At 71.0% G+C, this 52,559-nt stretch carries 57 protein-coding genes and 1 pseudogene; 32 read left to right on the forward strand and 26 right to left on the reverse strand.

Annotated features, from left to right (window positions below; genetic code table 11):
- The first annotated feature begins 128 nt into the window (after positions 1–128).
- Both AB0M88_RS23340 and AB0M88_RS23345 read left to right on the forward strand, forming a co-directional pair.
- Positions 129–710 carry a TetR/AcrR family transcriptional regulator gene (locus AB0M88_RS23340; RefSeq protein ID WP_364105496.1) on the forward strand — a complete coding sequence of 194 codons (582 nt, stop codon included), beginning with the start codon at positions 129–131 and terminating at the stop codon, positions 708–710.
- Positions 707–2,461, forward strand: a complete 1,755-nt coding sequence (locus tag AB0M88_RS23345) for a sulfatase (protein ID WP_364105498.1) — start codon at positions 707–709, stop codon at positions 2,459–2,461. Before AB0M88_RS23340 ends, AB0M88_RS23345 begins: the two co-directional genes overlap by 4 nt.
- Before the next feature lie 342 nt (positions 2,462–2,803).
- Here AB0M88_RS23345 and AB0M88_RS23350 read toward each other — a convergent pair.
- Positions 2,804–2,887 (reverse strand): annotated as a pseudogene (locus AB0M88_RS23350) (IS5/IS1182 family transposase); the annotation flags it as partial.
- A 201-nt stretch (positions 2,888–3,088) separates the two neighbouring features.
- On the opposite strand from AB0M88_RS23350, the gene AB0M88_RS23355 reads away from it, so the two are divergent.
- Entirely contained in the window at positions 3,089–3,241 is a 153-nt protein-coding gene (locus AB0M88_RS23355) for a transposase (RefSeq protein WP_364105651.1), read from the forward strand.
- A gap of 163 nt (positions 3,242–3,404) precedes the next feature.
- On the opposite strand, the gene AB0M88_RS23360 is transcribed toward AB0M88_RS23355, so the two are convergent.
- The gene (locus AB0M88_RS23360) at positions 3,405–4,427 is read right to left on the reverse strand and encodes a formylglycine-generating enzyme family protein (protein ID WP_364105500.1); all 1,023 of its coding nucleotides are present in this window, start codon (positions 4,425–4,427) and stop codon (positions 3,405–3,407) included.
- A gap of 189 nt (positions 4,428–4,616) precedes the next feature.
- On the opposite strand from AB0M88_RS23360, the gene AB0M88_RS23365 reads away from it, so the two are divergent.
- The gene (locus AB0M88_RS23365) at positions 4,617–5,834 is read left to right on the forward strand and encodes an LCP family protein (protein WP_364105502.1); all 1,218 of its coding nucleotides are present in this window, start codon (positions 4,617–4,619) and stop codon (positions 5,832–5,834) included.
- Between the two features lie 78 nt (positions 5,835–5,912).
- The gene (locus AB0M88_RS23370; RefSeq protein ID WP_364105504.1) at positions 5,913–6,290 is read left to right on the forward strand and encodes a DUF1304 domain-containing protein; all 378 of its coding nucleotides are present in this window, start codon (positions 5,913–5,915) and stop codon (positions 6,288–6,290) included.
- A gap of 7 nt (positions 6,291–6,297) precedes the next feature.
- Here the strand turns inward: AB0M88_RS23370 and AB0M88_RS23375 are convergent, their stop codons facing one another.
- On the reverse strand, positions 6,298–6,570 hold the full coding sequence (locus tag AB0M88_RS23375; RefSeq protein ID WP_364105506.1) for a hypothetical protein: 273 nt from the start codon (positions 6,568–6,570) through the stop codon (positions 6,298–6,300).
- 151 nt (positions 6,571–6,721) lie between these two features.
- Here AB0M88_RS23375 and AB0M88_RS23380 point away from each other — a divergent pair, with 151 nt between their 5' ends.
- The 5 genes from AB0M88_RS23380 to AB0M88_RS23400 all read left to right on the forward strand — a co-directional run bounded on the left by AB0M88_RS23380 (position 6,722) and on the right by AB0M88_RS23400 (position 12,449).
- Complete coding sequence (locus AB0M88_RS23380; RefSeq protein WP_364105508.1) at positions 6,722–7,939, forward strand: ROK family protein; 1,218 nt, start codon at positions 6,722–6,724, stop codon at positions 7,937–7,939.
- Positions 7,940–8,114: 175 nt separating this feature from the next.
- A complete protein-coding gene (locus tag AB0M88_RS23385) occupies positions 8,115–9,203 on the forward strand; it encodes a substrate-binding domain-containing protein (protein ID WP_364105510.1) in 1,089 nt (362 codons plus the stop codon).
- Complete coding sequence (locus AB0M88_RS23390; protein WP_364105512.1) at positions 9,200–9,964, forward strand: ATP-binding cassette domain-containing protein; 765 nt, start codon at positions 9,200–9,202, stop codon at positions 9,962–9,964. Before AB0M88_RS23385 ends, AB0M88_RS23390 begins: the two co-directional genes overlap by 4 nt.
- A complete protein-coding gene (locus AB0M88_RS23395) occupies positions 9,961–11,112 on the forward strand; it encodes a sugar ABC transporter permease (RefSeq protein ID WP_364105514.1) in 1,152 nt (383 codons plus the stop codon). The genes AB0M88_RS23390 and AB0M88_RS23395 overlap by 4 nt, the downstream gene beginning before the upstream one ends.
- Complete coding sequence (locus AB0M88_RS23400) at positions 11,109–12,449, forward strand: GH1 family beta-glucosidase (RefSeq protein ID WP_364105516.1); 1,341 nt, start codon at positions 11,109–11,111, stop codon at positions 12,447–12,449. Before AB0M88_RS23395 ends, AB0M88_RS23400 begins: the two co-directional genes overlap by 4 nt.
- A gap of 16 nt (positions 12,450–12,465) precedes the next feature.
- On the opposite strand, the gene AB0M88_RS23405 is transcribed toward AB0M88_RS23400, so the two are convergent.
- Together AB0M88_RS23405 and AB0M88_RS23410 are read right to left on the reverse strand one after the other, a co-directional pair.
- Positions 12,466–13,386: a TIGR03619 family F420-dependent LLM class oxidoreductase gene (locus AB0M88_RS23405; RefSeq protein ID WP_364105518.1), complete on the reverse strand. Its 921-nt coding sequence runs from the start codon at positions 13,384–13,386 to the stop codon at positions 12,466–12,468.
- Positions 13,383–14,093, reverse strand: a complete 711-nt coding sequence (locus AB0M88_RS23410) for a type 1 glutamine amidotransferase domain-containing protein (protein ID WP_364105520.1) — start codon at positions 14,091–14,093, stop codon at positions 13,383–13,385. The genes AB0M88_RS23405 and AB0M88_RS23410 overlap by 4 nt, the downstream gene beginning before the upstream one ends.
- A gap of 113 nt (positions 14,094–14,206) precedes the next feature.
- On the opposite strand from AB0M88_RS23410, the gene AB0M88_RS23415 reads away from it, so the two are divergent.
- Both AB0M88_RS23415 and AB0M88_RS23420 read left to right on the forward strand, forming a co-directional pair.
- The gene (locus AB0M88_RS23415) at positions 14,207–14,713 is read left to right on the forward strand and encodes a CGNR zinc finger domain-containing protein (protein ID WP_364105522.1); all 507 of its coding nucleotides are present in this window, start codon (positions 14,207–14,209) and stop codon (positions 14,711–14,713) included.
- Complete coding sequence (locus tag AB0M88_RS23420; protein ID WP_364105524.1) at positions 14,713–15,054, forward strand: LysR family transcriptional regulator; 342 nt, start codon at positions 14,713–14,715, stop codon at positions 15,052–15,054. The genes AB0M88_RS23415 and AB0M88_RS23420 overlap by 1 nt, the downstream gene beginning before the upstream one ends.
- 153 nt (positions 15,055–15,207) lie before the next feature.
- Here the strand turns inward: AB0M88_RS23420 and AB0M88_RS23425 are convergent, their stop codons facing one another.
- Together AB0M88_RS23425 and AB0M88_RS23430 are read right to left on the reverse strand one after the other, a co-directional pair.
- Complete coding sequence (locus AB0M88_RS23425; protein WP_364105526.1) at positions 15,208–15,813, reverse strand: hypothetical protein; 606 nt, start codon at positions 15,811–15,813, stop codon at positions 15,208–15,210.
- 18 nt (positions 15,814–15,831) lie between these two features.
- The gene (locus tag AB0M88_RS23430) at positions 15,832–16,275 is read right to left on the reverse strand and encodes an SRPBCC domain-containing protein (RefSeq protein ID WP_364105528.1); all 444 of its coding nucleotides are present in this window, start codon (positions 16,273–16,275) and stop codon (positions 15,832–15,834) included.
- 54 nt (positions 16,276–16,329) lie between these two features.
- Here AB0M88_RS23430 and AB0M88_RS23435 point away from each other — a divergent pair, with 54 nt between their 5' ends.
- Positions 16,330–16,905, forward strand: coding sequence for a TetR family transcriptional regulator (locus tag AB0M88_RS23435; RefSeq protein ID WP_364105530.1), 576 nt, complete (start codon positions 16,330–16,332; stop codon positions 16,903–16,905).
- 6 nt (positions 16,906–16,911) lie between these two features.
- Here the strand turns inward: AB0M88_RS23435 and AB0M88_RS23440 are convergent, their stop codons facing one another.
- From AB0M88_RS23440 to AB0M88_RS23455, 4 genes are read right to left on the reverse strand one after another with little or no spacing between them, the layout of a single operon-like run.
- Positions 16,912–18,240, reverse strand: a complete 1,329-nt coding sequence (locus AB0M88_RS23440; protein WP_364105532.1) for a prepilin-type N-terminal cleavage/methylation domain-containing protein — start codon at positions 18,238–18,240, stop codon at positions 16,912–16,914.
- A complete protein-coding gene (locus AB0M88_RS23445; protein WP_364105534.1) occupies positions 18,237–19,514 on the reverse strand; it encodes a hypothetical protein in 1,278 nt (425 codons plus the stop codon). The genes AB0M88_RS23440 and AB0M88_RS23445 overlap by 4 nt, the downstream gene beginning before the upstream one ends.
- Positions 19,511–20,110 carry a hypothetical protein gene (locus AB0M88_RS23450; RefSeq protein WP_364105536.1) on the reverse strand — a complete coding sequence of 200 codons (600 nt, stop codon included), beginning with the start codon at positions 20,108–20,110 and terminating at the stop codon, positions 19,511–19,513. Before AB0M88_RS23450 ends, AB0M88_RS23445 begins: the two co-directional genes overlap by 4 nt.
- Positions 20,111–20,152: 42 nt before the next feature.
- Positions 20,153–20,878, reverse strand: a complete 726-nt coding sequence (locus AB0M88_RS23455; protein WP_364105538.1) for a sulfite exporter TauE/SafE family protein — start codon at positions 20,876–20,878, stop codon at positions 20,153–20,155.
- Between the two features lie 38 nt (positions 20,879–20,916).
- Here AB0M88_RS23455 and AB0M88_RS23460 point away from each other — a divergent pair, with 38 nt between their 5' ends.
- Both AB0M88_RS23460 and AB0M88_RS23465 read left to right on the forward strand, forming a co-directional pair.
- Positions 20,917–22,038: a 5-methyltetrahydropteroyltriglutamate--homocysteine S-methyltransferase gene (locus AB0M88_RS23460; RefSeq protein WP_364105540.1), complete on the forward strand. Its 1,122-nt coding sequence runs from the start codon at positions 20,917–20,919 to the stop codon at positions 22,036–22,038.
- A gap of 489 nt (positions 22,039–22,527) precedes the next feature.
- Positions 22,528–23,244 carry an SDR family oxidoreductase gene (locus AB0M88_RS23465; protein ID WP_364105541.1) on the forward strand — a complete coding sequence of 239 codons (717 nt, stop codon included), beginning with the start codon at positions 22,528–22,530 and terminating at the stop codon, positions 23,242–23,244.
- Here the strand turns inward: AB0M88_RS23465 and AB0M88_RS23470 are convergent.
- Both AB0M88_RS23470 and AB0M88_RS23475 read right to left on the reverse strand, forming a co-directional pair.
- The gene (locus AB0M88_RS23470; RefSeq protein ID WP_364105543.1) at positions 23,231–23,695 is read right to left on the reverse strand and encodes a VOC family protein; all 465 of its coding nucleotides are present in this window, start codon (positions 23,693–23,695) and stop codon (positions 23,231–23,233) included. The genes AB0M88_RS23465 and AB0M88_RS23470 overlap by 14 nt on opposite strands.
- A gap of 38 nt (positions 23,696–23,733) precedes the next feature.
- Complete coding sequence (locus tag AB0M88_RS23475) at positions 23,734–24,630, reverse strand: LysR family transcriptional regulator (protein ID WP_364105545.1); 897 nt, start codon at positions 24,628–24,630, stop codon at positions 23,734–23,736.
- A gap of 139 nt (positions 24,631–24,769) precedes the next feature.
- Here AB0M88_RS23475 and AB0M88_RS23480 point away from each other — a divergent pair, with 139 nt between their 5' ends.
- Positions 24,770–25,186: a glyoxalase gene (locus AB0M88_RS23480; protein WP_364105547.1), complete on the forward strand. Its 417-nt coding sequence runs from the start codon at positions 24,770–24,772 to the stop codon at positions 25,184–25,186.
- On the opposite strand, the gene AB0M88_RS23485 is transcribed toward AB0M88_RS23480, so the two are convergent.
- From AB0M88_RS23485 to AB0M88_RS23505, 5 genes are all read right to left on the reverse strand, one after another.
- Positions 25,173–26,081, reverse strand: a complete 909-nt coding sequence (locus AB0M88_RS23485) for a DUF427 domain-containing protein (protein WP_364105549.1) — start codon at positions 26,079–26,081, stop codon at positions 25,173–25,175. The two genes, AB0M88_RS23480 and AB0M88_RS23485, sit on opposite strands and share 14 nt — an antisense overlap.
- A gap of 135 nt (positions 26,082–26,216) precedes the next feature.
- Positions 26,217–28,355, reverse strand: a complete 2,139-nt coding sequence (locus AB0M88_RS23490; protein ID WP_364105551.1) for an MOSC and FAD-binding oxidoreductase domain-containing protein — start codon at positions 28,353–28,355, stop codon at positions 26,217–26,219.
- Positions 28,352–29,047: an SDR family oxidoreductase gene (locus AB0M88_RS23495; protein WP_364105553.1), complete on the reverse strand. Its 696-nt coding sequence runs from the start codon at positions 29,045–29,047 to the stop codon at positions 28,352–28,354. Before AB0M88_RS23495 ends, AB0M88_RS23490 begins: the two co-directional genes overlap by 4 nt.
- Positions 29,028–29,741 (reverse strand): aquaporin, encoded by a 714-nt coding sequence (locus AB0M88_RS23500; RefSeq protein WP_364105555.1) that lies wholly within the window; start codon positions 29,739–29,741, stop codon positions 29,028–29,030. Before AB0M88_RS23500 ends, AB0M88_RS23495 begins: the two co-directional genes overlap by 20 nt.
- 9 nt (positions 29,742–29,750) lie before the next feature.
- Positions 29,751–30,134, reverse strand: a complete 384-nt coding sequence (locus AB0M88_RS23505; RefSeq protein ID WP_364105557.1) for a tautomerase family protein — start codon at positions 30,132–30,134, stop codon at positions 29,751–29,753.
- A 277-nt stretch (positions 30,135–30,411) separates the two neighbouring features.
- Between AB0M88_RS23505 and AB0M88_RS23510 the strand changes: the two genes are divergently transcribed.
- From AB0M88_RS23510 to AB0M88_RS23520, 3 genes are all read left to right on the forward strand, one after another.
- The gene (locus tag AB0M88_RS23510; RefSeq protein WP_364105559.1) at positions 30,412–30,627 is read left to right on the forward strand and encodes a hypothetical protein; all 216 of its coding nucleotides are present in this window, start codon (positions 30,412–30,414) and stop codon (positions 30,625–30,627) included.
- A 69-nt stretch (positions 30,628–30,696) separates the two neighbouring features.
- Entirely contained in the window at positions 30,697–30,885 is a 189-nt protein-coding gene (locus tag AB0M88_RS23515) for a hypothetical protein (protein WP_364105561.1), read from the forward strand.
- 17 nt (positions 30,886–30,902) lie between these two features.
- On the forward strand, positions 30,903–32,249 hold the full coding sequence (locus tag AB0M88_RS23520; protein WP_364105562.1) for a serine hydrolase domain-containing protein: 1,347 nt from the start codon (positions 30,903–30,905) through the stop codon (positions 32,247–32,249).
- On the opposite strand, the gene AB0M88_RS23525 is transcribed toward AB0M88_RS23520, so the two are convergent.
- Positions 32,223–32,684: an SRPBCC family protein gene (locus tag AB0M88_RS23525; RefSeq protein ID WP_364105563.1), complete on the reverse strand. Its 462-nt coding sequence runs from the start codon at positions 32,682–32,684 to the stop codon at positions 32,223–32,225. The two genes, AB0M88_RS23520 and AB0M88_RS23525, sit on opposite strands and share 27 nt — an antisense overlap.
- A gap of 92 nt (positions 32,685–32,776) precedes the next feature.
- Between AB0M88_RS23525 and AB0M88_RS23530 the strand changes: the two genes are divergently transcribed.
- On the forward strand, positions 32,777–34,135 hold the full coding sequence (locus tag AB0M88_RS23530; protein WP_364105565.1) for a radical SAM protein: 1,359 nt from the start codon (positions 32,777–32,779) through the stop codon (positions 34,133–34,135).
- A 166-nt stretch (positions 34,136–34,301) separates the two neighbouring features.
- On the opposite strand, the gene AB0M88_RS23535 is transcribed toward AB0M88_RS23530, so the two are convergent.
- From AB0M88_RS23535 to AB0M88_RS23545, 3 genes are all read right to left on the reverse strand, one after another.
- Positions 34,302–35,018 carry a hypothetical protein gene (locus tag AB0M88_RS23535; RefSeq protein ID WP_364105567.1) on the reverse strand — a complete coding sequence of 239 codons (717 nt, stop codon included), beginning with the start codon at positions 35,016–35,018 and terminating at the stop codon, positions 34,302–34,304.
- A 344-nt stretch (positions 35,019–35,362) separates the two neighbouring features.
- The gene (locus tag AB0M88_RS23540) at positions 35,363–36,094 is read right to left on the reverse strand and encodes an MBL fold metallo-hydrolase (protein ID WP_364105569.1); all 732 of its coding nucleotides are present in this window, start codon (positions 36,092–36,094) and stop codon (positions 35,363–35,365) included.
- Complete coding sequence (locus AB0M88_RS23545) at positions 36,091–36,864, reverse strand: alpha/beta hydrolase (RefSeq protein WP_364105571.1); 774 nt, start codon at positions 36,862–36,864, stop codon at positions 36,091–36,093. The genes AB0M88_RS23540 and AB0M88_RS23545 overlap by 4 nt, the downstream gene beginning before the upstream one ends.
- 50 nt (positions 36,865–36,914) lie before the next feature.
- On the opposite strand from AB0M88_RS23545, the gene AB0M88_RS23550 reads away from it, so the two are divergent.
- From AB0M88_RS23550 to AB0M88_RS23575, 6 genes are all read left to right on the forward strand, one after another.
- A complete protein-coding gene (locus AB0M88_RS23550) occupies positions 36,915–37,781 on the forward strand; it encodes a helix-turn-helix transcriptional regulator (RefSeq protein ID WP_364105573.1) in 867 nt (288 codons plus the stop codon).
- 20 nt (positions 37,782–37,801) lie between these two features.
- Positions 37,802–38,863, forward strand: coding sequence for a hypothetical protein (locus AB0M88_RS23555; RefSeq protein ID WP_364105575.1), 1,062 nt, complete (start codon positions 37,802–37,804; stop codon positions 38,861–38,863).
- Positions 38,860–40,473, forward strand: a complete 1,614-nt coding sequence (locus AB0M88_RS23560) for a hypothetical protein (RefSeq protein ID WP_364105577.1) — start codon at positions 38,860–38,862, stop codon at positions 40,471–40,473. The genes AB0M88_RS23555 and AB0M88_RS23560 overlap by 4 nt, the downstream gene beginning before the upstream one ends.
- Positions 40,463–41,095: a hypothetical protein gene (locus AB0M88_RS23565; RefSeq protein ID WP_364105579.1), complete on the forward strand. Its 633-nt coding sequence runs from the start codon at positions 40,463–40,465 to the stop codon at positions 41,093–41,095. Before AB0M88_RS23560 ends, AB0M88_RS23565 begins: the two co-directional genes overlap by 11 nt.
- Positions 41,096–41,326: 231 nt before the next feature.
- The gene (locus AB0M88_RS23570) at positions 41,327–43,126 is read left to right on the forward strand and encodes a cellulose-binding protein (RefSeq protein WP_364105581.1); all 1,800 of its coding nucleotides are present in this window, start codon (positions 41,327–41,329) and stop codon (positions 43,124–43,126) included.
- Between the two features lie 791 nt (positions 43,127–43,917).
- Positions 43,918–44,706, forward strand: coding sequence for a hypothetical protein (locus tag AB0M88_RS23575; protein ID WP_364105583.1), 789 nt, complete (start codon positions 43,918–43,920; stop codon positions 44,704–44,706).
- Here AB0M88_RS23575 and AB0M88_RS23580 read toward each other — a convergent pair.
- The gene (locus AB0M88_RS23580) at positions 44,703–45,218 is read right to left on the reverse strand and encodes a hypothetical protein (RefSeq protein ID WP_364105585.1); all 516 of its coding nucleotides are present in this window, start codon (positions 45,216–45,218) and stop codon (positions 44,703–44,705) included. The genes AB0M88_RS23575 and AB0M88_RS23580 overlap by 4 nt on opposite strands.
- A 1,239-nt stretch (positions 45,219–46,457) precedes the next feature.
- On the opposite strand from AB0M88_RS23580, the gene AB0M88_RS23585 reads away from it, so the two are divergent.
- On the forward strand, positions 46,458–46,835 hold the full coding sequence (locus tag AB0M88_RS23585) for a hypothetical protein (protein ID WP_364105587.1): 378 nt from the start codon (positions 46,458–46,460) through the stop codon (positions 46,833–46,835).
- Positions 46,836–46,859: 24 nt separating this feature from the next.
- Here the strand turns inward: AB0M88_RS23585 and AB0M88_RS23590 are convergent, their stop codons facing one another.
- The gene (locus AB0M88_RS23590) at positions 46,860–47,168 is read right to left on the reverse strand and encodes a hypothetical protein (protein ID WP_364105589.1); all 309 of its coding nucleotides are present in this window, start codon (positions 47,166–47,168) and stop codon (positions 46,860–46,862) included.
- Between the two features lie 58 nt (positions 47,169–47,226).
- Here AB0M88_RS23590 and AB0M88_RS23595 point away from each other — a divergent pair, with 58 nt between their 5' ends.
- Both AB0M88_RS23595 and AB0M88_RS23600 read left to right on the forward strand, forming a co-directional pair.
- A complete protein-coding gene (locus AB0M88_RS23595; RefSeq protein ID WP_364105591.1) occupies positions 47,227–47,562 on the forward strand; it encodes a VOC family protein in 336 nt (111 codons plus the stop codon).
- A 102-nt stretch (positions 47,563–47,664) separates the two neighbouring features.
- Positions 47,665–48,174: an alpha/beta fold hydrolase gene (locus tag AB0M88_RS23600; protein ID WP_364105593.1), complete on the forward strand. Its 510-nt coding sequence runs from the start codon at positions 47,665–47,667 to the stop codon at positions 48,172–48,174.
- A 26-nt stretch (positions 48,175–48,200) separates the two neighbouring features.
- Here AB0M88_RS23600 and AB0M88_RS23605 read toward each other — a convergent pair whose 3' ends face one another.
- Positions 48,201–48,578: an STAS domain-containing protein gene (locus tag AB0M88_RS23605; RefSeq protein ID WP_364105595.1), complete on the reverse strand. Its 378-nt coding sequence runs from the start codon at positions 48,576–48,578 to the stop codon at positions 48,201–48,203.
- Positions 48,575–48,877, reverse strand: a complete 303-nt coding sequence (locus AB0M88_RS23610; protein WP_364105597.1) for an STAS domain-containing protein — start codon at positions 48,875–48,877, stop codon at positions 48,575–48,577. The genes AB0M88_RS23605 and AB0M88_RS23610 overlap by 4 nt, the downstream gene beginning before the upstream one ends.
- A gap of 153 nt (positions 48,878–49,030) precedes the next feature.
- Between AB0M88_RS23610 and AB0M88_RS23615 the strand changes: the two genes are divergently transcribed.
- Genes AB0M88_RS23615 through AB0M88_RS23625 form a run of 3 tightly spaced genes read left to right on the forward strand, consistent with a single transcriptional unit; the run spans position 49,031 to position 51,599 of the window.
- Complete coding sequence (locus tag AB0M88_RS23615) at positions 49,031–49,708, forward strand: response regulator transcription factor (protein WP_364105599.1); 678 nt, start codon at positions 49,031–49,033, stop codon at positions 49,706–49,708.
- A complete protein-coding gene (locus tag AB0M88_RS23620; RefSeq protein ID WP_364105601.1) occupies positions 49,705–51,057 on the forward strand; it encodes a HAMP domain-containing sensor histidine kinase in 1,353 nt (450 codons plus the stop codon). Before AB0M88_RS23615 ends, AB0M88_RS23620 begins: the two co-directional genes overlap by 4 nt.
- Positions 51,054–51,599, forward strand: coding sequence for a GerMN domain-containing protein (locus AB0M88_RS23625; protein ID WP_364105603.1), 546 nt, complete (start codon positions 51,054–51,056; stop codon positions 51,597–51,599). Before AB0M88_RS23620 ends, AB0M88_RS23625 begins: the two co-directional genes overlap by 4 nt.
- The last annotated feature ends 960 nt before the right edge of the window (positions 51,600–52,559 follow it).

Raw genomic sequence — 52,559 nt, forward strand, 5'->3', positions numbered from 1 at the left:
CCGCGCCGCGGGCGGCGGGGCCCCACCCGCCCCACCCGCACATGGTAGACCCCCCCCCGCGCGGGCCCCCCCCGCGCCGCCCGGGCCGGGGGGCGGGCGCCGCGCCCCGCCGCCGGAAAGGCGGCCTGATGGCCGAGCTGAGCCGCAAAGGCCGGCAACGCCGGCAGGAAATCATCGACGCGGCCTTCGAGAGTTTCTCTCGCGGTGGTTTCCGTACGGCCACCACCGCCGACATCGCCCGCGACGTCGGACTGTCCGAGGCCGGCCTGCTGCACTACTTCCCGACCAAGACCGACCTGCTGCTGGCCGTGCTGCAGGAGCGCGAGGAGCGCGGCCGGGCGGTGATGGAGCAGCAGCGGGCGGCCGGGCACGACTACGTCGAGGGATTCCTCGAAGTGCTGCGGGCCAACGCCCAAGCGCCCGCGCTGACCCAGCTGTTCACGGTGCTGAGCGCCGAGAGCATCACCGACGACCACCCGGCCCACGCCTGGTTCGCGGCGCGCTACCGGCGGCTGGTCGAGGAGGCGACGGCCGAGATCTCGCCGGACACCCTGCCCCCGGGAATCGACGCCGAGACGGCCGCCCGCTGGCTGATCGCCCTGGCCGACGGCATGCGGCTGCAATGGCTGCTCGACCCGTCGGTCGACCGCGTGGGTGCGGTCGAGAAACTCGCGTTTCTGTTCCACCAGGGAAAGGACGGCAACGGGTGAGAGCGGTCGTGGTCATGTTCGACACGCTGAACCGGAAAATGCTCCCGCCCTACGGCAACACCACGACGCACGCGCCGAACTTCACCCGGCTCGCCGCGCGGAGCACGGTGTTCGACAACGCGTACGGCGGGAGCATGCCGTGCATGCCGGCCCGGCGCGAACTGCACACCGGGCGCTACAACTTCCTGCACCGGTCGTGGGGGCCGCTGGAACCGTTCGACGACTCGGTGCCCGAACTGCTGCGGGCGGCCGGCGTCTACGCCCATCTCACCACCGACCACTACCACTACTGGGAGGACGGTGGCGCGACCTACCACCAGCGGTTCTCCAGCTTCGAGCTGTTCCGGGGCCACGAGGGCGACAAGTGGAAAGGAATAGCCGGCGACATCGACTTGCCGGCCAAGGTCGAGTGGAGAGCCGGGGCGGGGTGGCGTCAGGATGTGCTCAACCGCGCGTACCTCGAAAGCGAGAGCGACCACCCGCAGACCCGGACCTTCGACGCCGGGCTGGAATTCATCCGGGCGAATGCCCGGGATGACGACTGGTATCTGCATCTCGAGACCTTCGACCCGCACGAGCCGTTCTTCAGCTACGAGCGGCACCAGCGGTGGTATGAGGACGGCTACGAGGGCCCGCGGTTCGACTGGCCGGACTACAAGCGGGTCACCGAGAGCAAGGAGGAAGCCGGCCACCTCCGCAACCGCTACTCGGCGCTGCTGACGATGTGTGACCACTCGCTGGGACGGGTGCTCGACGTGTTCGACGAGCTCGGCCTCTGGGACGACACGATGCTGATCGTCTGCACCGACCACGGGTTCCTGCTCGGCGAGCACGGGTGGTGGGGCAAGAACGTGCAGCCGTGGTACGACGAGAACATCCACCTGCCGCTGTTCGTCTGGGATCCCCGGTCCCCGGCCGCCGGCGGCCGGCGCGACGAGCTGGTCCAGACGATCGACCTCGGGCCGACGCTGCTCGACTTCTTCGGCGTGCCGCTGACGCCGGACATGCAGGGGCGGCCGATCAGCCGCCTAGCTCCCGGGCGGGCCGGCCTGTTCGGCGCCTACGGCGGGCACGTCAACGTGACCGACGGTCGCTACGTGTACATGCGGGCGTGCGCCGATCCGTCGAACGGGCCACTCTACGAATACACGCTGATGCCGACCCACATGAGCAGCCGGTTCGACCCGGCCGAGCTGCGGGACGCCTCACTGGTGCCACCGATGCCGTTCACCAAGGGGGTGCCGATGCTGCGGGTGCCCGGATTCCCGATGGGCGACCCCTACCGGCACGGAACCATGCTGTTCGACCTCGTCGCCGACCCGGCGCAGGACAACCCGCTGATCGACGACGAGACCGAACTGCGGATGGCCGCATTGCTGGTTGGTTTGATGCGGGCCACCGACAGTCCGCCCGAGCAGTTCCAGCGGCTCGGGCTGCCGGTCGAGGGTGACGTCACGGTTTCCCACCTGCTCGCCCGCGCGCAGCGGCACCTGGTCGACCAGCGTAATGTGCCACCGCCGGATCCGGCCGGTCATCCAGAGTCGGCGACGCTTTTCCGGCGTCTGGCCGACATTCCCGGCGCGATCGAGGCCGTTTCGTCGGCCCTGGGGACTTCTTTCACCCCGGCGCACTTGGCGGCGCTGGCCGAGACGTCCCCGGTCCGCTATGCGGCAACGCTGCCCGGAATCGGCGACGCCGAACTCTCATTGCTGGACGCACGGCTGGCCCCGCTTCTCGCCGACGACGTCTGACTTACGAACTCCGCCCGCCCTCTCCGCCTTCTCTGACCCGCCGGCACGGCGTCGCTCGATTTCATGCCCGGACCTCACCCCGCAGAGTTCCGGCAGCGCGCCATATCGCCGGTTCGTGCCGACATCAAACCGATCGGCCAGCTCCAGATCTCGCAGTCATTTCTGCGGGATTTGCTGGCCCAGGCCGACGCCGGTGAGGGTGGTCGGCCCGCTCAGTTGAACAGCGGGGAGATGCAGAAGGGGCCGATCTCGGCCGGCGGAATCGGCAGCTCGAGGTGGAGAACGAGATCCTGAAACGAGCCGCCGCGTGTATCGCGCTCGGGAGAACCTCCTCCCGTCGGTGACGATGACAGCCAGCAGCAGGCCGAGGGTGTCGGTGATGATGCCGCGCTTGCGGCCCACGATGCGCTTGCCGGCGTCGATGCCGAATCCCGCACAAACCTGAATCAGACACTGTCGAGGGACTAAATCCGGTCGTAGTGGCGCGGTCGAATGGCTGTCTTTTGGAAGTCCCGGCCTATTCTGGACCGGCGCCGGAGACAACGACCGGGTAGACAATCGGAACATCTCACCACCAATGCTGGCCGGGTGAAGTGTGAGCGGCGGTGTCGGTCGGATTTGACCGATGTGCAGTGGGAGATCTGCGAGCCGGTGCTGCCGCTGATCAAATCGCCGGGCCGGATCCCGAAACACCCGCGTCGGGCGATCGTGAATGCCATCTTGTACGTGGTGCGCTCTGACTTTTCATGGCGGCAACTGCCGATCGATTTTCCGCCTTAGCCGCGATCATCGATTCGCCGTCGGTCAAACATCGCGATGCGGCGAAGACGACCCGGCTCGGAACGTACCTGAGGGGCAGGCCGGCACCACCCGTGAACGCCCCGCGAGGGCCTGCTCACCGTGGTCGGAGACGGCATACGCCCCGCCGTCCGGTGAATTTCGCTCAGTCGAAGGCCAGGCGGAAGCCGAGGTTTCCGGTTGAGGTGGCCGGTGAGTTGCGGGTGCGGGCGGCCACCCGATAGCGATTGCAATAGGAGTCGTGGCAGAGATAGGAACCGCCGCGGGTGACCCGGTCGGGTCCCCAACTGTCCGCGCACCACTCCCACACATTGCCGCTGGTGTTGTAGAGCCCGAATCCGTTCGGCCGATAGGCGGTCACCGGCGCGGTGCCGAGCCAGCCGTCGTCGCCGGTGTTGTCGGACGGGAACGTTCCCTGCCAGATGTTGCACCGGTGTTCGCCGCCCGGCATCAGGTCGTCGCCCCACGGATAGCGGCGGCCGGAAAGGCCGCCGCGTGCGGCGAATTCCCATTCGGTCTCGGTGGGCAGCCGGGCGCCGGCCCATTTCGCGTACGCCGTCGCATCCGTCCACGCGACGTGGGTCACCGGATGGTCGCCGCGTCCGTCCACATGGGACCCCGGGCCTTCGGGGCGGCGCCACGACGCCCCGGGGACGGCCAGCCACCACGGGGTGCCCCCGACCGGACGGGCGTCGAGGGCGCGCGGATCGTCGACGAATCCGGCGAAAACGTAGGACCAGCCGTATAACTCCGCTTCGGTGCGATGCCGGGTGGCGGTGACGAAAGCGGCGAATTCGGCGGTCGTGACCGCGTACGCCCCGATGCCGAACGGGCCGACGGCGGCCGGCCGCGACGGGGTTTCGCCGTCGACCGGCCGGGCCTCCGGGTCGTCGCTGCCCATCCGGAAGTTGCCGCCCGCGAGCCGGACGACCGGGCCTCTCCCGGATTTGTGCCGCGTTGCCGCGGGCCCGGCCTTTTCCGTCCCGGAATCGCCGACGTTTGTCCCACCTTCGATGGGAGGGGATGTTGTTGCGGCTTCTGTTGGCGCGGCACCGGGCCGGCTCGGGGCACAGCAGTGGTGCTCGTCGCTCACGCGGCAACAATAGCCGCGCCCCGGCGGTCCACTGTGGTGGTTTTTGGCCCGAAAACGACAGCGTGTCGTGCCCACTCACATGCGCTTCGTAACGGTGAATCCAGCTCCTCGCCATCTATTGATCACAGACGCTAAGATCACGAACCCGCGGAGCTGGCCATTGCGACGTGAAGATTTATCTGTTTCTGTCATCATCGGGCCCGGCATGGGCGGTCTCGGCGCCGAGACCTACCGAGAAACGCCCGTGTCCAGAGGAGTCGATGCATGTCAACTGTGACCGAACGGCCCAGCGGACCGGGGTTGACCCCGGAGCCTCCGTCGGGCCCGGCCACCGACGATCGGCCGAAGAAGAAAAAGCGCCATAAGTCACCGCTCTGGACCAAGCTGGTGACGGCGTTCGGCGCGGTGCTGGCGCTGGTCGCGGCGGGCGGAATCGTCGGCGCGAAATACTTCCTGGGCCAGCTGACCGACAACATCCAGACCACCTCGAGCGTGCTCGACAACCCGGCGAGCGGCAGCAAGAGCGGCGGGGGCACCTCGGCCGGCAAGCTGCCCGACGGCGCGATGAACCTGCTCATGCTCGGCCTCGACACCCGGGAGAACTGGGACCAGGCCGGCATCGGCTCCCGCTCCGACACGATCATCATCATGCACATCTCGGCCGGCCACGACTCGGCCCAGATGATCTCGATCCCGCGCGACACCAAGGCCGACATCCCGGCCGACCCGGAGGTCGGCTACCGGGGCGGCAGCGACAAGATCAACGCCGCGTACGAGGTCGGGTCGCGCAACGGCAAGGGCTGGCAGGGCGGGGCCAAGGAGGCGACCGCGGCCGTACACAAGCTGACCGGCATCTCGTTCGACGGCGTCGCGGTCATCGACTTCGACGGCTTCAAGGGCATGCTCGAGGCGATGGGCGGCGTGTACATGTGCGTCGACAAGGACATGTGGTCCAGCCACTACACGGTCGACTCCAAGGGCAAAGTGTCGTACGCGAAGGGCGCCAACCCCGACAACCCGCCGTCGAACGCCCTCTGGTTCCGCAAGGGCTGCCGCAACATGGCGCCCTGGGAGGCGCTGGAATACTCGCGCCTGCGGCACTCCAGCAACGGCGACTACGACCGCCAGCGCCACCAGCAGCAGCTGCTCAAGGCGATGGCCAAGAAGGCGAGCAGCAGCGGCGTCCTGACCAACCCGGCCAAGGTGTCCAAGATTCTGGCCGCGGCCGGCAAGTCGCTGAAGATGGACACCCACGGCGTCTCGGTCACCGACTTCATGTTCGGGCTCAAGGGGCTGGCCGGCGCCGACCTCGTCCCGGTCAAGACCAACAGCGGCACGTACGCGTCGGTCGACAACGGCGCGGCCGAGGGCATCAACGAGGTGACGAGGCAGCTGTTCGCGGCCACCGCGGCGGACAAGCTCGACGGCTTCCTGCTCGACCACCCGAGCCTGGTCATCGACGGAAGTACGCCGGAGAAGTAACGGCGTACGGAAAAAGACCGCCCGGAGTGACCGGGCGGCCTTTTCTCTTCCTGCTCAAGATCGGCCAGAATGGCCGCCATGAACCCCATCGGGCAGGTCGCCGCCCTGATCGCCGCCGTGATCCACGTCGCCATCTTCGCGATGGAAAGCCTGCTCTTCACCCGGCCGGCGGTGCGCGCCCGGTTCCACGTCGGCGACGCGGACCTGGCGGCGGCCCGGCCGTGGGCCTTCAACCAGGGCTTCTACAACCTGTTCCTGGCCGCCGGCACGATCGTCGGGCTGATCCTGCTGCACACCGGCGGCCACACCCAGGCCGGCACCGCCCTGGTCGCCCTGGCCTGCGCGAGCATGCTCGGGGCCGCCCTCGTGCTGGTCGGCACCGACCGGCGGATGGCCCGGGGCGCGCTGATGCAGGGCCTTCTCCCGCTGGCCGCCCTGCTCTTCCTGATCTTCTAGGCCTGTCCTAGGTATTCACGTCGACGATCTTGCCGTTCGGGTCGAGCGCGTGGTCACGCCAGTAGACGTCCCACTGGTCGTCGACGTGCTTCGGTTCCTTGCCGGCCGGATAGCGGGCGAACCCGGACGGCGGGTCCTGCTTGTCGGAGACGCACTGGCGGCCGGTGCCGTTGATCGACTGGACCGGGTATTCGCCTCCGCCGCAGATCGCGTCGTTGCCGCAGCCGCCGAGAAGCAGGCCGGCCGTCATCGCCAGCGTCAGCACGCAACTTTTCCTCATGGGGCTCTTCCTCATGGGGCCGAGTCTTGTCGGCTCGCGCCACCGAGAACCGGGTACGCGTACTTAATTCGGGTGTAATGCGCCCTGGATCGCTGCTCAGACGCTTGTGCGGCGACTTCTTTTCGACTATAAAACAATTACTGAACCAAGCATGGGGGTAGCGGTGGTCAAGAAGGCCTCGGTCCGGGACGTACGGCGGCGCAACCGCGCGCTGATCCTCCGGCACGTGTGGCTCAACAGCCCGACCTCGCGCAGTGAGGTCGGGGCCGACACCGGGCTGTCCGCCGCCACCGTCACCAACGTGATGAACGAACTCATCGCCGAGGGCGCGGTCCGCGAGGGCGGCTTCCTGGAGTCGGACGGCGGCCGGCGCCGGGCCATCGTCAGCGTGGCCGAGGACGCCGCACTGGTCGTCGGCGCCGACGTCGGCGAGACCCAGATCGCCGTCAAGGTCTTCGACCTGGCGTTCCGGCCGCTGGCGTCGCGCGTGTATCCGATCAAGGGACGCCGCATCGAGGTCCCCGAGGCCCGCGCGGCGATCAAGGCACAGGTCGTGTCGATGCTCGACGAGCTGAAGACCGGCAGCCGCCGGGTGCTCGGCCTCGGCCTCGGGGTGCCGGGCATCGTCTCCTCCGGCCGCCCGCTGGTGCACGCCGAGGTGGTCGGCTGGCACGGAGCCGACTTCTCCGGGTTCAGCGACGAACTGGAGATTCCCTTCTACATCGACAACGGCGCCAAATCGACCACCCAGGCCGAGATGTGGTACGGGGCCGCCCGCGGCGTCGAACACGGCGTCATGGTGCTGGTCGGCGAGGGCGCCGGTGCCGGCATCATCACCGACGGCCGGCTCTATCGGGGCTACTCGTCGAGCGCCGGCGAGTGGGGCCACACCAAGATCAGTCTGGACGGGCCGCACTGCCGGTGCGGGCGTACGGGCTGCGTCGAGACCTTCGTCGGGGCCTCGGCCGTGCTCGACCAGTGGCGCGGGCCCGACGAGACCTGGCTCGGCCGCGAGACCGAAGGCGTCGAGGCGATCCTCAGCGCCTGGCGCGACGGCGACCCCGCCGCCCACCGCGCGATCGACGGGGTGGTGAGCCACCTCGGGCTGGCGCTGTCCAACCTGGTCAACCTCTACAACCCGCAGGAAATCATCGTGGGCGGCTGGTTCGGTGATCGGCTGGCCGCCGAGTTGTTGCCCTCGTTGCAGGCGGCGGTGCGGCAGTTCGCGCTCGACCAGCCGGGCAGCGAGGTGGTGCTGGTGCGGTCGCAGCTGGGGCCGGACGCGGCCGTGCTCGGGGCCGCCACGCTGCCGATCAGCCAGTTCATCGAGTCGGGCGCCGGAGCGGAAAGGCTGAACGCCCCCGCCTGAAGCGCCTCCACCCGCGCGCCACAAACCGCCCCCCACCCTTCTGGGTGGGGCCCAAGTAAACCACCCGGGACCGACATTTCCGGCGGTTGTCCACAGTCGGCGGCCATCGCCACCGCTGTCCACAGCCGCCGCGATGATTCGCGCCCGGAAACTTCCCACCACCGAAGGGATAGCCATGTTGCGACGTCTTCTCGCCCCGGTCGCGATCGCGATGACCGCCCTCGCCACGGCCGCGGCTTGCACCCAGGGCTCGCCGGCCACCGATACCAGGAGCGACGCCAAGGACCTCTCGATCGCCTTCCTGATGCCCTGCTCGACATGCGCGGACCGCTTCGAGAGCAAGGACAAGCCTTACTTCGAGGACGCGGTCAAGCAACTCGACCGCTCGATCAAGGTGATCGCGAACAACGCCCAGGGCGACGCCGCGGTCCAACTTCAGCAGGCCGAGTCGGCACTCACCAACGGGGCCAAGGTCATTGTGGTCAGCCCGTTCACGGCCGAGACCGGCGCCTCGATCGTCGCCAAGGCGGATGCGGCCGGGGCGAAGGTCGTCGCCTATGACGGGGCGATCGAGGGGGCGGTGCCGGCGGCCTATGTCTCGTTCCGGAACGAGAAGGTGGGTGAGCTGCAGGGGCAGTACCTGCTCGACAAGCTGCCCAAGGGTGCCACGGTCGCGTTCGTCAACGGCGACATCACGTCGGCGCCGGGGCGGGACTTCAAGGCGGGGGCACACAAGATCCTCGACCCGGCGTTCGCGGACGGGCGGCTCAAGCTCGGGTACGAGGCGGACACGGCCGGCTTCGACCCGGCCAAGGGACAGGCCGAGATGGAGCAGGGCCTGACCAAGCTGAACGACAAGGTGCAGGGCGTGATCGCACCCAACGACGGCCTGGCCAACGCGGTGATCACGGCGCTGACCGCCCGCAAGCTGAACGGCCGGGTGCTGGTCACCGGGCAGGACGCGACCGATCCGGGGCTGCAGGCGATCGTCGCCGGGAACCAGTCGATGACGGTCTACAAGTCGATCCGGGACGAGGCGACCGCGGCGGCGAAGATCGCGGTGGCGCTGGCCAAGGCGGACACCGCGGGCGCGGCCTCGCTGACGACGACCACGGTCGACAACGGGTCCGGGAAGGTGCCGGCGCTGCTGCTCGACCCGGTGGTGGTCACCAAGGACAACATCGCCGACGTGGTGATCAAGGACGGCTACACGACCAAGGACAAGATCTGCGCTGGTGAGGCGGCCGCGAAGTGCGACCTGTGACACCGGCTCTCGAGCTCCGCGGCGTGGTCAAACGATACGGTCAGGTCGCGGCGCTCACCGACGTGGACTTCATGGCCGCGGCCGGCGAGGTGGTGGCCCTGGTCGGGGACAACGGCGCCGGCAAGTCGACGCTCGTCAAGGCGATCGCCGGCACCCACCGGATCGACGGCGGGCAGATCCTGATCGACGGTGAGCCGGTCACGATCGGATCCCCCACCGAGGCGTCGGCGTTCGGCATCGAGACGGTCTATCAGGACCTCGCCCTGTGCGACAACCTCGACGTGACCGCCAACCTCTACCTGGGCCGGGAGAAGCGGCGCAAGCGGTCGCTGCTGCTCGACCGGGAGGGCATGCAGGCCCACGCGGCGGGCGTCATCGCCGACCTGGCCGCGCATCTGCCGGTGCTCGACCGGCCGGTGTCGGCGCTCTCGGGCGGGCAGCGGCAGGCGATCGCGGTCAGCCGGGCCGCCCTGTGGGGTTCGAAGATCGTGCTGCTGGACGAGCCGACCGCGGCGCTCGGCGTGGCCCAGACCGTGATGGTCTACGACCTGATCCGGCGGCTGCGCGACCGCGGGCTGGCCATCGTGGTCATCTCGCACAACATGGCCGACGTGTTCGCGGTCGCCGACCGGGTCACCGTGCTGCGCCTCGGGCGCAACGCGGGCGAGTTCAGGCCGGGCGCCGACTCGACCGACGACGTGGTGGCCGCAATCACCGGAAGTCGCGAGCTCGACCGGGCCCGGAAACGGGAGGAGTTATGAAGCTCGTGCGTACGGCCGCCGGCGGCACCGGAACGGTGCTGATCGGTCTGATCGTGGTTTGGGTCTTCTTCCAGTCCCTCAACGGAAACTTCCTTTCGGCCCGCAACCTGTCGAACCTGCTGCTGCAGATCGCGGTGCTGGGGACGCTCGCGGTCGGCATGGTGATGGTGCTGATCCTGGGCGAGATCGACCTGTCGGTCGGCGCGATCGCCGGGGTGAGCGCGGCGACCCTGGCCCTGCTGATCACGAATCACGGCTGGCCCGCGTGGACGGCCGTAGTGGTCGCGCTGGCGCTGGGCGCGGTCATCGGGGTCATCCACGCGGTGGTGATCACGGCGGCCGGCATCCCGTCGTTCATCATCACGCTGGCCGGCCTGCTGGTTTGGCAGGGCGTTCAGCTGTGGCTGGTCGGCGACGGGGGCCAGATCCCGATCCGGGACCCGGCGATCCGATCGATAGCTTCCAGCTATCTGGTGCCGGGCTTCGGCTGGGCGGTGGCGGTCGCGGTTGTCGCGGGGTTTGCGGGCGTACGCCTCCTGCAGCGCAACCGGCGCACCAGGCATGGCCTGACCGTTGCGCCGCTGACCGCGGAAGCCGTCGTGGTGACCGCGGTGGCGGTGGCCGTCTTCGCGATCACCTGGGTGCTGAACTCCTACTTCGGCATCCCGTGGGTGTTCGTGCTGCTGCTCGGCCTGGTCGCGGCGGGCGGCGTGCTGATGACCGGAACCACCTTCGGCCGCCATGTGATCGCGATCGGCGGTAACCGTGAGGCGGCCCGCCGGGCCGGGATTCCGGTGCGCCGCACGGTGATCCTGGTGTTCGCGCTGATCTCGGCGATCGCCGCGCTGGCCGGCATCATCGAGGCGTCCCGCCAGTTCTCCGCCTCCAACGCGCTCGGCGGCGGCACCTTGCAGCTCAACGCGATCGCGGCCGCGGTCATCGGCGGCACCAGCCTGTTCGGCGGGCGCGGGCGCATCTATCACGCGATCCTCGGCGCGCTCGTCGTCGGCAGCGTGCAGAACGGCCTCGACCTGCTCGGCGAACCGGCCGCGGTCAAGAACGTGGCGACCGGCGTGATCCTCGTCGTCGCCGTGGTGATCGACGCGGTGTCACGGCGGCGCCGGTTGGCTCGTGGAGGTTCGGAATGACCAGCGGGAGAGAAATGCGTTTTCCGGACGGCTTTCTGTGGGGTGCGGCGACCGCCGCCTACCAGATCGAGGGCGCGGTCGAGGAGGACGACCGCGGACCGTCCATCTGGGACACCTTCAGCCACACCCCGGGCGCGGTGCTCCGGGGCGACACGGGAGACATCGCGGACGACCACTACCACCGATGGCCGGGCGACCTCGACCTCTTGTCGTCGCTCGGGGTGGGTGCCTACCGGTTCTCGGTCGCGTGGCCGCGGATCGTGCCTTCCGGTTCCGGGACGGTCAACATCAAGGGGCTCGACTTCTACGACCGGCTGACCGACGGCCTGCTCGAGCGCGGCATCGTGCCGATGGTCACGCTCTATCACTGGGATCTGCCACAGGCGCTGCAGGATCGGGGCGGCTGGGCGGCTCGGGACACGGCCTATCATTTCGCCGACTATGTGCGGGCGGTCCACGAGCGGCTCGGGGACCGGGTGCCGTACTGGCTGACACTCAACGAACCGTACTGTTCGGCGTTCGTCGGGCACCTCGACGGGAAGCACGCGCCGGGGCTGCGGGACGAGCGGGTGGCGGTCACCGCGCTGCACCACCTGCTGCTCGGGCACGGGCTGGCGGTGCGGGCACTGCGCGACGACGGCGTGACCGGGCGGGTCGGGATCACGTGCAATCTGACGTCGGTCCTCCCGGCTTCCTCGTCGGCTGACGACCGGGCGGCGGCGCGACGGCTCGACCTGCACGAGAACCGGATGTTCCTGGACCCGCTCTTCCGGGGCGAGTATCCCCCGGACGCGGCGGCGCAGTACGGCGACTTCGATTTTGTGCACGACGATGACCTGGCGGTCATCGCGGCCCCGCTCGACTACTTCGGCATCAACTATTACGAACGGCACGCGGTGCGTGCGTCGCCCACCGATCCCATACGCGGGTGGGAGCGCGTGCCTCCCGAGGAGCCGACGCTCACCGGCATCGCCGTCGACCCGCGCGGCCTGCGGGAGATCCTCGAACGGGTGCACCGCGACTACACGTCGTTGCCGCTCGTCGTGACCGAGACCGGGCTGGCTCTGCACGACTACGCGGGACCGGACGGGGTCGTGGCCGACGACGAGCGGATCGCGTTCTTCGAGGGCCACGTGCGGGCGGCCCACGAGGCGCTGTCGGCCGGCGTGCCGCTGTTCGGCTTCTTCCCGTGGTCGTTCCTCGACAACTTCGAATGGCAGTCGGGCTACGGGGTGCGCTACGGCCTCTACTACGTCGACTACCCGACCCAGGAGAGGCGCCCGAAGAAGAGCGCCGCCTGGTACCAGCGGCTGATCCGGGCCAACGGCCTGGACTGACTGCGCTCCGGAGGCGTCAGATCAGGCCGGCCCGGGCGGCGGCGGTGTGCAGCTCGGCGGCGTGGTCGAGGTATTCGGCCAGGCCCGAGGTCACGGTCGGCAGCTGGATGAAGACGTGGTCGGCGCCCGCTGAGACCAGGGCCGCCAGGTCCTCGACCAGCTGCGGGACCGTACCGCCGTAGAGCGTGCGCTCGGTGAAGCCGGAGACCGCCATCTGGAAGTAGCAGCCGATCTCCTTCGGGTCGCGGCCCGCCTCGGCCGCCATCTCGCGTACCTGGCCGAGCATGCCCTCGACGGCCGACGGCGGGGCGCCGGTCATCAGCCAGCCGTCGGCTCGGCGGGCGACCCGCGACAGGGCCCGGCGGTTGCTGCCGGCCAGCAGGACCGGGATGCGCCGGGCCGGTTTCGGGCCGACCTCGGCCGGGCCGATCCGGTAGCGCTCGTTCGCGAACGCCACCGGGTCGGGGCCCCAGACGGCGGCCGCGATGTCGAGGAACTCGTCGAGCGCGGCGCCCCGCTCGGCGAACGGGCGGGGCGCGGCCGCCGCGTACTCGTCGATCGACCAGCCGGTGCCCAGGCCGGCCAGCACCCGGCCCTCGCTCAGCGCGTCGAGTGTGGCCAGCGAGCGGGCCAGCGCGAACGGCATGTGCAGCGGGGGCAGCAGCACGCAGCTGCCGAGCGAGGCCCGCGACGTGACGGCGGCCGCCGCGGTCAGGGTGAGCAGCGGGTCGGCCACCGTGCGGTAGCGGTCCGGCCAGGGCGCGTCCGGGGCGCCGTAGAGGCCGTGCGGGCCGGACTGGTCGGCCGGGAACAGGATGCGTTCGAACACCCAGAGGCTGTCGTACCCGATGTCCTCGAGGGCCCGCGCGGCGGTCACCACGTCGCGCGGGCCGAAGTACCGGGTCTGGGGCAGGCCGAAGCCGAGCTTCAAGGTCACGCGGGCACGGTAGCGCCCCTGCTCTGGAGGGCCGCAATCAGTGCGCGGGCCGCCGCCTCGGCCGAGGCCGGGTTCTGCCCGGTGATCAGGTTGCCGTCGACGACGACGTGCGACGACCAGGGCGCGCCGTGCTCGAATTTCGCGCCGGCCTGGCGCAGGCGGGTCTCGATCAGCCAGGGCGCGTTGGCGGCCAGGCCGGTCATCGTCTCCTCCTCGTCGATGAACGAGACCATCCGGCGGCCCCGGAACAGCCAGTTGCCGTCGGCGTCGGCGGCCGGCAGGAACGCGGCCAGGCCGTGGCAGAGGGAGGCCACGATCTTGGACTGGTCGGGCAGCATGGCGGCGAGCACGCGGGCGATGTCCTCGTTCACCGCGAGGTCCTGCATCGGGCCGTGGCCGCCGGGGATGAGCACGGCGTCGTAGTCGGCCGGGTCGACGTCCTCCAGGCGGGCCGGGTGGGTGAGCACGCGGCCGAGCCCGGCGAGGTAGTCGCGGAACTGGTCGCCGCCCTGCTCGGCGGTCAGGCTGAGCTCGTCGGCGACCGGGGCGCGGCCGCCCGGGGTGGCGACGGTGACGTCCACGCCGGCCTCGGTCAGCAGGCGGTAGGGGGTGGCGAACTCCTCGGCCCAGTAACCGGTCGGCTTCTGGTGCCCGTTGGTCTGGGTCCAGAAGCGGGCGCCGGACAGAACGACGAGTACGGATGACATGGGTTTCTCCCTGCGATCGATTGACCTTGCAGTGAGAACCGTATGGTGTTCGGACCTAACCGGTTATGCCGTTTGGAGATAGCCGATATGAGGGACTGAGCTAAGCTCCTCACATGGATGAGTGCCCGCCCGCGGTCTGCGCGAGCAGCGACCTGGTGATCTCGTTCGTCAACTCCGGCGAACCCGGGTGGCTGACCGCCCGCACCACCGAGCCGGTCGGCCCGGCCGACGTGGCCGCCGCGGACGAGCTTCGCGAGCGCCTGGTGATCCTGCTCCGCGAGCACTCCAACTGCGTCGACGACCCGGCCCCGGTCGAGGAGGCCCGGGCCTATCTGCGGCGGATCGCCCCGCGCTACCCGCTGGTGCCGGTGCTCAGCGCCGGCGGCTGCTCGCTCGTGCCGGCGCAGACGGGCGTGCCCGGCCTGTTCGGTCAGCTGCTGGCCGCGGTCGCCGATCTCTCCTACCGGGGTGCCTGGTCGCGGGTGAAGGTGTGCAAAAACCGGGGCTGCCACCGCGGCTTCTTCGACAAGACCCGCAACACGTCCGGGCTCTACTGCGGCCCGGCCTGCGGCTCACAGGCCGCGATGCGGGCCTACCGCAGCCGGCAGAAGGTGGCCTGATGGAACTCCGGCATCTGCTGACGCTGGTCGCGGTGGCCGAGGAAGGCGGCTTCTCCCGCGCCGCGGATCGCTTGCGCATAGCGCAATCCGCGGTTTCCCGTACGATCCGGGACCTCGAACGGGAGCTCGGGCGGCCGCTGTTCGACCGCTCCACCCATCACGTCGAGCTGACCGTGGCCGGGCAGCTGGTCCTCGACCGGGCGCGGGCGACCCTGGCCGCCGCCCACGCGATCGGCGGAGTGCAAAAGTGCCCGCTGTCGTGCGACCAGCCGTTGAGTGTGGCCGGCGAAGACGCCGCCGCGCTCCTGGCCGCGAAAGGCATCGGTCAGGCCGCCTGGTAGGCCGGAGGGCAGACCCTCAGCCGCCCCAACGGCCGGACCAAAGAGCCGGGCCGGCCGTCAGGCCGAATGGATCAGGGCTGAGCCAGAGGGTTCGCCACGGTCAAGGCTACGAGGCCCCGCTGCGGTCAAGGCTCAGGCGGCGGGCCCGCGCGGTCAGGTTGTCAGCCAGGCGGCGAGGGCCTCGACGGCCGGGGTGGCCAGGCCGTGGCCGACCGGGTCGCGGCGGGCCAGCGTGGTGGCGCCGGAGTCGCCGGTGAGGTAGGCCCAGGTGCGGCCGAGCAGCTCACGCGGGATGACCGTGTCGTGGTCGCCCTGGGCCACGAAGACGCGCGCCCCGGCGAGGCGGCCCGGGGTGACCGGCACGCCGGCGTCGAAGGGCAGGGTGCCGTAGAGGACGGCCACGCCCGCGAAGCGCTCCGGGTCGTCGAGCAGCAGGCCTCCGGCGAAGGCCGCTCCCCCGCTGAACCCGGCCAGGGTCACCGGGCGCCCGGGCGGGGCGTAGGAGTCGAGCCAGGCGCGGAACCAGTCCATGGTCTCGCGCAGCGATTCGGCCACCGGGCGGCCGATCCCGCGGTTGGCGAACCAGGCGAATCCTCCGCCTTCCGCGATCGGCGCGCGCACCGAGGCGTACGCGAGGGAGGCCGGCAGCAGGCCGGCCAGGGTGAGGATGTCCTGTTCGTCGGAGCCCCGGCCGTGGAGCAGGACGACGAGGGGCGCCGCCGGATCGGTCGATCCGGCCGTGGCGACATGAACCGTCATGCCGACGATCTTGCCCGATCAGGCGGGCAGCCCGGGGTCGTCGAGGACCGTGGGGAACGCCACGGTCAGCATCCTGGCCCGGACCGAGCGCAGCAGCCGGCCCATGAAGAAGCCGCCGACGCCGGTGAAGCCGGTGTGCTCCCAGGTGAAGCGGGTGCCGCCGGCGGCCGGTTCGAGGCGGTACGCGACGAAGGTCGGCGCGGCGCCCTCGTCGCCGGTCCACGAATAGCGCAGCAGGCGCGGCGCGTCGACCTCGAGCACCTCGCAGTCGACGATCCCGCGCCAGCCGGCCACCGGCTTGGCGATGAACTGAAATCTGGTGCCGGCGACCGGCGCGAAGCCCTCGGGGCGGCCGCCCCGGCCGGCCGTGGTCCAGCGCGGGACCAGGGCGGGGTCGGTCAGGACGCGCCAGACGCGCTCGATCGGGTGCGGGTAGTCGCGGGTGATCCGGAACTCGCTCATGATGCTCCTCTTTTTTCTGTCGCTGTAAAAATACAGTAGCAGTAAGATGGACCGGTGAGCTTGCGCGAGGACAAGAAGCGGCAGACGCGGCAGCAGCTGTCCGACACGGCGACCCGGATGTTCCTGGAGCGGGGGTTCGACGGGGTGCGGGTGGCCGAGGTCGCGCGGGCCTGCGGGGTGTCGGAGAAGACGGTGTTCAACTACTTCCCGACCAAGGAGGCACTGCTGCTCGACCGGCTCGAGGACACGACCGCGGCGCTGCGCGACGGCCTGGCCTCACCGGAGACCACGCCGGTCGAGGCGGCGCTGCGGCTGCTCGACGCCGAGCTGGACGGGTTCGCCGGCGACCCGGAGGGCTACCGGCGGTTCGGCGAACTGCTCGAGGCGGCGCCCTCGTTGCGGGCCTACCGCAACGACATGATGGACCGGTTCGTGACCGTGGCGGCCGAGGCGCTGGCCGCCCGGGACGGCCGCGCAGCCGCCGACCCCGAGCCGCAGATCACGGCGGCGGCGCTCCTGGGTCTCTGGCGCGTGCAGTATCAGAGCCTGCGCCGCCACCCCGGCGACCCCTCGACCGTGCGGGACGAGGTGCGGCGGGCCGCCGCGGTGCTGCGGGACGGCCTGGCTTGAGACGGCCTAGCTCGAACAGCCGCTGTCGACGGTGATCGTCACGATGTTGCTGACCAGCGAGACCGAGTCGGCGACCACACCGCAGCGCAGGTTGGCGATCGAGCCGCTGATCGAGACGGCGCCGAGCAGCGCCTGCACCTGGCCGTAGATCGTCGTCATCGAGCCCGCGATGGTGATCGCCGGGCTGGCGCTGGAGTTGCTGATCAGGCCGGTCGCCGACGGCTTGGCCGAGTTGCCGATCGTGATCGACGAGCTGCCGACGTTGATCGTGCCCTCGGCCACGATCAGCGGCGGGACCGAGCCGGCCGCCGACGCCAGCGAGACGTTGCACGGCACGTACACGATCGTCGCCGAGCCGACCGCGGCCGCGCTGTAATTCCAGGTCGTGCCGGCCGTACAGGAGATCGCCTTGTAGCCGGAGCCGGCCGCGACGGCCGCGCTGCCGCCCGGGCGGTAGTCGGCCACGTTCCGGGAGACCGGCGTCGTCGCGGGCGCCTTGGTGGCGGCCGGCATCTTGATCAGGCTCGACGCGATGTCCTTCGACAGCGTGCCGCCGTACTCGACCTTCGGGCTGATCGTGCCGACCGCGCTGGCCATGCTGATGTCCTTGTTGCTGTGCACGGTGCCGGTGATGGTGACGCTGGCACTCGAGATGGAGAACTTCGTCGCCGCCCAGATCGCCTCGGGCAGCGGGCCCGGGGTGGGCGACGGTGTGGGGGTCGGCGTGGGCGTGGCCGTGGTGGCGGTCGGCGTGGGCGTCGGCGTGGCCGTGGTGGCGGTGGGCACCGGGCCCGTGGTCGTCGGCAACGTGACCACGCCGGACGAGACGGCGGCCGCCGAGAGCGCGCTGACCAGCGAGGTCGTGGTGAAGGCGCAGACGCCGCCGGAACACTCCTTGCCCGGCCACGTGACGGCCACCTCGAGCCGGTCCATCGGCAGGGTCACCACCGGCGAGACCGTCACCAGGCAGTCCACGGCGGTGCACGGGACGACGAACCAGGCCGCCGTGTACCGCACGGAACCGACCGGGCGGACGACGCTGCCCCAGGCCGTCGCGGTGCCGATGTCGAGCCGCCCCGAGAACGCGGCGACCGCGTCCGTGTCGGGCGTGCCGTTGCGGCCCTTGGCGGCCAGCGCCGCGTACGGCGTCGCCAGCATCTGGTCGACGACGTCGGAGGCGAACTCGGCCGCCGCCTGGCTGTCGCCCTGCAGTCGGCTCACCGACTGGACGCGGACGAAGGCGAACCCGCTGACCAGCATCGTCATCGCCACGATGGAGATCGACACCAGCGTTTCCACCAGCGAGAAGCCCTGGTCGTCCGGGACGCGCCTCATCGTTCCTCGATCTTGATCAGTCCGGGGCGGAACGCGTTGGTGTCGACGTTCCACTTCTGGGTCGCGCTGTCCGAGCAGGTGGTGACCGTGACGGTCGCGGTGTACGGGTCGGCCGGGACCGCCATGGCGGCCAGACAGTGGTCCCCACGGTCCTGGATGCGGAAACTGGCGCCCCAGGTCGAGCTCACCGCGGGCGCGGTCCACTGCTGGGTCACGTCGCCGGCCACACAGGTGCGGATCTGCGGGGCGGCCGGCGGCGTGGTAGTGGTGCTCAGGCAGTTGGTGCCGGACGAGATCGTCGAGTAGGTGTCGTCGACCGACTTGAAGATCCACGGACCGGTGGTGCCCGGGCTGAAGGCGACCTGGCCGCACGGGACGACCGTCGCCGAGGTGCTCAGGCAGGTGCCGAAGTAGGCCCCGTTGACGATCTCGTGGGCGGCGGCCGAGGCGGCGTACCCGGCGCCGACCGGGGCGTCCGGCGTCCACGTGGGCCGGGTGCCGGTCGCGGCCGTACAGCGGGTGCCGGCGCCCAGCAGCACCGCCGCGCTCCGGCCGCCGAGGCTGTCGATGCAGCTCGCGCCGTCCGGGGTGGTGAAGGTGCGCCCGTTGAACAGCCAGTGCTGGGTGGACGCGGCCGGGTCGCACTGCCGCATCGCCAGGGCGCCGGCCGACACCGCGACGCAGCGGGCGACCAGCGTGGCGACGTCGACCTGGGCCAGCGTGAGATCGGCGCCGTAGACGAAGGTCTGGGCGGACGCGGCCGGATCGCAGCCGGCCAGCACGAACGCGGCCGTCACACAGGTGTCGCCGGCGGCGTCGGCGTAGACCAGGCGGCCACCGGGCGGGCGGTCGGCGGCGCCGAGCGGGAAGGCGTACGTGCCGACCAGGGTGCGGGTTCGGCCGCCTTGGCCGTCCGAGCCGGCCGAGAGGATCTGGGCGTACCGGTCCTTCGTCGCGTCGAAGGCGCAGACGCCGGTGGCCGGATCGGCGGCGTAGAAGCTCAGCGTCACGTGGTAGTGCCCGTTCCCGGCCGGCCCGTCGAGCACGCAGTCGTCGGCGCCGATCGGGGCCACGCCCAGCTGCATCACCCGGGCCAGGCCCACGTTGAGACCGGCGTGGGCGGCGTCGACCGCCCGCACGGTCTGGATGTCGGCCCGGGAACCGACCAGCGAGAACGAGACGATCGCCGCGAGCACGGTGCTCAGCCCCGCGCTGACCACGACGACCAGCATGGCGAGGGCCATCGAGCCGTCGTCGTCCCGGCTCAGCCTCACGGGGCCACCACGCAGGTGGCCGGCGGAGTGCTCGTCCAGGTCGTGCTCTCGGCGGTGAACTGCATGACCCGCGTCCGCGTCTCGCTGTCGCGCGAGCCGCCGTCGCTGACGGCCAGACTCAGGCCGAGCGCCTGGTGCCCGGAGAGCGGGTCGGCGACGAGCGTCAACGGCTGTGCGCTGCCGGGCATCGCCGTGACGCCCGGGGCGATCGTGGCCCACGGCGAACCGGCGGTCACGTCACGCTGGTCGAGGTTGTCGCCGGCCGCGTCCAGCCGCAGCTCGGTGCAACCGCCCGCGGTCGCGAAGACGACGTGCCAGTTGCTGGCGTCGCCGGAGACCTGGGCCGGGGCGCCGATCGCCGAGGCGTAGCGGACCTCGCCCTCCAGACGCTGCCAGGCCAGGCGGAGCGCGTCCTGGGCGTTGCTGAGCGCGGTCGTCCGGCCGGCCGACTTCGCCATCTCGCCCAGCCCGGCACCGACCAGCGAGAGCACGACGGTGAACAGCGAGGCCGAGATCAGCACCTCGACCAGCGTGAGGCCCGCGTCGGACGGTTCGCCGGCCCGGCGCATGCCCGCACGACAGATGGCAATGGGCATGTCGTGGCTATCGGCAGTCTCTCCCCCACCTTGAGCGAAATTTCAGAAGAAGCTGGTGAAGAGCAGGATTCCGACGCCGACCAGGGTCGCCGAGGCGGCCTGGCGCAGCCGGTGCTGCGGAAGACGGCCGGCCATCGCCGCCCCGGCCACGACCGCGGCGCCGGACACGATGCCGAGGAGCGTGCCCAGGCCGTACCGGATCTGACCGTTGCCGCCGAAGGCGGCACAGGCGAAGGCAACCAGCGGAAGCCCGATCAGCTGGCTCGCGGCGACCGCGGTCCGCGGGCCGACGGCGAGCGACAGCAGCACCGGAACGAGCAGCACCGCGCCGCCCGTGCCGGTCAGCGCCGAGCCGAAACCGACCCCGGCGCCGACCAGCACCGCGGCGACCGCGGGCAGCGACTCACGGTCGGCCCGCGGCCGCCGCGGCAGCAGGTTGTAGACGCCGGTGCCCAGGGTCAGCGCGGCCAGAGCCAGGTGCAGGACCCACTCCGGCGCGATGCCGTTGGTCAGGGCGCCGCCGGCCGCGGCCGGCGCGGCGCCGGCGGTCAGGAGCAGGGCCAGGCGCCAGGGCAGGGCGCGCCTTTTCGCGTACGCGGTGATGCCGACCAGACTCGTGAAGAGGAAACACCAGCTGGCCGTTCCCGCGGCGGTGTGCGGGTCGAGGCCGACGAGCCAGATCAGGGCCGGTGGCAGCAGCACCCCGCCGATGCCGACCGCGCCGATGAGCAACCCGGCCACCACCGCTACCGCAACAAGAAGAATCATCTTCGATAGACTGCTCGGGCGATCGAAGGGAGTCCCCCATGACACTCCGCGAAACGCCGCCGTTCCGGGCCGATCATGTCGGTAGTCTGCTGCGGCCGCCCGACCTTCTTCAAGCGCGCGCCCGTTTCGCCGCCGGCGAGCTCGACGCCGACTCCTTACGCGAGATCGAGGACGCCGCGATCCGCGACGTCGTGCGCATGCAGCACGACGTGGGCCTGCAGTCGGCGACCGACGGCGAGTTCCGCCGCACGTCCTGGCACATGGACTTCATCTATCGCCTCGGCGGGGTCCGCCCGACCGACGACAAGATCCAGGTCCACTTCCGCAACGCCGAGGGCAAGCTCGACTTCGAGTCGGCGGCCCTCGCCATCGACGCGCCGGTGCGCCTGTCGTCGACCATATTCGGCGACGACTTCGCGTTCCTGGCGTCGGTGGTCTCCCCCGGCGTCACCGCCAAACTGACGATCCCGTCGCCGAGCATGGTCCACTACCGGGGCGGCCGGGCCGCGATCGACCCGGCGGTCTACCCCGACGAGGAACAGTTCTGGGCCGACCTCAGCGCGGCCTACGCCGCCGAGGCCCGTCAGGTCTTCGACCTGGGCTGCCGTTACCTTCAGCTCGACGACACCAGCCTGGCCTACCTCAACGACCCCGAGCAGCGCCGCCTGCTCACCGAGCGGGGCGACGACGCCGAGCACCAGCACCTGCGCTACATCAGGCAGATCAACGCGGCCATCCAGGACCGCCCGGCCGGCCTCTCGGTCACCACCCACATGTGCCGGGGCAACTTCCGCTCCTCGTGGGCGGCCGAGGGCGGCTACGACTTCGTCGCCGAGGCCCTGTTCAGCGAGCTGGCGGTCGACGGCTTCTTCCTCGAGTTCGACGACGAGCGCTCGGGCGGCTTCGCCCCGCTGCGGTTCGTGCCCCCGGGCAAGATGGTCGTCCTCGGCCTGGTCACCACCAAGCGCGGCCAGCTCGAGTCGAAGGACACGCTCAAGCGCCGCATCGACGAGGCGGCCAAATACGTGCCGCTGGAGCAGCTCTGCCTCTCCCCCCAGTGCGGCTTCTCCTCCACGGTCGAGGGCAACGTCCTGACCTACGACGAGGAGGTCGCCAAACTCAGCCTGATCGTCGAGACGGCCCAGGAGGTCTGGGGCTAGACGAGCAGCTCCCTGGTCAGGGCCGCTCCGGCGGTGCCAGATAGCAGCGGTCGGGGCGAGGATGCGGTGCGGTTGTGGTAAGACGGCCGCAGCAGCCGGACCCCGCAGTCGGCCAGCCACCGGTCGGGCTCGGACGAGACGTGACCTCCTCCCGCGGGTCGTGTTCCAGCGTGGCGGCCGTGACGTGGCGTTCTCGTGCTTCGGGGTGGCCGGACGGTGTGCAGATCAAATGCGGGCCCCGTAGAACCGGGAATCCGAGGCGCAATTAGCGGCAGCCGGCCCAGCCGGCCGACTCCGGGTGGCGGTTGAATCGGTGACCGCCTTTGTCGTCCAGGGCCAGGTCCGGGGAGTCCAAGCCCGGTCGCGTCACCGGCGGCTTGCAACGAGGGACCGAATTCGCGCAGGTCTCATCACGCTGCCAGTGGCCTCGGCTCGGCGGGAGCGGGGCGGCTGCGGGGCTGAAGCCGGGGCCGCTGTAATAGTGGGCCGGTGACGAAGGTGGCGCTGGTGACCGGGTCGGTGTCGGGGATCGGGGCGGCCACCGCGCGGCGGCTGGCGGCCGACGGGATGACGGTAGCGGTGCACTCGCGGGTGTCGTCGGCGGCCGGTGAGGAGTTGGCGGCTGCGCTCGGCGGCAACTACTACCGGGCCGACCTGGAGGACGATGACGCGGCGGCCGGGCTGGTGCCCCGGGTGCTGGCCGACCACGGGCGGCTCGACGTGCTGGTCAACAACGCCGGGATCAGCTGGCCGGTGCCGCACGCCGACCTCGGCGGGCTGACGGCCGCGGACTGGCGGCGGCTGCTCGACGTCAACCTGATCGCGCCCTGGCTGCTGTGCACGGCGGCCGAACCCGCGCTGCGGTCGGCCCGCGGGTGCATCGTCAACGTGACCAGTCACGCCGGGGTGCGGCCCAAGGGCAGCTCGATCGGCTACGCGGCGAGCAAGGCCGCGCTCAACCACGTCACCCGGATGCTGGCCGCCGCCCTCGGGCCGGACGTCCGGGTGAACGCGGTCGCGCCCGGGCTGGTCGACACGCCCCTCACGGCCGGATGGGGGCAGGCGCGGGAGCTGTGGCGTACGGAAAGCCCCATGCGCCGGGCGGCGCAACCGGGCGACGTCGCCGATCTGATCTCCTCGCTGGTTTCCCATTCCTATCTGACCGGCGAGGTCATCGTGCTCGACGGGGGTCTCAACCTGCGTTAGCGCGCATCTCGCGGTCGAAGGATTCCTGCGAGCTCCGCATGACCGCGAGTTCGGCGGGGTCGTCGAAGCGGGACAGGTCGGGTTCGCCGATCCTGGTCTGCACCCACCAGATGTTGCCGGCCGGGTCTTTGACGCGGCCGCCGCGCTCGCCCACGATGCCCGAGGTGGTGACCGGGGTGACCAGGGTGGCGCCCTCGCGCAGCGCCTTGTCGACCACGGCGTCGGAGTCGGCGACGTAGACGCTGAGGAAGGCCGGCGTCGCGGGCCACTCGGGGCGCGAGTCGAAGGCCATGATGACCGAGTCGCCGACGCGGATCTCGGCGTGGCCGATCGTGCCGTCGGGGTTGCGGATGCGGGCCGCCTTCTCGGTGGTGAAGACGGCTTCGACGAAGTCGAGGAAGCGGTCGGCGCCCTTGGCGGCGACGTAGGGGGTCACGGTTCCTTTGTCCATGACTCCAGGCTGAGGCCGATTGCGGTCAGAATCCGGCCTCAAAGGAAAGTCGCGCGCCCGTCGTCCGGGAGGCCCCGGCGGCGGAGGCCGGCCACGAAGCGGCGGCTCAGCGCGTCGGCCGGGGCGGCCATGGTGGCGATGACGTCGCGCAGGATCGGCGGGTCGAACGAGCGGACCGTGCCGTCGCGGCGGCCGGACAGCGCCGACACCGGGACGATCGCGACGCCCATGTCGGCCGCCGCCAGCTGGGCCGCCGTGCGCGGGCTGCGGGTGCGCAGCACGGTGTCGAACGCGATGCCGTGCTCGGCCGCCAGATCGTCGACCCAGGCCGCCATGCCGTTCTCCGGGTCGTAGTGGATGAACGGCTCCTTGGCCACCGCGGCCAGGCCGACCGCGGCCTCGTCGGCGAACCGGTGACCCGGGCCGGCCACCACGACCATCTCCTCGACCCCGAGGGTCTCGACGTGATGGCTGGTCGTGGTCGGGCGGGGCCCGACGATCAGGTCGGCGTGGCCGTCGGACAGGAACCGGTCCATCCGGTCGGCGCTGGAGAACTCGCTCAGCTCGAACGCCACCTCGGGATGCCGCAGCCGCCACTCCCGCATCGCCGGCGTGAGCAGCCACGTCGTCATGGTCTCGGCCGAAGCGATGCGCAACCGGCCGGCCCGGCCCTCGGCGACCTTGCGGCCGATCGTCACCGCCAGCGCGGCGTGGTGCAGGGCGTTGCGGGCCTCCTGCGCGACCGCCAGCCCGGCCGCGGTGGGCCGGATGCCGCGGGGCAGCCGCTCGACCACCGGGGTGCCGATCTCCTTCTCGAGCGCGGAGATCTGGTGCGACAGGGCGGGCTGCGACAGGTGCAGCGCGGCCGCCGCGTTGGTGACGGAACCCGCCTCGACCAGCGCGACCAGGCACTCCAGCGCTCGTAGTGTGGCCATTGCCGCGATCGTAGCCCCGAACTGGCGGGTAACCCCAGGTCAGCCCGGTGACGATGGTGACAGGTATCGAAAAGATGGATCGCCGGCCCAGAAAAGACGCATGACTACAAATGGTCTGAACGTGTCACGATCCGAAACTGTGAACTACACCCTCGAAGTAATCCCGGTTCCGGTCGCCGATCTCGACCGGGCCAAGAACTTCTACATGGCCCAAGCCGGTTTCGTTCTCGACGTCGACTACGCGCCCAACCCCGATTTCCGGTTGATCCAACTCACCCCGCCCGGGTCGGGATGTTCGATTCAGCTCGAGGTCGGCACCGGCCGGCACACCGGCCTCTGCCTGGTCGTCACCGACCTGGTTCGAGCCGGCCGGGAACTGGGCGACCGCGGCGTCACGGTGGACAACATCCGGCACAAGGCGTCACTGCCGGACTGGCAGGGCGACTGGGCGCCCGGGGTCGACCCCGAGCGCCGCGACCTCGCCAGCTTCGCCGACTTCCACGACCCGGACGGCAACGCCTGGGTGCTGCAGGAGCGGGGCTTCAGCGGTTCTTGATCTCGTCGGCGTCCAGGCCGCGATCCACCCCGTGCGGGATCACGGCCTGGCCCGGCTCCAGGGTCAGCGCCCGGCCGTCGAGCGTGACGTCGACCAGGTCGGGCTCGAACGAGACCAGGCCGGAAACGCGGGCCACCTCGGGCCACGCCTCGAGGTACGACCAGGCCGCCCGGCGCCGGTCCCCGACGTCGTAATAGCTGCACAGACCCTTGTACGGGCAGAACGTCTGACCCTCGACCGGCGCGAGGACGCCGGCAGTGACGTCCTCGCGGGGCACGTACCACCGGGGCGCGAAGCCGCTCTCGTAGAGCGCCAGCGGCCGGTGCGTATCGGCGATGACCCGGTCGCCGTCGCGGACGACCAGGTGGCGCGAACTCTGCCGGATGTCGTTGCGGTGATAGAGATCGGCCGCATGCCCGACGATCCGCTCGTCCTCCTCGAAGAACGCCTCCATCATCCGCCAGGCGAACGCCACGTGCCCTTCGAGCGCGCCCGCCCAGGGCGGCAGATCGGAGTACGCCCAGGCGCCGCGCTCGGCCCGCGCCCCGCCGCTGACCCCCGCCTCACCGCTGACCCCCGCCTCACCGCTGACCCCCGCCTCACCGCTGACCCCCGCCTCACCGCTGACCCCCGCCTCACCGCTGACCACGGTGAACCACTCGGTGGCGCCGAACTCCCGGTGCTTGGTGACCTTGCCGGAGGGTTCGAGGACGCCGGGCCGGACGTCGTCGCGCGGGAAGAACGCCACCGGGTAGTGCGCCGGCTCGTGCAGCAGCGTCACCCGCTCGCTGTCGGCGATCCACTCACCGCCGAACCGCACCCGCATCCGGCGGCGCAGCGGCTCGGCGAACAGCAGGCGCTCGGGCAGCGGCTCGGGCGACAGAAAATGCCCCACCGAGCGTTCCGACAAAGGTCCTTGTTGCCATGCCAATCCCATAATCGGAGCCTAAATCCGCCCGGCCGTCAAACAATAAGGCCGATCCATGCGACTTTTCTTTCGCCGATATCGAACCGCCGAATAACAGGCGGCCTAAAGGTCGAGCACGACGTCGTCACGAGGAAGAGCGCAGCACACCAGCACCTCGCCCGGGCCCGGCTCCTCAAGCGGCGGGTTGGTGTAGTCGATCGAGCCGGAGAGCAGCGCCGTCACACAGGTGTGGCAGACGCCGGTGCGGCACGACCATTGGGTCGGCACGTCACAGGCCTCGGCCATCTCCAGCAGCGACCCGAACCGCTCCGCCGCGCGGGTGCTGATGCCGCTGCGGGCGAAGGTGACCAGCGGCCCGGTGCCGGGCGGCCCGGGCGGCTGGTGCGGCGGCACCACCCGCACGTCGGTCACGCCGGGGTTGATCGGGGGGCGGGCGCCGAACAGCTCGCTGTGCACGTTGGCGGCGGGAAGGCCCGCTGCCACGAGGGCTTCGCGCATCGCCGCCATGAAGGCGTCGGGGCCACAGACGTACGCCGTCGCACCCGCCGGCAGACCGAGGGCCGCCACGGCGTCGGCGGTCAGCCTCCCGGCCGTCCACGCCCAGCCGACAGCACCACTCTCCGCAGGACCAACGACGGCCGCCCCCTGACCGGCAGCCGGCCGCCCCGGACCAACAGCACCCGGCCCCTGATCGGCGAGCGCCCGCGCAGAGCCAACGGCACCAGCGCCCTGACCCGCGGGCGTCTCCGCAGGACCAACGGCGCCGGTCCCCTGGCCCGCAAGCACCTGCTCGGAGCCAGCGGTCCCGGTTGCCTGACCCCCAGGCGCCTCATCGTCGAGCGCCTCACCCACGGGCGCCTGCTCAGAACCAGCGCCCTCGGCCGCCCCACCCGCGGGCGCCTCACCCACGGCCGCCTCACCCACGGCCGCCCCACCCACGGCCGCCCCACCCACGGGCACCTCACCCGCTGGCACCTCACCCGCGGGCGCCGGCGGGCGGGCAGCGGCCGTGGGCGGGCGGGAATAGAAGATGCGCTCGTGGGCGTGGGGCAGGGCGCCCAGCAGGGCGTGCGCCTCGGCCGCGAAGGCGTGTTCGGCCGGGCTGCGGGCCGCGTGGAGCCACCACACCTCGCGGGTGGTGTGTTGGTCGGCCAGGCGGCGGAGCATCGCCAGCACCGGGGTCGCACCGATGCCGGCCGACACCAGCACGACCGGGCCGTCGCCGTCGGTCAGCGTGAAGTCGCCTCGGGGTGCGGCCGCTTCGACCGTCGCGCCGGCCAGGAGTTTGTCGTGCAGGTAGTCGCTCACCGTGCCGTGCGGCTCGCGCTTCACGCTGATGCGGTAGGACTTGCCGTCGGGCACACCCGAGATCGAATAGCTGCGGACCGGTGGTGGGGTTCCCGCGCTGGTCACGCGTACGGTCAGGAACTGGCCCGGCGCCGGCGCCGGGAGCGCCGAACCGTCGGGGGTCGAGAGCCAGAACGACGTGACGAAGGGCGTCTCGGCGCGGGTGCGGGCCACCACGAGGGGGCGGAAGCCGCGCCAGCCCGGTTCGACGCCGACCGCCGGGGTGTCGATCGGGCCGCCCGCCTCGACCGCGGCGAGCATGTCGCGGAAGGACTGCTGCCAGCCGGGGCTCAGCGCCTCGATCGTCACCGCCTTGCGGAGTGTTTCGAGGTCGCGGTGCGGGAGGTAGAGCAGGCCGTCGATGTCGGCCACGCTCAGGGCGTGCTTGCCGACGCGGGTGCGGATGATCTCTTCGCCGGAGGCGACGTGCCCCTCGGTGATCACGCGCAGGTAGAAGCCGGGCCGCCGGTGGGCGACCAGCAGGGACGGCATGGCCGGTTCGCCCAGGCGCATGCCGACGCGGAAGCAGGTGACCCGCGGCTGGGTGACCTCGAACTCGGCCTCGCCGATCCGGTAGCGGTCGCCGATGTGGACCTCGTGGTCGGGCAGGCCCTGGACCGTGAAGTTCTCGCCGAACGCGCCGAATTCGAGCCGGTCGCGGTCGAGGTGTTTCTGCCAGTGCTCGTAGGACTCTTGCTGGTAGACCAGCACCGCCCGCATCTCGCCGCCGTGGCCGCCCAGGTCGCCCTGGCCGTCGCCGTCGATGTTGAGCCGGCGCACCATGCGGGCGCCCTCGACCGGGCTCTTCCAGACGCCGGTGTGCACGGTGCGGCCCTGCCAGGCCACGTCTTTGGGTAGCCCGACGTTGAGCGAGAGGAGCCGGCCGCCGCTCATGTGAGCGGCTCGCCGCCGTCGACCTTCAAGGTGACTCCGGTCAGGAAGGTGTTGGTCATCGCGAACAATACCGCCGACGCGATGTCCTCGGCGGTTCCGACGCGGCGGGCCGGGTTCTCGGCCGCCTGTTTCTCGAGGTAGGCCGGGTCCCAGATGCCGGTGTCGACGACGCCGGGCGAGATCGCGTTGACCCGGACCGGGGCGAGTTCGACCGCGAGCGAGCGGGTGAGGAAGTCGACCGCCCCGTTGGTGATCGCGACGCCCAGGTAGCCGACGTTGACCTTGAACGCGTTGACGCCGGAGAACAGGACCAGCGATCCCCCGCTGTTGATCCGGCCGACGAGATGCCGGGCCAGCATGAGCGGGCCGATGACCTTGGTGTCGAAGGACTGCCGCACCGCCTCGCGGGACAGCTCCCCGATCCGGCCGCGGGCCCGGGCGCTCACGGTCGACACGACGTGGTCGACCGGGCCGATCCCGCCCGCGAACGCCTCGATCGACACATCGTCGGTCAGGTCGACGGTCGCCGCCGAAATGCCCGGCTCGTCGCGGTAGGCCCCGGCCAGCCTCGCCGCGTCACGCCCGGCGACGACCACCCGCGCCCCTTCGGCCCGGGCCCGCAACGCGACCGCCCGGGCGATGCCGCTGCCGCGGCCGATCACCACGACGGCCTTACCGGTCAACTCGCTCATCGCGACTCCCCCTCAGGATTTCGTACGCGAACCCGCCCGCGACCGCCCCCGCACAAGGCCCGAGCAGGTAGACCCAGAAGTGGCTCCACTGCCCCGCGGCGAGGGCGGGGCCAAGTGAGCGCGCCGGATTCAGCGACGCCCCGGTGAGCGGCCCGAACGCGAACGACGTCGCCCCGACCACGGCCGCGATCGCGAGCCCGGCCGGCACCCCGACCGCGCGGGCGTCGGTGGCCACACCGGCGATGACCAGCATCAGCAGCGCGGTGAGCACCGCCTCGACGAGTACGGCCCGCCCCGCGCCGATGCTCGGAACGGTCGCGCCCAGGTTCGCCGGCCGGTTCGGCCAGATCGCCCGCAGTGTGAACCCGGCGAGGACGGCCCCGGTCGACTGGGCCGCGGCGTACGAAAGGAAGCGTCGGCCGGAAAGCCGGCGCGTGAGCAGAAAGCCCAGGCTCACCGCGGGATTGAAATGGGCCCCCGAGATGTGGCCGAGGCCGCCGATCAGCGCGAGCACGACCAGGAAGAACGCGATCGCGGCGGCCGGGCGGTCGAGCACGACGGCGCCGCACCCCACAACGACCAGGAAGTAGGTGCCGATCGCCTCGGCGAACAGCCGGCGCGCCTCGCCGGCGAAGGCGGAGTGCGGCGATGCCAGTTGGGGTGCCGGCTGGGGGGGCCGGTGGGGGGTTGGCATCGCCGCACGTCAGGAGGGCTGGTGGAACTGGGCTTCGCCGTTGCCGAACGACCAGTTCTCGCCCGGCGACTCGACGACCGAGATCAGGACGTCCTCGGGGCGGACACCCGGGTTCTTGCCGAGGCGCTCGACGATCGCCCGGTACATGGCGAGCTTCGCCTCGACCGGCTTCGGCGCCCAGAAGATCTGGATCTGCACGAGGTCGCCGGAGCGGTCGATGCCGAGGAAGTCGCCGTACGCGAACTCGCCCTCGCCGTGCTCGGTGAGGGCCATGAAACGGTCGCCGTCCTGGATGTGCACGGTCTCGCGGATCGCCTCGTGGATGCCGTCGAGAATCGCCTGCTTCCACTCGGCCGTCCTGCCCCGGCGGACCGCGACGCGGGTCACTGGCATTGCCGTTTCCTCCCTGCGGGCGCGGACGAACAACGGAGGCAGAAAACCGAACCCCGTGTTCACCGCGAAATAAGAGTCGCCCATTCCTGGTGAAGCTAACACCGGGCCCCGGAAAACAGCATTCGATTCTTTTTATGGCGCCGATAGATACGCCGAATTACATCGTGGCCGGCCGGGTCCACAGTGCGGGCGTGGCACGGCACGATCGGCGCAGGCGCCGCCTGACGGTGTAGGGCTCGTCGCGGATCCGCTGGCTGCGCCGGCCGGCTCGCCGGCGGTGCTCGCCCCGGCGGTGATCCTCGTGCTGGTCGCCCGGGCGGCCCGCACGTCGGTCGTGCTCAGCGACCGGGCGACCTACACGTGGCCACCGGTGCGGAAGGCCTACCTCTCCGCCGACCTCTCCGCCGAGCGGTTCGTGCGGCAGGTCCGCCACCTGCTGCCCGGCGAGGACCCGGCGGCACGCCCGGCCCGACATCGCCCGGCTGACGGCTGACCGCGACCGGCTCACCGAGGCCCGCGCGCAGACCATGAGCGGCGCCTACGTCCTGGGCCCCACGACCCGATGCGGGACCGGCCGGCCGAGCGGGCGGCCGAGATCGAGCGGCCGACGGCCGAGATCGACGCCGAGGTCGAGCGGCGGGTCGCGGCGCTCACCGCGACCGGCCGGGCGTGGGGCGAGTTCGTCTATCGTCGCGACCGGGCCGAGCGCGGCGAGGCGGTGCTCATGGCCGGGCGGGGGCTGCCGGGTTGATCGGGTATAACAGCCCCATGACCGAGCTACCCCGGAGCACCCCGGCCGAGCAGGACGTCGACTCGCGCGGCATCGACGCGTTCGTGGCGGCGCTCGAGCCGATGCCGGACGTCGAACCGCACAGTCTGATGGTGCTCCGGCACGGTCATGTGGTCGCGTCGCGCTGGTGGGCGCCCTACGGGCCCGACCGGCCGCATCTGCTCTACTCGCTGAGCAAGAGCTTCACTTCGACGGCGCTCGGGTTCGCGGTCGCCGAGGGGCTGGTCGACCTCGACGCGACCGTCCTGTCGTATTTTCCGGCCTGGGAGGCGAAAGTCACCGGCGAATGGTCGCGGGCGACCCGGGTGCGTGACGTCGCGTCGATGGCGAGCGGGCACGACGACGACATGGCCGACGCGGCCGCCGAGGCGGGCGGCGGCGACATGGCGCTCGGGCTTCTGCTGCTGCCGCCGGCCTTCCAGCCCGGCACCCATTTCGAATACAACCAGCCCTGCACGAACACGGTCGCGGCGATCGTGCGCGAGGTCAGCGGCGGGTCACTGATCGACTTTCTGCGGCCGCGGCTCTTCGAGCCGCTCGGCATCGAGACGTACGGGTGGCTTCGCGACCGGGTCGGCCGGGAGCAGGGGTTCTCGGGGCTGTTCACGACCACGTCGGCGATCGCGAAGCTGGGCCAGCTCTATCTCGACCGGGGCCGCTGGCAGGGGTCGCAGCTGCTCCCGGAGTCGTGGGTCGAGGAGGCCACCCGCTTCCACGTGGCGTCGAACCGGCCCGGGCAGCCCGACTGGGACCAGGGCTACGGGTTCCAGTTCTGGCGCAGCCGCCACGGCTACCGGGGTGACGGGGCGTACGGGCAGTACATGGTGATCCTGCCCGAGGCTGACGCGGTCGTCGCGATGACGGCGCAGAGCCCGTCGATGGACGGGATGCTCGACGCGCTGTGGGAGCACCTGCTGCCGGCGCTGACCGCGTCGACCGGGCCGGCCGGGGCGTGGCCGGTCGAGTGGCCGGTGCTGCCCGTTCCGGAAGGTGATTCCTCGACGCGGCAGCTTCCGGAAGGGACGTTCACGACGGTGGCAGGTCCGGTGAGAACGGTGCGGCTCACCCCGTACGAAATCTCGCTGGCCGACGACGGCCCGGCGGTGACCGCCAAGCTCGGGCCGCCGGACGCCTGGTTCGTGGATGGGCCGATCGCCACCGCGCACACCTGGTCGGGCGGAAAGCTGCTGGTCGACGTGATGTTCGTGGAGACGCCGCACCGGTTGCACGTCGTGATCGACCCGGAGGCCGGCACGTGCGATGGGGCCTGGCAGTCGGAACCGCTCAGCCGGCCGCGCCTAGCCGACCTGCGGATGCCGCGCTGACTGCCGCCGCTCGGCGAGATCGGCGAGCCGCCGCAGCGCCTCGATGTTGCGCCGGTGCAGCACGAGGTTGTGGAGGCCGTTGCGCAGGCCGCGCAGGGGGCCGGTCTCGAAGTCCTCGCGCATGATCACGCGGGTGCGCCCGGGGCCGGCCGGCTCGAGCACGAGGTCGACGTTGGCCTCGCCGAGTGGCCACAGACCGGCCTGCAGGTTGAGGTGCCGGTCCCGGGTCATCTCGGTGACGGTCGACGAGTCGTGCAGCGAGAACGGCCACGGGCCGGCCTTGTGGTGCAGCTTGCTCCCGACCTCGGGCCAGTGCTCGTCGACGTCGCGGATGTGCGAGGTGCCGACCACCCAGTCGCTGTAGGTCCAGCCGTCGGCCAGCACAGCGAAGACCTGCTCGGGCGGGGCGTTGACAGTACGCACGGTGATGGACACAGGTGGGGTGTACCCGCACCGGCGCGGAATACGCCCAGAGTCTTCACATCAGGCGCGCCGCTTCTCCACGGGCCGTCCCTAGCCTTCCGGCCATGCGTGTGACGATGATCCTGCCCGCGTTGACCGAGGCCACCTCGCCGTTGTTCCGCCCGATCAAGTACGCGCTGTTCCCGCCCCTCGGGCTGGCCACGCTGGCCGGCTATCTGCGGGAGGACGACGAGATCCAGATCCTGGACGAGCACGTGGAGCGGATCGACGCCCGGATCGCCGACGACCGGCCCGACATCGTCGTCATCCAGGCCTACATAACCTCGGCCCGGCGGGCCTACGAACTGGCCGACCTCTATCGTGCGCGCGGGTCGTTCGTCGCCCTGGGCGGCCTGCACGTGACGTCACTGCCCGACGAGGCGGCCGCCCACGCCGACGCGATCTTCCTCGGGCCGGGCGAGGACACTTGGCCCGAGTTCCTCGCCGACTACGACGCCGGCAACCCCCGCGCCCGATATGTCTCCACCTCGCGCGACCTCTCGGAGCTGCCGCCGATCCGCCGCGACCTGATCAAGCGGGAGCGCTACCTGGTGCCCAACTCGATCGTCGTCTCGCGCGGCTGCCCCCACCACTGCGACTTCTGCTACAAGGACGCCTTCTTCGAGGGGGGCAGGTCGTTCTACACCCAGCGGGTCGACGACGCGCTCGCCGAGATCGACCGCCTGCCCGGGAAACACCTGTACTTCCTCGACGACCACCTGCTCGGCAACCGGCGCTTCGCCTCGGAGCTGTTCGACGGGATGCGCGGCATGGGGCGGCGCTGGCAGGCGGCGAGCACGGTCGACGCGATCCTCGCCCCGGGCCTGCTCGAGAAGGCGGCCGCGGCCGGCATGCGCAGCTGCTTCGTCGGCTTCGAGACCATCAACGCCGGCAACCTGGCCGGGCAGCGCAAGCGGCAGAACATCGGCCGCAGCTACGAGGCGGTGACCCGGCGGCTGCACGACGCCGGCGTGATGGCCAACGCCAGCTTCGTCTTCGGCATGGACGGCGACGGCCCCGACGTCTTCGACCGCACGGTGGAGTGGGCGGTCACCAACGGCATCGAGACCGCCACCTTCCACATCATGACCCCCTACCCGGGCACCGCCCTGTTCCGCCGGATGCAGGCCGAGGACCGGATCACCCACCGCGACTGGGACCTCTACGACACCCGGCACGTCGTCTACCGGCCGGTCGGCATGACCCCGCGCCAGATCGAGGACGGCTACCGGCGGGCCTACCGGGAGTTCTACCGGTGGCCGGCGATCTGGCGCGGAGCCGCCGACAAGCCGGCCCGCGACCGGCTACGGCACCTGGCGTACGCGGGCGGCTGGAAGAAGTTCGAGCCGCTCTGGGACGCACTGATCCGTTCCGGTCAGGTGCTGCGCGCCCTGCCGCTGCTCGAGCGGACGCTGGGCCGCTAGAACACCGAATCGTCTCGCTCACTTCTTGCGCCCCTTGGCCACGACCACCCGGAGTACCCGTGGATATCTCCGGCCCCCACGGAGTAGCCGTTGGACTCGCGCGCGAACGCGGCGGCGAAGGGAGCGCGATGCCTCAGCGAGCCGACGAAACTCTGCAGAACTCCGCTCATGACGCCTGCGGTGCCTGCAAGCACTCGGTCAGCCACTGCCTACTGCTCAAGGAGCGCTCGCAGAGTGTTGTCTCGGACGAGTACGGCAGCATGATCAATGCGGGGCAGAGGTTCGCGCCGCTACCCACATCGATGACCCGGCCCAGCGAATGGCGCGCCATGGCGGCGGCAAAGAAGTCAGCGACGATTTGAGCGTCCTCCCGGCGCACTTCGCGGTATTGCTGATCGAATTCGGCCTGCGCGTCGAACCGCCCGAGGTAGAGCCAATCGCTGCCATCGGTACCACAACCAGGCCTGCCCGCCGCAGCCGCTCGGCGAGCTGGACCAGTGGGCGGGTGGTCCTGCCGTCGATGAGCACGGGTTTCGCTGTCGAACCGGCCGGACAGCCGGCTCGTCGAGCCGGTCTCCACCAGGACGGTCCGGTCCGGGTGCATGGCGAGGGCCAGCCCGGCATCGGCAAGCAGATCCGGACCATCGGAGGGGGTGACGACAACGACCACGGCATCAGCGGCGGCGAATCCTTCGCGCAGCACATCCTGGCCGCGGGGTCCGCGACCCTTCCGGTCGGCGATCTGGTCCGGGCCGACCAGCACCAAGCCGAGCGCCTGCAGGAAGCCCCGTAGCGCGTCCCGGCCCCGGCTCTCCGAGCCGGCGATGAGGAAGACCCGATTGGCGGACTCGTCGCGGTGGCCCGGGACCCCAGCGATCTCCACCGGCCCCCCGGCCGACCCGAAGCCATGCCTGGGCACGACCCGTTCCGGTCTGGAGCTTCACGTCCTGAAACTGAGCGTGCCTCAGGTCCGGAAAAGCCGCGCGGACCCCGACGCCCGCGCGCGCAAAAGGTCGTCGCGCAACGCCGCGATCGTCTCCGCTGGCCCGATCCCGTCCGACGGATCCGCCATAAGGATCATCCTCCTCATTGCCGGCGGTGCCCCCACCGTAGTTTTCCGAGGCTGGCGAAAAATCAGTCGTCCAGGCGATGCAATCCCCTTATGTCGAGACGGATTGTCCGTCCTGCGGGCCATTCCTCGCGGCATCGGGCGCATTTCAGCGGACGCTAGGCCGTCAGCGGCACGCCGGGCAGGAGCAGGCGGACCTCGGTCTGCGGGGCGAGCCGCCGGGCCGCCTCGGCGAAGGCGACCGGCTCGCGCCGCGACTTCGTGATCAGGAGGTCGCCCAGGCGGCCACTGGTGAACGCGTAGTGGTGCGGGACGGCGATTCTCGCCCGCAGGGCGCCCGCCAGCTGGGCCGCCTCGGTGGCGTCCATGACGACCTGGCGATCGCCGGCCGGGCGGACGCAGAGGCCGTTGATCGGCAGCAGCGCCAGGTCGAACGGGCCGAACCGGTCCGGCAGCTCGTCCAGCTCGGGGATCTTCAGGGTGTCGCCGCCGAAGAACACGGTCCGGCCGCCGCCCTGGATCACGTAGGTCACCTCGGGCACGCCGTGCAGGCCGGGGGTCGCCGTGACGGTCACGTCGCCGAGCCTGGTTTCGTCGCCGGCTGCCAGTTCGCGTACGTCTCGGAAGCCGAGGTTGCGCGCCCGCGCAACCACCGTGTGCGGCGCGATGAGCGGCACGCCGAGCCGGCTTCCGAGCGCGTCGAGATCGCAGTGGTCGTAGTGTTCGTGGGTGACCAGGATGCCGTCCAGCTCCGGAAGCTGGTCGACGGTGAGCGCGACCCGCTCGCCCGGGTCGTAGGTCGGCGTCACGGTGAACCAGGGGTCGGTCAGCAGCGTGCGGCCGCCGATCTCGAGCAGGTGGCAGCTGTGTCCGATCCGGGTCAGCCTCATCGCTCGGCCCCGATCGCGGCCAGCAGTTCCTCCGGCGTCTCGATCTGCGGCAGGTGGCCGGCCCCGGGGATCAGCGTGAACCGGGCGCCCGGGATCGCCTCGGCGAGCGCCCGGCCGTAGGCGGGGACGGCGATGCCGTCCGACTCACCCCAGACGACCCGGACCGGAAGGTCCAGACGGCCGAGACGATCCCGTAGGCCGGGATCGGCCATGCGCATTTTCGTGTACGCCGCGAGCGCCGCCAGGTCCGGCCCCGGCCGTCGCCTCGGGTCGGGCGGAAACCGCTCCGGGTCGTGAAAGCTGAGTTTGCGCAGCTCGTCCGGGGTGAGGCCGGAGACGTCCGTGACGGGATGCCCGGGCACGTCGATCCCGACCGCGTTGACCAGGACGATCCCGCTGACCCGGGGGCTGGACCGGAGCGCGAGCTCGGCCGCGATCCAGCCGCCGATCGAGTTGCCGATCACCGTGACGTCCCAGAGGTTTTCGCTTTCCAGGAGGTCGGCGTAGAGGCCGGCCAGCGCCGGGACGCTGTCGAGGCCGTCGGCGCGCGGGGTTCCGTCGAAGCCGGGATGGGTCGGGACGAGCACGCGGGCGTTCCAGCGGGCGGCCAGCAGGTCGGCGAAGCCGGCTACCGAGGCGGGGCCGGCTCCCCCGTGCAGCAGGAGGAACGGCCGGGTCCGGTCACGCTCGCCCACCGTCAATTGCCGGCCGTCGAGGTTGTGGACCGTGGTCTTCTGCTGCCATCGCATTTCGGCTGGTGTCGTCGTCACGCCGACCATGATTCGGTTCCCCGGCGGCCGGCGGGAGATGATGGTTGATCGTGGGACTCCGACCACCACCCTCGCCCGGCCCGGACCGCACCTCGCCCGCCGCCGCTCGGCGGGCTGAGCTGGCCGACTTTCTGCGGACGCGGCGAGCGGCGGTCAGCCCCTCCGACGTCGGGCTGCCGGCCGGGACGGGCCGGCGGCGTACACCTGGTTTGCGCCGTGAGGAGGTCGCCCAGCTCTCCGGAGTCGGGTTGTCCTGGTACACCTGGCTCGAGCAGGGCCGCGACGTGACCCCCTCCGACCAGGTGTTGTCGGCGCTGAGCCGGGCCCTTCTGCTCTCCCCCTCCGAGCGCGAGCATCTGTTCCTGCTGGCCGGCGTCGCCGCACCGGCTGCCGCCGTCTCGGGACTGGATGACGAGACCGCCGCCCTCGTCGACGGACTTCTACCCCATGCCGCTTTTGTGCTCGGCCCGCGATTCGACGTGCTGGCCCACAACCGGGCCGCCGCACTGATCATGGGCGATCTGGTGTCGGCGCCGCCCGCGCGGCGCAACCTTCTGGTGTGGCTCTTCGCCGGTGACGGCTGGGGCGGCGCGGCCTGGGAACAGACGGCCCGGGCCAACCTGCTCGACTTCCGCACCGAGTACGCCCGGCACCCCGGCGATCCGGCCTTCCTCGCGCTGGTCTCCACGTTGTCGGACACCAGCCCGCGCTTCCGTGACTGGTGGGAACAGCACGACGTGCAGACGATGGAGCCGGCCGTCAAGCACATTACCCACCGTGATCTCGGCCCGCTGCACCTGCTGGCCGGCCAGAGCCGCCCGACCCACGCGCCGTGGTTGCGCCTGCGCATCCTGGTGCCGGCCGACTCCCGTACGCGCTCGGCGGTGGCCTCGGCACTCGCGGCTCGGTCAGACTAGAGCCGAGGAAAGGCGGCGAGATGAGACGTTTGCACTCCTACAATCCCGTGGGGCTGGCCGCGTGGGAGATGGAGTCTTACGCGATTCTCACCGAACGCCGATATCGACGGCGTGTTTGGCAGCAGGCCGAACGTCTGGTCGCGCTCCTGGCCGGCAAGGGCGTCCTCTACGACGATCTCGGCCCAGCGCTCGTCCCCGGCCCGGTCGGCCACGAGGTCATGCTTCTTTTCGATATCGAGGCCTGGCCGGAGTCGGGCAACTACGCGACCGAGGCGGGCCGCGCACTGATCGAGAGCATGACGGCCGGTTCGAGCCATGCCATCGCGACCGGGGACCTCACCAACCCGTACGGGAAGGATCTACGCACGGTGTTCCCGGAGATGAGCGTCTCGGAAGGCTATGTCGGTCGCGCCGCCCACTGCTACGCGGCCCTTCTGACCAACGTCGACGACCGGTGGCTGGCCCGGGCTCATCAGCGACTCTCGAAGACCGAGGCCTACATCGGCGCGGTCAGTGAAGACTGGAGCAGTGCGACTCGCGCCTACCTACAGGCGGTGCTGGTTCCGACCTACCTGAAACACGGCCGGACAGTGATCTCCGTCCACGAGGCGGAGGTTCCGGACGAGGAGAACTCCTACATCGAATCCTGGCCCTGGCCGGGCCGGACGACTTATCAGTGCCGCACGGTGCCGGAAGCGCTGTGGGACCCGTTTCTGACCTACCGGGTCGAACAGTCGCCGGCGCCCGCCTTCGTGCTCGACCCCACGTTCCTCGAGGCACTTTTCGGAACGGGCTCCGGGGCCCTCGAGAGTTACCGGTCCAGCGTCGCCGCCGGACTCGAGTCAGCGGATCGGGCCGCCTGGGAAGCGACGGCTCTGCACCTGCTCAACCCGGGCGAGATCGCCGATCTGATTCTCGAGCGAATCGAGCGGGGTTACGTCTACGGAGTCGTCGACGAGCCGGATGGCACCGTCAGCTTCCGAGTCGGGTTGGTCGTCGACGGCCGCCCTCCTCGTGGCGTGCGGGTCGACCTCGGCTATCGGGCCGAGCCGCGTCAGCTGGTGCTGGTGTCGCTCTCATGAGGATCGCCGTCCAGGCCAAGCCGGATCCGAATGGCCGGCCGGTCGACGTCATCACCTGGCCGCAACTGATCAACATTGCGGTGCTGACCGGGAAATACCGGCGGGACGAGATTCAATCGTCCGTGGCCGGCGCCTTGATCGCGGTTCGGGACAGCACCGCCGGAAGACTGCGGTCGCGATCGTTCGTCATCTACCTCGGCGAGACAAGCACGACCGACCGGAGTCGGGTCACCGTCGTGGCCCTGCCGTATCCCGTCGCCACGGACGTCTTCGAGATCGTCCATGCCCGCCTTGTCGCCTCGGGCGTCGCCGGGTGGAGCACTTCGCCACCCAAGGACGTATTTGCCACGCCGCTGTTCCGCTACCAGGCCGGACGCCTGATCAGCTACTACGACCCCTTCGAACCGCGGGAGAATCCACACCCGGACGCCGGCTTCGAGGTACGCGGCTACCGGCTCCGCGATCGGCCGGCGGGACACTCCGGCCACCGGCCTGCCCTTCCCTGGCCGTCCGTCCGGGCGGACGCCCGGCACACCCTGGCGTCCTGGTCCGAACTCCGGAACGACATTCTCGCCTTCACCTACGCGGTCCGGAGCCCCGGAACCTTCAGCTCGCTGAAGGAGCGGGTGCGGAAGGCGTTCGGCATCGAGGTGCGGACCCGTTCGGCGACGGAGCTTCCGCTGTTCGGAGCAATCGAGACCGGCTGGATCGTCGGTGAGGAACCGGCGACCACGGTTCGGATCAGCGTCCGGGCCGACCTCTCCGACCGCCAGAAGTATGTCGTTCTCGCCCACGAGCTCGCGCACTACGTCCTGCACTTCCCGATGCTGATGATCGCCAAGATGGTCGAGCAGGCCGCGTGGTCGGATCCGGGAACGGAGTACGCCTGGTACCGGCTTCAAAGCCGGGTGCTGGGTCCCCTCTCGACCTGGATCGAGCCCCAGGCCACCTGCCTGGCGAGCAACCTGATCCTGGCGCCACGTTTCAGCCCGCGCGCCCTGGCGGACGTGGTCTTCGAGAAAGGGCGGGCGGTGACCCGTGAGGAACTCGCGTGGCGGTTTCTCCGGTCCTACTTCCCGGAAACCGCGGACCGCGATTACGGTTGGCGGAACTACGACCAAATGATCGAGCACATGGAATCCGACCTGAATTTTGTCGCCGGCCGCGACGAAAGCAATCTTGATACGCTCTTCTACCAATTCCTGGCGGCCGTGATAGATCGGGAGTCCCCCGACTTCCAGACCCGGAACCATACACTGCAGTTCCGGCTCGAGCGGCTGTATGCCGAGATGTTCCAATACATGGCCGCCGGGCCGGACCGCCGTCCGGCTCCGGCGACCACGGCGACGATCGTGCCGGCCGCCGACCTGACCCGGGCCCACTACCGGCGTCTCTACGCCCCGCGGACCGCCGGGGCCGGCAGCGGGACCGCCCCACGCGTGCCCCTCGTTCCGGCCGGGCGGAAGAGGGAGCTCTGGGTCGACCCCCGTCGGCCCGGCGCGCCGGCCGACCTGGAGACCTGGCGTGATCGGCACCCGGAACGCGCTACGGTCGTCTATCCGTACGCCGACGTACCCCGTGCGACGATGTGGAGCCTCGATGACGACTGACCGCCCGGAGGACCAGCTCATCGTCACGGCAGAGACCCTCCTGCCCGCACTGGGACTCCAAGACCTCGAGGGTCTTCTCGGATCGGCGGCGGCCAAGCGTGACCTGTTCGGCCGGTTCCTCGAGCGCTACGCGGACCGCGCGACGCGCGTAAAGGGCGACGAACACACCTCCGGCAAGGGCGCCGTCCTGCCGTACCGGATCCCCGGGACCCGGTTCATGATCGACCTGCGCGGTCTGGACAAGGCCGACGTCAAGGCCTTCGTCACCTTCGGCCTCCTGCTGGCCGCGTCGGGCCACGTCACGTTGAAAGACATCTCGGCGGCGAGCCTGGTGGCGGCCCTCTCCCGCTTTCGGAAACTGAGCACGGAGCTCGGCGAGCGGTCGGTCTACGAGGTGGTTCGCGCCGGCCAGCCGACCGGCGTGGCCACGGTGGCCCGCCAGCTGTACGGCCGGCGGTGCCCCTACCCCACGGCCGCCTGCCGGCATCTGTCGCCCTCGGACGGCACCTGCGCGATCACGCTGGACGCCGCGAAGGACGTCGTACGGGCACTCGTCGCGTCACAGGTCCTCGCGCCGTGGAACCCCGGCGCCGACGAGGAGCTGTACCGGGTCCGGCTCTGAGTGAGCGGCCCGGCCTTTCTGCAACAAACCTGCAAATGGTTTTTATTGACTCACGTATATTTCACGTGAAAGATTCCAAAGCGGAATACCCGTCCTCGGATACCGCCTTCAGCTGCGCCTTCAGTTGGGCCGACGCCATCTGAAATTGCAAATCCTCTGCCATTTGTTGCGATGGCCCGGGCGCCCCTGTCCCTCCCGGCGGCATCCATTTGCGACAAGGAGAAACATCGCATGTCATCCTCAGCTCGCATCCGCCGATGGCGCCGGTTGGCCGGTGTCGGCGGGCTGGCCACCCTGGTCACCGCAGGGATGTTCGTCTTCGTGAGCAACGCCGAGGCGGCCTCCGTCCTCACCGCCGACTTCGAGTCCGGCAGCACCAGCGGCTGGTCGAAGTCGGGCGGCACCTGGTCGATCGTCAGCGACGGTTCCCAGACGCTCCGGCAGACCAACGCAAGCAGCGAAAACGCCCGTGAGTTCGCCGGCGACGCCTCGTGGACCGACTACACCGTGTCGGCCCGGGTGAAGCCGCTGTCGTTCGGCTCGGGCGGGTACGCCGGGTTGCTCGCGCGATCCAAGAGCTCGACCACGTTCTATCGCGTGGCGGTGCTGTCCTCGGGCGTACAGCTGCAGGCGGTCAACAGCGGAAGCGTGACCGTTCTCGCCTCCGCGTCGCGCGGCGTCGCGGTCAATACGTGGCACACCGTGAGCCTCACGGCCAGCGGGAGCACGATCAGTGCCAGCTTCGACGGCGCGTCGGTCGGCTCCGGCACCAGCTCGGTCGCCGCGAGCGGCCGGATCGGGTTGCAGACCGCGTTCGCTTCGGCGGGCTTCGACGACGTCACCGTTTCCACCAGCGGCGGCACGACGACTCCTCCGACAACCGGGCCGACCACTGGGCCGACCACCACCCCGCCCACTACCGGGCCGACCACCCCGCCCACTTCCGGTGCTGTCTACGCGGCCCCCAACGGTTCGGACAGCGCGGCCGGCACCCAGGCGGCGCCCACGACGATCACCTCGGCGCTCACCCGGATCGCGGCCGGCGGCACGATCTACCTGCGCGGCGGCACCTACAACCTGTCCACCACGGTGACGATCGCGCCCGGCAACAACGGCACGTCAAGCGCCCGCAAGACCCTGTCCGCCTACCCGGGTGAAACCCCGGTGCTGAACTTCTCGGCGATGGCCGAGGCCGACAGCAACCGCGGCCTGGCGGTCAACGGCAACTACTGGCACATTTACGGCATCACCGTGCAGCGGGCCGGCGACAACGGCATCTTCGTCGGCGGCAGCAACAACGTCATCGAGCGCATCGTGACCGCCTTCAACCACGACAGCGGCCTGCAGATCTCCCGGATCGCCTCGGACACCCCGCAGTCCCAGTGGCCGGCCAACAACCAGGTCATCAGCTCCGAGTCCCACGACAACGCCGACTCGGACGGCGAAGACGCCGACGGCTTCGCGGCCAAGCTCACGGCCGGCCCCGGCAACGTCTTCCAGTACGACGTCTCCCACAACAACATCGACGACGGCTGGGACCTCTACACCAAGGACGACACCGGCCCGATCGGCCCGGTCACCATCCTGAACTCGCTGTCGTACAACAACGGCACCCTGACCAACGGCCAGGTCAACGACGCCGGCGACCGCAACGGCTTCAAACTCGGCGGCGAAGACATCGGGGTCAACCACAACATCCAGGGCAACATCGCCTACCACAACGGCCACCACGGCTTCACCTACAACAGCAACCCCGGCTCGATGACGATCGCCCACAACGCGAGCATCGACAACGCCGAACGCAACTTCTCCTTCGACGAGGGCACCTCGACCTTCACCGGCAACACGTCGTGCCGCTTCGCGGTGAGCGGCTCCAACGACAAGACCGTCGGCACGGTCGGCAGCGACAACCAGTTCTGGACCGGCACCAACGGCTCCCGCTGCACGTCCTACTCGGGCAGCCTGGGCTGGTCCTTCGCCTCCAACGGCCACTTGACCGTCACCTTCGGCGGCACCGTGGTCACCCCGTAATTCCCACCGCCGGGCCGGCCCCCGCCGGCCCGGCGGCACCCCACATCGGGCTGGATGCTTCCCTCACCCTCCTTTCCTGTACGCCCGTAAGCCCCGTCGGCCTATCGCGCTGTCGTCCTGGTGCTTGTCTTGCCCGCGCTGCCTTGATGGTTCTGGGCGATCAGGAGTCCTGAACCACCATGGTGGACAAGCACTATCCGGCCGAATTCGAGGCTGACGCGGTCGCGCTCCACCGGTCTCGGCCGGGCGTGACGACCACACAGATCGCCGACGACCTGGACGTCAACCGGGAGACGCCGCGGAGCTGGGTCCGGCTCGATGACCAGCGGCGAGGCAAGACCGGCCGGCCGACGACACGGGCGAGGTCACAGCCGGCCGGCACGAGAACGCCGAGCTGCGCCGGCGGATTCGTGAGCTGGAAGAGGAACGCGACATTCTGCGCAAGCCGACCCGGCATCTCGCCGAGTAGGCGCGCTGGTGACCCGCTTCCAGTTCGCCGACCACCAGGCGCGCTACGGCGTGAAGCCGTTGTGCCGGCTCGTCGGGGTCGCCCCGGTGATGCGCCGCTACCGCGTCCAAGGTTTGCGGCTACGTCGGCGGGTCCAGACCACGACCCCTGATCGGCCGGGACTTCACCGTCCCGACGATCAACCGGCGCTACGTCGGTGACATCACCCATCTGCCGGTCGGCGAGCACCGCTTCCCTGACCTGGCCACCGTCATAAACAGGCCGGCCCGCCGCGGTTTTGCCGCCGTCGATTAGGTTGGGCGCCTACCGATGGGAGTCAGCTGTGCCGAAGTGGACCGTTCTCGGTGTGGGCGTCGTCGCCGTTCTCGCGCTGGCGGCGTGCAACCCCGACTCGACCCCGGCCGCGTCGGGTGCGTCCAGCCCTGCTTCCCCGTCGGGTTCGCCGAGCGCCGAGCCGACCGTGGCGGTGCCGGCCGACGCCGGCAAGGCGCTGCTCGAAGCCGCCGGGCGGCTCGGGAAGCAGCCGTTCAAGCTGAAATTCTCCGCGCTCGGCCAGGAAGCCACCGGCTCGATCGACCTGACCGGCAAAACCAGCGAGATCGACACGCTGCTGCAGAACGGCGCCACGATCAACGTACGCCAGCTCGGCACCGACCAGTACGTGCAGGTCACCGGCGACACGGCCGGCGCCCTGCACGCCACCGCCGGCAAGTGGATGCACGTCGACAGCCGGAGCCTGCCGGCCGGCAACCCGCTCCGCCCCGACCACAACCAGGCCGCCTCCGCCGCCGGCCTGCTCAAGGGAGCGAGCGGGGTCCGCCGCGCCGGTCCGGGCGACTACTCGGGCAAGGTCGACCTCAGCCACGGCGGTGCCACCCAGCTCCCGGCCAGTCTCGCGGGCAAGTTCAAGGCCGTGCCGTTCACGGCTGAAGTCGACGCCCAGGGCCGCCTGACGTCCCTGATCTTCGACATGAACTCGGTGCTGAGCGGCGCCGGCGAGCTGAACACGGCGTACTACGACTACGGCGTACCCGTGACCGTGACCCGCCCCGCGGCGGGCGAGATCGTCCCCATGCCGGAGGCCTTCAAGAAGGCCATCGGCCTCGGTTAATCACCCAGAATGCCGGTCACCGGCAGCCCGCAGGCGCCCTGCGCCAGCCGGGCGTGGCTGTTGACCGACCCGACCACCGTCATCAGCCGGGCCAGCTCCTTCTTGGCCGTGGCGTCGTCAGCGGGCGGGTTGGCGGTCGCCGAATTCACCAGGTCGACCAGCTGGTCCTCGTCGTCGGCGAGCCCGTTGACCGCCTCCTGCAGGCCGCCGCTGAACACCAGCATGTGCCCGTACGTCCGCAGCTTGTCGGCATACTTCCGCGCCTCGGCCAGTTCGGCGGCGGTCGGCGCCGCATCGTCGTCCGATGAGGCCGACGAGGCCGGCGATTGCTGGGTTACCTGCGCGGCCTCGGCCTTGAGGTCTTCGCAGACGGTGTGCTTGGCGTACGCGTTGACGCCGCCCGCACCGGCCCCCACCAGGGCGACCAGCCCGATGATGCCGAAGGCGACCGCCTTCCAGGGTCCGCGCCGTGGCTGTGGGGCGGCGGGCGGCGCGGAGTTGAACTGCACCATCCACGGTTGAGCCTCGCCCGGGCCGGCGTTCGCCGGGGGTGTCCAGCCGCCCTGGTCAGGGGCCGGGGCCGGGTAGGCGGCTTGCGGGGCCGGCGGCGGCTCTGCCGGTTGGCCCGTCCAAAGCCCGCTCGGCTGCGAGCCTTGGTTTGCCGGTGGCGCCGGGGCACCGATCGGTTCGACGGTCTGGGTCTGAGCTTGCCAAAGTCCGCTCGGTGGCGCGGTCTGGGCCTGCTCCTGCCACAATCCGCCGGGCGGCGGGGCCGGTTGCGCCTGCTCCTGCCACAGCCCGCCGGGCAGCGGGGCCGGTTGGGCCTGCGCAGGCCACAATCCGCCGGGCGGCGGGGCCGGTTGGGCCTGCGCCTGCCACAATCCGCCGGGCGGCGGGGCCGGTTGGGCCTGCGCCTGGGTCTGTGCTTGCCAGAGCCCACCCGGCGCTGCCGCCGGCTCCGCCTGTGACCGGGTCTGCCACAGCCCACCCGACGCGGGCACGTTCACCGGCCGCAAGCCGCTTGGCACAGAGTCCTGCGCCGCCTGCGTCTGCCACAGCCCGCCCGGCCCGGGGACCTGATGCGACGACAGCTGCTGCTGCTCGGCGTGGCCGTTGGAAGGTCCTGGCGCCGGTGGCCGGCCGGCGAGTTGCCCGGCCGCCGTCTCGTGACCGGGGTGGGTGGTCGGCGGCGCCCATTGCCCGCCCGGTTGCGGGGCGTCAGGCACCGGGTATCCGGATTGGTCCGGCCGCAGGCCGCTCGGCTGCCGCAGCGGCGAGGCAGCGGGGTCCGCCGCCTGACCCGGCCAGGCCGCCCCCGACTGCGCCGCGTAACCCGGCCCGGCCGCCCCCGACTGCGCCACGTAACCCGGCCCGGCCGCGCCCGACTGCGCCGCGTAATCCGGCTGGGCCGCCCATGTCCCGCCGTTCGGCGGTGGCGCCTGGTCCGACCACCCAGCCGGACCCGCGTGGGATCCGTCCTGGCCGGGGTACGCCTGCGAGGCCCATGTCTGCGCGTTCTGCTCAGGTTGCATCCGGACAGCACCTTTCGAGGGATCTCACAGGTTCAGCCCCTCGATCGGCAGCCGGGCCCCCACCTTGAGGTCCCCTGCGCCCATTTCGCACCCGGTACGCGCCCGCACCGCACCGCTACGCCCCTCAAGGCACAACCGAAAAGTCAGACTCCGCCCGCCAGGCGAGACCGGCGCCGAGCGATATCTCCGGGAAGGCGCCGGGGCACTAAGCTCCGCGGAATGCCGGCCCGCGTCATCCTCACCGTCCTGGCCCTGATTACCGGGGGCTACCAGGTCATGGACGGGATTCACGTTCTGGCCACCGGCGTTTACATGGGTTCGGCCACGCCCGGCCCCTGGCGGCATGTCATTCACGCCACCGGCATCGACCCGATGGATTTCGGGCCCGGGTTTGTCGTGCTCGGGGTGTGCTGGCTGGTCGCGATCGCGATGTTGCTGTCGACCTCGTCGCGGCGGGCCTGGTGGGCTCTGCTGGTCATCGCCGTGCTCACGGTGTGGTATCTGCCGGTCGGCACGCTGACCGCGGTCGCCACGATCGTCGTGTTGTTGGCGGCCCGGGAGCGGCTGGTGCGGCCGGTCAGTCCACCGCCAGGCTGACCTCGGTCGACTTGACCAGGGCGGTCACTCGGCGTCGTCGCGCCGGTCGGAGGCGGCCCACGAGGCGGCCGCGGTCAGGGCCGAGACGGCCAGCACGGACGGCCAGGCGCCGATGCGCTTGGCGAGCGGATGCGAGACGGCGAAGGCACCGACGTACGTCGCGACCAGCGCGCCGGTCACGGCCGGGCTGGTGCGCCGGGCCCACTCGCGGCCGGCCAGCACGCCGCCGGCCGCCAGGACCACGCCGCCGAGCGGGCGGATGCCGGTGCGGCGGGCCAGTTGCCAGCCGCCGATCAGGGAACCGGCGGTCACCGCCGCGGTGGGAAGACGCATGGGGTGACCGTACACCGGGCGTCCGGGGGACAATCGGATGATGCGTGCGAAACGGATCATGCCCAATCTCAGGGTCGCCGACGTGGACGCGGCGAAGGATTTCTACACCGGATTCCTCGGGCTCTCGACCGAGGATTTCAACATGGGCTGGGTGGCCCGCTACACCTCACCGGAGACGGACGCCCGGATCCAGTTGGTCACCAGGGATGCCACGGCCGCCGCCGATGCGGCGATCTCCATCCATACGGATGATGTCGAGGGCGCGTACGCGGAGGCGCAGCGCCTGGGCTACGAGATCGTGCACCCGCTGCAGACCGAGGAGTGGGGCGTGCACCGCTTCCTCGTGCGCGCCCCCGACGGCAATGTGGTCAACGTCGTCCAGCACGACGATTAGGACAGGAAATCGCCGCACCCGATCGCCGGCCACAGCAGTTGACCGGTTATGGAGCCTCAACCGCCCCGCCGGACGACACACGCCATCGGCGGCCCGGCGAGAATGCTCGTCTACGACCGCTGGGGCTGGTACGGGCGGCCGGTCCTGCTCCTGCACGGCCTGCTCTTCGACCGCACCATGTGGTGGCCGGTCGCGGCCGAACTGACGACCGCGACCAGCTGCACGGTGATCGCCCCCGACCTGCCCGCCCACGGCGACTCACCGGCCCGCGAGGATCACGACCCGGGCAAGCTGGCGCACGATCTGGGCCAGCTGGTGCACAAGCTCGACCTGCACCGGGCGCCGATCGTGGTCGGCCACGGGGAGAGCGCCGCCCTGGCGACCGCGTTCGGCGAGCGGTTCGCGGTCCACGAGGTGCTCACGGTCGACGACCTCGGTAGCGGCCGGGCCGAGATCCCCGAACACTACCGGCCGTACGCCCGGGCCCGGGCAGACCCCGAACTGCTCACGGCGTACGAGAAGTGGCCCCACCGCCCCCCGACCTGGCCCCACCTGGCCGACCCGCGGGCCTTCGCGGCCGGCCTGCGGGCCCGCCTGGCCCCGAAAGGCTAGTCCCTTGCGTACGCGGCGAACGGGCGCTACCGCGAGCTGACGATCGAGGCGGCCGCCGTCGACGCCGCGACCTCGGCCCGCACCCAGCGCAGCGCCGTCACACACTCGTCGAAGATCGGGAAGACGCCGTCGACGTGCATCGTGTGCAGCACGGTCAGCACGAACCGGGACGGCGCCACCAGGCAGATCACTCCCCCGCGGTGCTTGGCCCGGCCGTGGGCCCGGATCAGCACGCCGAGACCGGCCGGGTCGACCCGCGGCGACCCGGCCAGATCGACTACCACGGCCGTGTGCCGGTCGACCGCCCAGCACAGCGCGTCGCGGAGATCGGGCGCCATCGTGGCGTCGAGGTTGCCGTGCACGCGGACCAGCGCGCTGTCGCCGGTGGTGGTCAGCTCGATCATGCCGGCACCCCGGCGTCCACCTCGAAGACCTGGTCGAGGCGGGCCAGCCGCAGGGTGCGCCGCACCTTGTCGCGCGGGGACCGCAGCGTGAGGCGCCCGCCGTCGGCGAGGGTCGTGCGGTGGGCCCAGAGCAGCACGGCGATGGCCCCGGCGTCGACCAGCGGGCAGCGCCGCAGGTCGATGATCAGCGAGGCCGGGCGCAGCGCGACCGCGTCGGCGATCAGCCGGCCCCAGCGCTCGACCGAGGCTCCCTCGAGGGCCTCCGTGACGATCACGACGGTTTCGGGTATCTCCGGCATCAGGCCCCCTCCCGGACGGCACGGTCGTTGCGGAGAAAACTCTGGTCGGCGGATGTGGCGGAGCGTCCGCAGCAATATGACAGTTGCGTGACACTCCGGTCACCCGCGCGCCCGGGCTCGCCGGGCGGGCCGGGGGCCGGGGAGGATGGGGCGATGTCCGCCGTGTTGGTGATCGAGGACGACGACCGGATCCGGCTGTCGTTGGTGCTGGCGCTCGAGGAAGAGGGCTATCTGGCGGCTGGCGCCCCGACCGCCGAGGAGGGCCTGGCCGCGCAGCGCGCCGAGCCGGCCGACACCGTCCTGGTCGACCTCATGCTGCCCGGCATCGACGGGTTCGAGTGCATCCGTCAGCTGCGCCGCACCGACGACGTGCCGATCGTGGTGATCAGCGCCCGCGACGACACCCACGACATCGTGGCCGCGCTCGAGGCGGGCGCCGACGACTACCTGGTCAAGCCGGTCTCGGTCAAGGAGCTGACGGCCCGGCTGCGGGCGTTGCGGCGGCGCGGGCGCACGGTCGCGCCCGACGCCGTGCCGGTGCTGCGGTTCGGCGAGCTCGAGGTCTCCCCCGAGGCCGGCGAGGTGCGGCTGGGCGGCCGGCGGGTACCGGTGACCCGCACCGAGTTCCAGCTGCTCTGCGAGCTCGCCGACCACCCCGGCCGGGTGCTCTCCCGCCAGCAGCTGCTGCAGCGCGTGTGGGGTTACGACGGCGGCGACGAGCGCCTGGTCGACGTCCACGTGGGCCGCCTCCGGCAGAAGATCGAGGCCGATTCGAGCGCCCCGAAGCATCTGGTGACCGTCCGCGGCCTCGGTTACAAGCTGGAACGATGAGCCGGGCCGGCCTCCGCGTCCGCGTCATCGCCGGCTTCGCCGCCGGGGCCCTCGCGCTTTCCGCGACGATGGCCTTCGTCTCGTACGAGATCACGCGCCGCTCGCTGCTCGACGAGCGGGAGAGCACGAACGTCCGGGCGGCCTACTACGACGCCGCGGTCGTACGCTCCGGCATCTCGGCGACGACCAGCCCGGACGTAGCCTCGGTGCTGCGCTCGCTCGACACCGGCGACACCCGCCGCGCTCTCGTGCAGCGCAACGGCCAGTGGTACGCCCGCAACGCCGACTCGGGCATCAGCGGCTCGGTGCCGGCCGTTCTGCAGGAGCGCGCCGCCCAGGGTTCCCCGGCGGTCCAGCGCATCCGCACCGACGGCAAGCCGACGCTGGTGGTCGCCATCCCGATCGCCGCCGACACGGTCTTCTACGAGGTCGACTCGCTGGCCGAGCTCGACCACACGCTGCGCGTGCTGACCATCGTGCTCACCGCGGTCGCGCTGGGCACGGCCCTCGGCGGGGCCGCGCTCGGCTGGTACGCCAGCCGCTACGTCCTGCGCCCGCTCGTGCGGGTGGCCGAGGCCGCCCAGGAGATCGCCGACGGCAAGTCGGACGCCCGGCTCGACCCGGCCCAGGAGCCCGATCTGGCCCGGCTGACCACCTCGTTCAACCACATGGTCGACGAGTTGTCGGCCCGGCTCGAGCGGGACCGCCGGTTCGCCGCCGACGTGAGCCACGAGCTGCGGTCGCCGCTGCAGACGCTGTCGGCCGCGGCGAGTGTGCTCGACCGGCGGCGGGAACTGCTCGACGAGCGCAGCGCCACCGCGGCCGGCCTGGTGACCGACGAGATCGCCCGCTTCCAGCAGCTGGTCGACGACCTGCTGACGCTCTCGCGGGGCGACAAGCCGGCCGAGCGCACCCCGGTCGACGTGGCCGACCTGGCCCGCTCGGTGTGCCGGCAGCGCGGCCTCGGCGACGACCTGATCGAGGTCACCGGGGACACCGAGTGGTGCGTCGACCGGCGGCGCTTCGAGCAGATGCTGGGCAATCTGCTGGACAACGCCGCGGCGTACGGCGGAGGGGTGACAGCCGTCCGGCTGTCGCTGTCGCAGAGTGACGGACGCCTGGAGGTCGACGACGAGGGACCGGGGGTGAGCCCGGCCGACAAGGCCGTGATCTTCGACCGGTTCGTGCGCGGGCGCACCGCCGGCACGCGCGGCGACGGCGCCGGCACCGGCCTCGGCCTGGCCCTGGTCGCCCAGCACGCGGCCGCGCACGGCGGGGCGGCCGACGTGCTCGACCGGCCGGGCGGCGGCGCCCGCTTCCGCATCGACCTGCCGGGGTGCCACCCATGAGGCGCCTGCTGCTGCTGGCCGTCGTTGTGCTGGCCGGGTGCGGGGTCCCGGCCGACAAGGCACCCCGCGACCTCGGTCGCTCTCAGGTCGCGTACGGGTCGGACGCGCCCGCCCCGGACCGCTTCGGCCCGGCGGTGGAGCGCCTCTACCTGGTCGACGACGGCAAACTCGTGCGCGTCGTCCGGCGCGCGGCGGCCCCGCGCACACCGGCCCAGATGGTGCAGGACCTGGTCGCCGGGCCGACCCGGGCCGAGCAGCAGGACGGCCTGACCAGCGCCCTCGCCCAGATGCGGGTCGGCTCCACGACCGTCACCCAGCGCCGCGCCGCGGTCGAGATCGGCGCCCCGCCGGTGCCGGGCGCCCGCAGCGACGAGGCCCTCGCCTACGCCCAGATCGTCTGCACGCTCACCAGCCAGGGCGCCGAGGTCGGCACCGTCTCGTTCACCCGCGACGGCCAGATCCTGGCCGTCCCCCGCGGCGACGGCTCCCTGTCGACCGGCCCGCTGACCATCGCCGACTACGCCGAGCTCATCAAGTCGTGAGCCCTCGCGTTTCTCGGCGCTGTGAGAGCCGGCTTTGCAGTGGGGGCCGGCCCGGTGTCAACCGCGACGCACGCAGTCGCGGCATCAGAGGCCGCGAACTTCATCGCGGGCACACGGGACACCGGAGCTCGAAGCAGCTTCTCCCTACGTGCCGCCGAAGTCCGGCAGCGCTTCAGCTCCAACCGCGAGCAGGGTTTCTCTATTCGAACCTGCGGGACACACCGCACCATCCGTTGCCGGGCATCCACGCCGGTCAGCAGGTCCCGGACCGGCGAGAGCCAGATCGGGCGGCTGGCCCGGACACTGATCCGCAAGTTCACGCGGCTCGCCGCCACGGCCAATGCATCACTGCGGCGCCGCCGGCCGCGCCAGCTCGCCGGCCAGGCCTCCAACGGTTCGCAGATCATTGCTCTGTGGCACCAGATCACCGTGTCCGCTGTTCGCCGGCCCAATGATCCCGCTCGGGCCAGATCGCCCGGCACCTCGTCACCGCTGCTCGCCGGCCCGCGAGGGGGCCTGATTCCGCATGGCTGTCCTTCGTCGTCAGCCACGAGGTAGCGATCGCCTGACCATGACCGGCGCGCTCCCCCGTCGTACATCCGGGAGCGCAGGTGGCAGTCTGCGAGATCCATGCCGCGCTGGGAAACCTTCCCGTGCCGACCTGGTTGGTCCGCACGGTCACTCTCACCGTCCTGGTCCTCTTCGCCGCCCGGCAGATTGTCGGGATCGCCATGCTCGAGGCCGGCGACGCGCCGGATCCGCCCGGGCGGCACACCTGTTGGACCTGGTCAGCCCGGCGCCGGAGGGTTCCAGGACGGCGCTTTCCCGATTGTTGAATCGGGCTTTGTCACGGAACCGTCATACAACCGCTGGACGGGCGCCATAGCGGGCTTCGAAGATCGTCGCCGGGACTGCCCCCTCCCCAGGGTGTCCGCGCGGTGGCCACTTCGTTGCCCGGGT

This window comes from Actinoplanes sp. NPDC051411, from assembly GCF_040682075.1.
Classification (GTDB): Bacteria; Actinomycetota; Actinomycetes; order Mycobacteriales; family Micromonosporaceae; genus Actinoplanes.

Excerpts from the sequence above, each read along its gene's own strand:
- AB0M88_RS23540 (WP_364105569.1), bottom strand. The coding sequence starts at position 36,094 with ATGAGGCTGACCCGGATCGGACACAGCTGCCACCTGCTCGAGATCGGC.
- AB0M88_RS23505 (WP_364105557.1), bottom strand. The coding sequence starts at position 30,134 with ATGCCAGTGACCCGCGTCGCGGTCCGCCGGGGCAGGACGGCCGAGTGG.
- AB0M88_RS23365 (WP_364105502.1), top strand. The coding sequence starts at position 4,617 with ATGTCAACTGTGACCGAACGGCCCAGCGGACCGGGGTTGACCCCGGAG.
- AB0M88_RS23380 (WP_364105508.1), top strand. The coding sequence starts at position 6,722 with ATGGGGGTAGCGGTGGTCAAGAAGGCCTCGGTCCGGGACGTACGGCGG.
- AB0M88_RS23560 (WP_364105577.1), top strand. The coding sequence starts at position 38,860 with ATGAGGATCGCCGTCCAGGCCAAGCCGGATCCGAATGGCCGGCCGGTC.
- AB0M88_RS23375 (WP_364105506.1), bottom strand. The coding sequence starts at position 6,570 with ATGAGGAAAAGTTGCGTGCTGACGCTGGCGATGACGGCCGGCCTGCTT.
- AB0M88_RS23415 (WP_364105522.1), top strand. The coding sequence starts at position 14,207 with ATGGATGAGTGCCCGCCCGCGGTCTGCGCGAGCAGCGACCTGGTGATC.
- AB0M88_RS23590 (WP_364105589.1), bottom strand. The coding sequence starts at position 47,168 with ATGCGTCTTCCCACCGCGGCGGTGACCGCCGGTTCCCTGATCGGCGGC.
- AB0M88_RS23425 (WP_364105526.1), bottom strand. The coding sequence starts at position 15,813 with ATGACGGTTCATGTCGCCACGGCCGGATCGACCGATCCGGCGGCGCCC.
- AB0M88_RS23515 (WP_364105561.1), top strand. The coding sequence starts at position 30,697 with ATGCGGGACCGGCCGGCCGAGCGGGCGGCCGAGATCGAGCGGCCGACG.
- AB0M88_RS23600 (WP_364105593.1), top strand. The coding sequence starts at position 47,665 with ATGCTCGTCTACGACCGCTGGGGCTGGTACGGGCGGCCGGTCCTGCTC.
- AB0M88_RS23500 (WP_364105555.1), bottom strand. The coding sequence starts at position 29,741 with ATGCCAACCCCCCACCGGCCCCCCCAGCCGGCACCCCAACTGGCATCG.
- AB0M88_RS23475 (WP_364105545.1), bottom strand. The coding sequence starts at position 24,630 with ATGGCCACACTACGAGCGCTGGAGTGCCTGGTCGCGCTGGTCGAGGCG.
- AB0M88_RS23490 (WP_364105551.1), bottom strand. The coding sequence starts at position 28,355 with ATGAGCGGCGGCCGGCTCCTCTCGCTCAACGTCGGGCTACCCAAAGAC.
- AB0M88_RS23460 (WP_364105540.1), top strand. The coding sequence starts at position 20,917 with ATGACACTCCGCGAAACGCCGCCGTTCCGGGCCGATCATGTCGGTAGT.
- AB0M88_RS23340 (WP_364105496.1), top strand. The coding sequence starts at position 129 with ATGGCCGAGCTGAGCCGCAAAGGCCGGCAACGCCGGCAGGAAATCATC.
- AB0M88_RS23605 (WP_364105595.1), bottom strand. The coding sequence starts at position 48,578 with ATGATCGAGCTGACCACCACCGGCGACAGCGCGCTGGTCCGCGTGCAC.
- AB0M88_RS23440 (WP_364105532.1), bottom strand. The coding sequence starts at position 18,240 with ATGAGGCGCGTCCCGGACGACCAGGGCTTCTCGCTGGTGGAAACGCTG.
- AB0M88_RS23455 (WP_364105538.1), bottom strand. The coding sequence starts at position 20,878 with ATGATTCTTCTTGTTGCGGTAGCGGTGGTGGCCGGGTTGCTCATCGGC.
- AB0M88_RS23620 (WP_364105601.1), top strand. The coding sequence starts at position 49,705 with ATGAGCCGGGCCGGCCTCCGCGTCCGCGTCATCGCCGGCTTCGCCGCC.
- AB0M88_RS23580 (WP_364105585.1), bottom strand. The coding sequence starts at position 45,218 with ATGGTGCAGTTCAACTCCGCGCCGCCCGCCGCCCCACAGCCACGGCGC.
- AB0M88_RS23585 (WP_364105587.1), top strand. The coding sequence starts at position 46,458 with ATGCCGGCCCGCGTCATCCTCACCGTCCTGGCCCTGATTACCGGGGGC.
- AB0M88_RS23495 (WP_364105553.1), bottom strand. The coding sequence starts at position 29,047 with ATGAGCGAGTTGACCGGTAAGGCCGTCGTGGTGATCGGCCGCGGCAGC.
- AB0M88_RS23430 (WP_364105528.1), bottom strand. The coding sequence starts at position 16,275 with ATGAGCGAGTTCCGGATCACCCGCGACTACCCGCACCCGATCGAGCGC.
- AB0M88_RS23450 (WP_364105536.1), bottom strand. The coding sequence starts at position 20,110 with ATGCCCATTGCCATCTGTCGTGCGGGCATGCGCCGGGCCGGCGAACCG.
- AB0M88_RS23570 (WP_364105581.1), top strand. The coding sequence starts at position 41,327 with ATGTCATCCTCAGCTCGCATCCGCCGATGGCGCCGGTTGGCCGGTGTC.
- AB0M88_RS23615 (WP_364105599.1), top strand. The coding sequence starts at position 49,031 with ATGTCCGCCGTGTTGGTGATCGAGGACGACGACCGGATCCGGCTGTCG.
- AB0M88_RS23470 (WP_364105543.1), bottom strand. The coding sequence starts at position 23,695 with ATGGACAAAGGAACCGTGACCCCCTACGTCGCCGCCAAGGGCGCCGAC.
- AB0M88_RS23370 (WP_364105504.1), top strand. The coding sequence starts at position 5,913 with ATGAACCCCATCGGGCAGGTCGCCGCCCTGATCGCCGCCGTGATCCAC.
- AB0M88_RS23625 (WP_364105603.1), top strand. The coding sequence starts at position 51,054 with ATGAGGCGCCTGCTGCTGCTGGCCGTCGTTGTGCTGGCCGGGTGCGGG.
- AB0M88_RS23610 (WP_364105597.1), bottom strand. The coding sequence starts at position 48,877 with ATGCCGGAGATACCCGAAACCGTCGTGATCGTCACGGAGGCCCTCGAG.
- AB0M88_RS23385 (WP_364105510.1), top strand. The coding sequence starts at position 8,115 with ATGTTGCGACGTCTTCTCGCCCCGGTCGCGATCGCGATGACCGCCCTC.
- AB0M88_RS23400 (WP_364105516.1), top strand. The coding sequence starts at position 11,109 with ATGACCAGCGGGAGAGAAATGCGTTTTCCGGACGGCTTTCTGTGGGGT.
- AB0M88_RS23520 (WP_364105562.1), top strand. The coding sequence starts at position 30,903 with ATGACCGAGCTACCCCGGAGCACCCCGGCCGAGCAGGACGTCGACTCG.
- AB0M88_RS23555 (WP_364105575.1), top strand. The coding sequence starts at position 37,802 with ATGAGACGTTTGCACTCCTACAATCCCGTGGGGCTGGCCGCGTGGGAG.
- AB0M88_RS23565 (WP_364105579.1), top strand. The coding sequence starts at position 40,463 with ATGACGACTGACCGCCCGGAGGACCAGCTCATCGTCACGGCAGAGACC.
- AB0M88_RS23395 (WP_364105514.1), top strand. The coding sequence starts at position 9,961 with ATGAAGCTCGTGCGTACGGCCGCCGGCGGCACCGGAACGGTGCTGATC.
- AB0M88_RS23530 (WP_364105565.1), top strand. The coding sequence starts at position 32,777 with ATGCGTGTGACGATGATCCTGCCCGCGTTGACCGAGGCCACCTCGCCG.
- AB0M88_RS23410 (WP_364105520.1), bottom strand. The coding sequence starts at position 14,093 with ATGTCATCCGTACTCGTCGTTCTGTCCGGCGCCCGCTTCTGGACCCAG.
- AB0M88_RS23595 (WP_364105591.1), top strand. The coding sequence starts at position 47,227 with ATGCCCAATCTCAGGGTCGCCGACGTGGACGCGGCGAAGGATTTCTAC.
- AB0M88_RS23420 (WP_364105524.1), top strand. The coding sequence starts at position 14,713 with ATGGAACTCCGGCATCTGCTGACGCTGGTCGCGGTGGCCGAGGAAGGC.